Annotated in this window: 43 protein-coding genes, 2 tRNA genes and 2 pseudogenes (1 of these 47 running past the window's edge); 22 read left to right on the top strand and 25 right to left on the bottom strand. The window is 45.4% G+C overall.

Features of this window, described 5'->3' with window-relative positions; genetic code table 11:
* On the bottom strand, positions 1-632 hold the 5' portion of the coding sequence (locus L4D78_RS11040; RefSeq protein ID WP_428466972.1) for a M14 family metallopeptidase. It extends 493 nt beyond the left edge of the window; 632 of the gene's 1,125 nt are visible here — the first part of the coding sequence; the start codon lies at positions 630-632; the stop codon falls past the left edge of the window.
* A gap of 203 nt (positions 633-835) precedes the next feature.
* Between L4D78_RS11040 and L4D78_RS11035 the strand changes: the two genes are divergently transcribed.
* Positions 836-1,291, top strand: a complete 456-nt coding sequence (locus tag L4D78_RS11035) for an NUDIX domain-containing protein (RefSeq protein WP_428466971.1) — start codon at positions 836-838, stop codon at positions 1,289-1,291.
* A gap of 38 nt (positions 1,292-1,329) precedes the next feature.
* Here the strand turns inward: L4D78_RS11035 and L4D78_RS11030 are convergent, their stop codons facing one another.
* A complete protein-coding gene (locus L4D78_RS11030) occupies positions 1,330-1,692 on the bottom strand; it encodes a hypothetical protein (RefSeq protein WP_428466970.1) in 363 nt (120 codons plus the stop codon).
* 34 nt (positions 1,693-1,726) lie between these two features.
* Between L4D78_RS11030 and L4D78_RS11025 the strand changes: the two genes are divergently transcribed.
* The 5 genes from L4D78_RS11025 to L4D78_RS11005 all read left to right on the top strand — a co-directional run bounded on the left by L4D78_RS11025 (position 1,727) and on the right by L4D78_RS11005 (position 4,146).
* On the top strand, positions 1,727-1,957 hold the full coding sequence (locus tag L4D78_RS11025) for a type 2 periplasmic-binding domain-containing protein (protein WP_428466969.1): 231 nt from the start codon (positions 1,727-1,729) through the stop codon (positions 1,955-1,957).
* Positions 1,958-2,025: 68 nt separating this feature from the next.
* The gene (locus L4D78_RS11020; protein WP_428456270.1) at positions 2,026-2,217 is read left to right on the top strand and encodes a YwbE family protein; all 192 of its coding nucleotides are present in this window, start codon (positions 2,026-2,028) and stop codon (positions 2,215-2,217) included.
* A 200-nt stretch (positions 2,218-2,417) separates the two neighbouring features.
* Positions 2,418-2,505 (top strand) — tRNA-Ser (locus L4D78_RS11015).
* Positions 2,506-2,867: 362 nt separating this feature from the next.
* Complete coding sequence (locus L4D78_RS11010) at positions 2,868-3,605, top strand: carbonic anhydrase family protein (protein WP_428466968.1); 738 nt, start codon at positions 2,868-2,870, stop codon at positions 3,603-3,605.
* Positions 3,606-3,864: 259 nt separating this feature from the next.
* Entirely contained in the window at positions 3,865-4,146 is a 282-nt protein-coding gene (locus L4D78_RS11005) for a hypothetical protein (protein WP_428466967.1), read from the top strand.
* A 43-nt stretch (positions 4,147-4,189) separates the two neighbouring features.
* Here the strand turns inward: L4D78_RS11005 and L4D78_RS11000 are convergent, their stop codons facing one another.
* Positions 4,190-4,663, bottom strand: coding sequence for an SRPBCC domain-containing protein (locus L4D78_RS11000; protein ID WP_428466966.1), 474 nt, complete (start codon positions 4,661-4,663; stop codon positions 4,190-4,192).
* Positions 4,664-4,831: 168 nt separating this feature from the next.
* Here L4D78_RS11000 and L4D78_RS10995 point away from each other — a divergent pair, with 168 nt between their 5' ends.
* On the top strand, positions 4,832-5,824 hold the full coding sequence (locus L4D78_RS10995) for a phosphotransferase (protein ID WP_428467037.1): 993 nt from the start codon (positions 4,832-4,834) through the stop codon (positions 5,822-5,824).
* 4 nt (positions 5,825-5,828) lie between these two features.
* Positions 5,829-6,764 carry a 3'(2'),5'-bisphosphate nucleotidase CysQ family protein gene (locus tag L4D78_RS10990; RefSeq protein WP_428466965.1) on the top strand — a complete coding sequence of 312 codons (936 nt, stop codon included), beginning with the start codon at positions 5,829-5,831 and terminating at the stop codon, positions 6,762-6,764.
* A gap of 132 nt (positions 6,765-6,896) precedes the next feature.
* Here L4D78_RS10990 and nagE read toward each other — a convergent pair whose 3' ends face one another.
* Complete coding sequence (gene nagE / locus L4D78_RS10985) at positions 6,897-8,351, bottom strand: N-acetylglucosamine-specific PTS transporter subunit IIBC (RefSeq protein ID WP_428466964.1); 1,455 nt, start codon at positions 8,349-8,351, stop codon at positions 6,897-6,899.
* Positions 8,352-8,528: 177 nt separating this feature from the next.
* Between nagE and L4D78_RS10980 the strand changes: the two genes are divergently transcribed.
* Positions 8,529-9,449 carry a LysR substrate-binding domain-containing protein gene (locus L4D78_RS10980; protein ID WP_428466963.1) on the top strand — a complete coding sequence of 307 codons (921 nt, stop codon included), beginning with the start codon at positions 8,529-8,531 and terminating at the stop codon, positions 9,447-9,449.
* 98 nt (positions 9,450-9,547) lie between these two features.
* Here the strand turns inward: L4D78_RS10980 and L4D78_RS10975 are convergent, their stop codons facing one another.
* On the bottom strand, positions 9,548-10,450 hold the full coding sequence (locus tag L4D78_RS10975) for a LysR family transcriptional regulator (protein ID WP_428467036.1): 903 nt from the start codon (positions 10,448-10,450) through the stop codon (positions 9,548-9,550).
* 158 nt (positions 10,451-10,608) lie between these two features.
* Between L4D78_RS10975 and L4D78_RS10970 the strand changes: the two genes are divergently transcribed.
* On the top strand, positions 10,609-11,865 hold the full coding sequence (locus tag L4D78_RS10970) for a D-amino acid dehydrogenase (protein ID WP_428466962.1): 1,257 nt from the start codon (positions 10,609-10,611) through the stop codon (positions 11,863-11,865).
* Between the two features lie 44 nt (positions 11,866-11,909).
* Here L4D78_RS10970 and L4D78_RS10965 read toward each other — a convergent pair whose 3' ends face one another.
* Positions 11,910-12,086 carry a hypothetical protein gene (locus L4D78_RS10965; RefSeq protein ID WP_428466961.1) on the bottom strand — a complete coding sequence of 59 codons (177 nt, stop codon included), beginning with the start codon at positions 12,084-12,086 and terminating at the stop codon, positions 11,910-11,912.
* Positions 12,087-12,252: 166 nt separating this feature from the next.
* On the opposite strand from L4D78_RS10965, the gene L4D78_RS10960 reads away from it, so the two are divergent.
* Together L4D78_RS10960 and L4D78_RS10955 are read left to right on the top strand one after the other, a co-directional pair.
* Entirely contained in the window at positions 12,253-12,810 is a 558-nt protein-coding gene (locus L4D78_RS10960) for an NAD/FAD-utilizing enzyme (protein WP_428466960.1), read from the top strand.
* 162 nt (positions 12,811-12,972) lie between these two features.
* Positions 12,973-13,770, top strand: coding sequence for an aminoglycoside 6-adenylyltransferase (locus L4D78_RS10955; protein WP_428466959.1), 798 nt, complete (start codon positions 12,973-12,975; stop codon positions 13,768-13,770).
* A 39-nt stretch (positions 13,771-13,809) separates the two neighbouring features.
* Here L4D78_RS10955 and L4D78_RS10950 read toward each other — a convergent pair whose 3' ends face one another.
* The 5 genes from L4D78_RS10950 to L4D78_RS10930 are packed head-to-tail and all read right to left on the bottom strand — an operon-like array spanning position 13,810 to position 18,488.
* Positions 13,810-14,172, bottom strand: coding sequence for a cytochrome C oxidase subunit IV family protein (locus L4D78_RS10950; protein WP_428466958.1), 363 nt, complete (start codon positions 14,170-14,172; stop codon positions 13,810-13,812).
* A gap of 12 nt (positions 14,173-14,184) precedes the next feature.
* Positions 14,185-14,883 carry a heme-copper oxidase subunit III family protein gene (locus L4D78_RS10945; RefSeq protein ID WP_428466957.1) on the bottom strand — a complete coding sequence of 233 codons (699 nt, stop codon included), beginning with the start codon at positions 14,881-14,883 and terminating at the stop codon, positions 14,185-14,187.
* 34 nt (positions 14,884-14,917) lie between these two features.
* On the bottom strand, positions 14,918-15,526 hold the full coding sequence (locus L4D78_RS10940; RefSeq protein WP_428466956.1) for a cytochrome c oxidase subunit 3: 609 nt from the start codon (positions 15,524-15,526) through the stop codon (positions 14,918-14,920).
* Complete coding sequence (ctaD, locus tag L4D78_RS10935) at positions 15,523-17,322, bottom strand: cytochrome c oxidase subunit I (RefSeq protein ID WP_428466955.1); 1,800 nt, start codon at positions 17,320-17,322, stop codon at positions 15,523-15,525. Before ctaD ends, L4D78_RS10940 begins: the two co-directional genes overlap by 4 nt.
* Positions 17,322-18,488 (bottom strand): cytochrome c oxidase subunit II, encoded by a 1,167-nt coding sequence (locus L4D78_RS10930; protein ID WP_428466954.1) that lies wholly within the window; start codon positions 18,486-18,488, stop codon positions 17,322-17,324. Before L4D78_RS10930 ends, ctaD begins: the two co-directional genes overlap by 1 nt.
* Positions 18,489-18,724: 236 nt before the next feature.
* Between L4D78_RS10930 and L4D78_RS10925 the strand changes: the two genes are divergently transcribed.
* The gene (locus L4D78_RS10925; RefSeq protein ID WP_428466953.1) at positions 18,725-19,645 is read left to right on the top strand and encodes a DUF808 domain-containing protein; all 921 of its coding nucleotides are present in this window, start codon (positions 18,725-18,727) and stop codon (positions 19,643-19,645) included.
* A 75-nt stretch (positions 19,646-19,720) separates the two neighbouring features.
* On the opposite strand, the gene L4D78_RS10920 is transcribed toward L4D78_RS10925, so the two are convergent.
* The 6 genes from L4D78_RS10920 to L4D78_RS10895 form a co-directional block, all read right to left on the bottom strand.
* The gene (locus L4D78_RS10920) at positions 19,721-20,920 is read right to left on the bottom strand and encodes an iron-containing alcohol dehydrogenase (RefSeq protein ID WP_428466952.1); all 1,200 of its coding nucleotides are present in this window, start codon (positions 20,918-20,920) and stop codon (positions 19,721-19,723) included.
* Positions 20,921-21,124: 204 nt separating this feature from the next.
* Positions 21,125-24,718 carry an ImpA family metalloprotease gene (locus L4D78_RS10915; RefSeq protein ID WP_428466951.1) on the bottom strand — a complete coding sequence of 1,198 codons (3,594 nt, stop codon included), beginning with the start codon at positions 24,716-24,718 and terminating at the stop codon, positions 21,125-21,127.
* A gap of 332 nt (positions 24,719-25,050) precedes the next feature.
* Positions 25,051-27,540, bottom strand: a complete 2,490-nt coding sequence (gene ptsP / locus L4D78_RS10910) for a phosphoenolpyruvate--protein phosphotransferase (protein WP_428466950.1) — start codon at positions 27,538-27,540, stop codon at positions 25,051-25,053.
* Between the two features lie 10 nt (positions 27,541-27,550).
* Positions 27,551-27,868: a PTS fructose transporter subunit IIB gene (locus L4D78_RS10905; RefSeq protein WP_428466949.1), complete on the bottom strand. Its 318-nt coding sequence runs from the start codon at positions 27,866-27,868 to the stop codon at positions 27,551-27,553.
* Positions 27,869-28,089: 221 nt separating this feature from the next.
* Complete coding sequence (locus L4D78_RS10900; protein ID WP_428466948.1) at positions 28,090-29,061, bottom strand: glycosyl hydrolase family 18 protein; 972 nt, start codon at positions 29,059-29,061, stop codon at positions 28,090-28,092.
* A 117-nt stretch (positions 29,062-29,178) separates the two neighbouring features.
* Complete coding sequence (locus tag L4D78_RS10895; RefSeq protein WP_428466947.1) at positions 29,179-31,476, bottom strand: GH92 family glycosyl hydrolase; 2,298 nt, start codon at positions 31,474-31,476, stop codon at positions 29,179-29,181.
* 370 nt (positions 31,477-31,846) lie between these two features.
* Between L4D78_RS10895 and L4D78_RS10890 the strand changes: the two genes are divergently transcribed.
* From L4D78_RS10890 to L4D78_RS10875, 4 genes are all read left to right on the top strand, one after another.
* Complete coding sequence (locus L4D78_RS10890) at positions 31,847-34,150, top strand: GH92 family glycosyl hydrolase (RefSeq protein ID WP_428466946.1); 2,304 nt, start codon at positions 31,847-31,849, stop codon at positions 34,148-34,150.
* Positions 34,151-34,419: 269 nt separating this feature from the next.
* Positions 34,420-36,723: a GH92 family glycosyl hydrolase gene (locus L4D78_RS10885; RefSeq protein ID WP_428466945.1), complete on the top strand. Its 2,304-nt coding sequence runs from the start codon at positions 34,420-34,422 to the stop codon at positions 36,721-36,723.
* 222 nt (positions 36,724-36,945) lie between these two features.
* On the top strand, positions 36,946-39,354 hold the full coding sequence (locus tag L4D78_RS10880; RefSeq protein ID WP_428466944.1) for a GH92 family glycosyl hydrolase: 2,409 nt from the start codon (positions 36,946-36,948) through the stop codon (positions 39,352-39,354).
* 41 nt (positions 39,355-39,395) lie between these two features.
* Entirely contained in the window at positions 39,396-41,693 is a 2,298-nt protein-coding gene (locus L4D78_RS10875) for a GH92 family glycosyl hydrolase (protein ID WP_428466943.1), read from the top strand.
* A gap of 35 nt (positions 41,694-41,728) precedes the next feature.
* On the opposite strand, the gene L4D78_RS10870 is transcribed toward L4D78_RS10875, so the two are convergent.
* On the bottom strand, positions 41,729-42,640 hold the full coding sequence (locus L4D78_RS10870; RefSeq protein ID WP_428466942.1) for a helix-turn-helix domain-containing protein: 912 nt from the start codon (positions 42,638-42,640) through the stop codon (positions 41,729-41,731).
* A 290-nt stretch (positions 42,641-42,930) separates the two neighbouring features.
* Between L4D78_RS10870 and L4D78_RS10865 the strand changes: the two genes are divergently transcribed.
* Positions 42,931-44,931: a fructose-specific PTS transporter subunit EIIC gene (locus L4D78_RS10865; protein ID WP_428466941.1), complete on the top strand. Its 2,001-nt coding sequence runs from the start codon at positions 42,931-42,933 to the stop codon at positions 44,929-44,931.
* 24 nt (positions 44,932-44,955) lie between these two features.
* On the top strand, positions 44,956-47,649 hold the full coding sequence (locus L4D78_RS10860) for a glycoside hydrolase family 38 N-terminal domain-containing protein (RefSeq protein ID WP_428466940.1): 2,694 nt from the start codon (positions 44,956-44,958) through the stop codon (positions 47,647-47,649).
* 242 nt (positions 47,650-47,891) lie between these two features.
* Here the strand turns inward: L4D78_RS10860 and L4D78_RS10855 are convergent, their stop codons facing one another.
* The gene (locus tag L4D78_RS10855; protein WP_428467035.1) at positions 47,892-50,354 is read right to left on the bottom strand and encodes a beta-mannosidase; all 2,463 of its coding nucleotides are present in this window, start codon (positions 50,352-50,354) and stop codon (positions 47,892-47,894) included.
* 439 nt (positions 50,355-50,793) lie between these two features.
* Between L4D78_RS10855 and L4D78_RS10850 the strand changes: the two genes are divergently transcribed.
* Both L4D78_RS10850 and L4D78_RS10845 read left to right on the top strand, forming a co-directional pair.
* On the top strand, positions 50,794-51,861 hold the full coding sequence (locus L4D78_RS10850; RefSeq protein WP_428466939.1) for a porin: 1,068 nt from the start codon (positions 50,794-50,796) through the stop codon (positions 51,859-51,861).
* Between the two features lie 212 nt (positions 51,862-52,073).
* On the top strand, positions 52,074-52,868 hold the full coding sequence (locus tag L4D78_RS10845; RefSeq protein ID WP_428466938.1) for a MurR/RpiR family transcriptional regulator: 795 nt from the start codon (positions 52,074-52,076) through the stop codon (positions 52,866-52,868).
* 143 nt (positions 52,869-53,011) lie between these two features.
* Here the strand turns inward: L4D78_RS10845 and L4D78_RS10840 are convergent, their stop codons facing one another.
* From L4D78_RS10840 to L4D78_RS10830, 3 genes are all read right to left on the bottom strand, one after another.
* Positions 53,012-53,854: a helix-turn-helix transcriptional regulator gene (locus L4D78_RS10840; protein WP_428466937.1), complete on the bottom strand. Its 843-nt coding sequence runs from the start codon at positions 53,852-53,854 to the stop codon at positions 53,012-53,014.
* Positions 53,855-54,116: 262 nt separating this feature from the next.
* The gene (locus L4D78_RS10835; protein ID WP_428456232.1) at positions 54,117-54,431 is read right to left on the bottom strand and encodes a PTS fructose-like transporter subunit IIB; all 315 of its coding nucleotides are present in this window, start codon (positions 54,429-54,431) and stop codon (positions 54,117-54,119) included.
* Between the two features lie 25 nt (positions 54,432-54,456).
* Positions 54,457-55,512 carry a PTS fructose transporter subunit EIIC gene (locus L4D78_RS10830; RefSeq protein WP_428466936.1) on the bottom strand — a complete coding sequence of 352 codons (1,056 nt, stop codon included), beginning with the start codon at positions 55,510-55,512 and terminating at the stop codon, positions 54,457-54,459.
* A gap of 442 nt (positions 55,513-55,954) precedes the next feature.
* Between L4D78_RS10830 and L4D78_RS10825 the strand changes: the two genes are divergently transcribed.
* Positions 55,955-56,042 (top strand) — tRNA-Ser (locus L4D78_RS10825).
* Positions 56,043-56,275: 233 nt separating this feature from the next.
* Here L4D78_RS10825 and L4D78_RS10820 read toward each other — a convergent pair.
* The 3 genes and pseudogenes from L4D78_RS10820 to L4D78_RS10810 all read right to left on the bottom strand — a co-directional run.
* Positions 56,276-56,627 (bottom strand): annotated as a pseudogene (locus L4D78_RS10820) (transposase); the annotation flags it as partial.
* Positions 56,628-56,730: 103 nt separating this feature from the next.
* Positions 56,731-57,203 (bottom strand): annotated as a pseudogene (locus tag L4D78_RS10815) (IS6 family transposase).
* A gap of 231 nt (positions 57,204-57,434) precedes the next feature.
* Positions 57,435-57,671 (bottom strand): hypothetical protein (locus L4D78_RS10810; protein ID WP_428466935.1); only part of this gene is annotated, 237 nt, incomplete at its 5' end.

Raw genomic sequence — 57,671 nt, 5'->3', positions numbered from 1 at the left:
CTGCCATCTGGGTTCATGTTTGGCACAATATGGAATACGGCCTTATCAAGCAGTGCACGACCAACGGTATCGGTTTCATCAAGTAAGCGTTGCAGTAAACCTTCGATGAACCATTCAGCCATGGTTTCACCTGGGTGCTGACGCCCGATGATCCAGATGTTTTTCTTTCCTTCTGCAGGCTCACCAATGGTTAGCAAGCTCATGTCGTTGCCGTCTAGGGTTTGACCCAGCGTTTCAAGCTGACAGGTGAAGTGCATCTGAGCTTGATGAAGAAGATCTTGATGACGGTCGTAGGTATAAGGCGCAAAGTAGGCAAAGTACATCGAGCCATACTCTGGGATAACGTTGAAGGTTAGGGTATCACCGTCAAACTCGGCTGGAATACGAAACCATTCTTCACGATCATACGACGCGACGACATCATAATCTTGCCAGCCTTCTGGGTAAGCAGATTTTGCTAGGTCGTTAATTTGGATTTTATGTTGAACCTGAGGTTGGCTTTCCAAACGGAAATGGAACCACTGGGCGATATCAGATTGATTATCGGCAGGGATCGTTAGCTGGATATCCGCAGGCGTTTCTGCCTTTACTACATGAATGTTGCCGCTTTCGAAGTTGCTGAAAATTTTCATTGTTATCGTTATCTGTTTGTATGAGAAGAAAGAGATTAGCATAACTATAGTTGCTAGCGAAAAAGAGACTGTTACAGAAGGTTTAATATTTGTGATGAATTACCAGTGGCACTCTGATGCTAAAGCTATTTAAAATGTAGCGCTTAGGCTGATATTAGCCGTTAAGAAAATTTTGCCGTATAAACAAAGAAGAAGGAATTATCATGGCGTTTCATTATTTAGCTCGTGGCGTTATTCACACGAATGGTCATGTATTGCTTGTGCGTGCGATTGGTGACGAGATTACATTTTTACCCGGTGGTCATATTGAATTTGCTGAACCAGCAAAGGACGCCTTAGAGCGTGAACTCATGGAAGAGGCTTCGATTGTTGGGAAAGCAGAACGTTTTATTGGTGCCGCAGAGAACGAGTGGTTTGAAGGTGATGAGCGCCAAGCCGAAATTAACTTGTTGTTTGAGGTCGACACTCAGCTATCAAATACAGAAGCCGTAGTCTCAAATGAAGCGCATTTAGAGTTCTTTTGGGTTCCATGTGAAGATATTGAAAAATGGAACTTATACCCAGTAGCGCTTCGTTCATTGGTTAAACAGTTTTCTGCTGTTGAGTTAGCGTTGCAACCAGAGCCCGCATTTTGGGGTTCTGGCATAGCAACGAAATAGTCTTATACCGGCCTTATTTGTGCTGGTTATGGCTGTATTTAAGCCCCAAATGCTGTGTACACTTTTGTTATAAATAGATCTTTTTGTTTCATATTAATGAGCGGTTTGAATGTCGTCACAGCAAAAGGGAGCTCGGCAATACCACTTTTTTGCCCTGTTGGAATAAGCGCGATTAACGGGTTGCGTTTATATCCTTTTACCTTTTTGTTCTTTAATTTTTTTACTATCGACTTTGCAACGTCAACACCAAGGTTTTTCAATTGGTCGAGTGTGATTCTGCGTGTTTTATCTTTAAAGCCATCTAATAGCACACCGGTGTTATGAGCTAACACGGTTTTCTTTTCAGGAAATGCGTAGGCAATTTCGCCTGCCAGTTCAACACCAACGACAACGCCAGACAATATCGTCTTTCCAATTACCGATGTAGAGTTAGTCTTGTGCGCCCACAAAGACTACATCGAACTCATGGGAATGCCGACTGAAAAGGCGTTATCCCAACATCGATTTATCGCTATGAAGGAAAGACCGCCTCACTTGCTATGGAATGAGTGGATTCATAACAATATTCCCGAGAAAAATATTGTATTCCAATGCTCAAGCCTACAAATCGCAGTCAGGGCATTGGAAGTTGGCTGCGGTATTTGCGTTCTACCAAAAGAGAGTTGAAGCCCAACTCGACTAAATACGTTATTAAGTGTACCTTCAAGAAAAATCAAGACTGAAAGGTAGAGACAATGAGTGGAACCAATCGCGCCGATATTCATCCTGGGTTAGAGGTTAAAATTGTACTTAAAAAAGATCAGCGTAGCGGTACACTGACTTCTGGTGTTGTGAAAGACCTCTTAACCAAGTCACCGAATCACCCTCATGGCATCAAAGTCCGTTTAGAAAGTGGTGATGTAGGTCGAGTGAAAGTCATAATCTAGCCGCGAAAGGTTTTTCCATCGCCCAAGCGTTGTTTTGATTTTAGGGGGGGGAGTTGTTATCACTAATTTGGATTTGTTGCGAAAGTGAGGCTAAAGGGTTTTTCGAAGGTAAAAAAGTGCGAATATCGTTTGAACTCTAACCACTTAGACTTTTCAAACCTTTACAACTTTCCAGTATCCCCCTATTATTCGCCGCATACGGAGAGATGGCTGAGTGGCCGAAAGCACCTGACTTGAAATCAGGCGAGGGGCGACCCTCCTAGGGTTCAAATCCCTATCTCTCCGCCACATTTAGAAAGCCTCGACAGAAATGTCGAGGCTTTCGTCGTTTCAGTGGCAACGGAAGGGATTTGAAAATCCTGCTATACCAAAACCGCTCCGCCACATTAGAATAAGCCGCTGATTTATCAGCGGTTTTTTGCATCTAGGGTATATAGAACCCTAGATGCAAATCCGTAATACCCTCGTAGCACTCCGGCACATTCAGAAAGTAAGCATAACGATAAAACAATGGTAACATGTATGAAAATACAGACCATAATCACACTGTTAATGACAATCGTTTACATTCTGAAAGGCAAGATAATATTCGTAAATTAAAAACTCGAGTACTATTTTGATTAACTCTTCAATAAGTAGGAACTTTGTCTATGTGCTGTAATAAAATCGATGAATCTAGACGAAATATTTTAAAAGGTTCGATCGCGAGTGCGGGCTTCATTGCACTAGCAGGTACAACAAGTTTACTTGCACCATCAGTAAGTTATGCTGCATCTCTTAGTCAGGCAGACCGAGATGCAATGACAACAGATGATGTACTTTCTTTTCTAAAAGAAGGGAACAACCGATTCATTAATGACAAAGCGCTGAAGCATGACTATAAAGCTCAAAAGCTCGCCAGCCAGCATGGACAATACCCTGCCGCGGTAATATTAAGTTGTATAGATTCTCGAGCACCAGCAGAGATTATTCTTGATTCTGGAATTGGTGATGTATTCAATAGCCGTGTAGCAGGAAATATCTCTAATAGCGATATTCTAGGAAGCATGGAATTTGCTTGTGCTGTTGCTGGAGCAAAAGTGGTGCTTGTACTTGGCCATACAAAATGTGGTGCTGTACAAGGCGCGATCGCAAATGCCGAACTCGAAAATCTAACTGGCTTATTAGATAAGATAAAGCCCGCGATAGCGAAGACAGAGTACGCAGGAGAAAAAAGTGCGGATAACTACGACTTTGTTGATGCTGTAGCAAAAACGAACGTTTTGATGACGGTGGAAAATATCAGAGCAGAAAGTAATACATTGCGCGAGCTTGAAGCCGAGGGCAAAATCAAAATCGTAGGGGCGATGTATAACATATCGAATGGTCAGGTAGACTTTATCTCATAATTTACGCTCTGCTATAGCATCTTAAGGTGCGACCTACATTCTTATGGTCGCATCTATTTGGCTCTATTATTCATAATTCCATTTTTATCTATCTATTTAACTATCCTCCCCCTCTTGTAGATGGTTTGGCACTATACTCCACGCAGTTTTGAACGATACGTAGGTGCTATTTACACACGTTAAAATATCCTTTTTTGGCATTGTTTTTACAAAAATTGAGCTTACAATCTCCTTCTCGTAATTTTTCAAGCCAATTTCTATGACTCAAAAACCAGACAGAATTACCGCTATGCAGCAGATCATTGATGCCGTAAAGCTTGAATTTCCTTTATATCAGGCAGATACCTTCGTCTGTGGGCCGGATAATAGCTGCCTTGGGTGTCCAAAAAAACTAATGGAACTGGTCGATAGCGATTTGTCGTACTGGCAACATCAAATTGATAGAGGTAACCCACCCACGTTTGATGAGCTGTATAGTTTTGGTAAGCTTTGTAAAAATGTTCGTCGTGGTTTGGTGAGGAATAAGAGAATTCCAGCTTAAGGCTAGACTAATTTGGGACGAATATTTATATATTGAGACTGATTTACTTTGATTGCCTGCGAAGCTCTTCTAGCCATTTTTGGTGGTGTTTTGTGATACTTTTCGGGGTGAAATATTTAGTCAGCCAAGTTAGGCCGCCGCGCTGTGTGGTTTCAGTGATGATATTAACCCCATTGGATGCGGGTTCTAGCAGCCACGCATGATACATGTCAACATCGCCACACTTTCCACGCCATGCAATTCTTTCATATGGAATATATTCCACTACGGTACAGTCAAAGTTCATTCTTGTGGTGTTCCATCGGAAAATAGAACCTTTGGTTAATTCAATGCCGTCACCATTAAGCACTTGAACTGACGTTTTACAGTTGCTCCACGTTGGCCAGTAAGGCGCATGAATAAGACAAGCCCAAACCGCATCTGCTTGCGCAGGAATATTCGCCTCATTAATGACATGTATTTGCGCATTTTTAGGGTGGTAGTAGTTTGGCCAATTGATACCCTTTGTGCTCGCCATCGTGATTACCTTATCGTAATTAATATTCAAATATTAATACTGATATACAAAATTCACTAGTCAGTAAAAATGAACCATGCTTTCTTGTATGGCGGTGGAAAACAGCGTATTCGAATCTCTCCCATGCTTCTGGCACAATATCGCTATCGAATTGATATTGAGAAAATGATGACGATTCCTAAGGTTGTATTAGATAAAGTGGCATCAGTAGTTGCAGCACAACGCATTGAGCGTACCGACATAATTCAACCCTTGTGGGGAGGTTATGGTGAGTTGTTTCGAGCCTACCTTACCGGCTGCCAATATTCGTCTGTTATCGTAAAACATATAAAGTTACCGCAACCAAAATTTCACCCTCGAGGCTGGAATACATCGCTTTCCCACCAGCGTAAATTGGATTCTTACCATGCAGAAGTAAATTGGTATCGTGATTATGCCAATAGTTGTGATCAATTATGCCCTGTACCGGAGTGCCTTTTTGTTGAGCATCACGATAATGAAATCCTATTAATTCTGGAAGATTTGTCGACATGTGGCTATACACAGGTACTTAAGCAAGCCAATCAAACCGCTGTATTTGCTTGCTTGTCATGGCTAGGCTACTTTCATGGCCAGCATATGGACACAGAGCCTAACGGGTTATGGACTACTGGTACGTATTGGCATTTAGCCACACGACCAGATGAACTCAATGCGTTACAGGATCACGCGCTGAAGTCGGTAGCCAAGGCGATAGATACCACCCTGAACCAGTGTAAGTACCAAACGTTGGTACATGGTGATGCTAAATTGGCAAACTTTTGTTTTACCCCAGGCCATTGCTCTGCCGCAGCCGTCGACTTTCAATACGTCGGAAAAGGCTGCGGTATGAAAGATGTGATCTTGTTGCTAAGTAGCGTACTGAGTTTTAATGAGTCGGAGTCAGTGATTGAAAACTACCTTGATCATTATTTCGCTCAACTCAAACAGGCATTGGTCAAGTATCACCCTCATCTAGATAGTCACGATATCGAGCATGTTTGGCGTCCGCTCTATTGTGTCGCTTGGGCTGATTTCCAACGATTTGTAAAAGGCTGGAGCCCAGATCACTGGAAGATCAACCCGTATACAGAATCGCTGACTCAGCGTGCGCTTGAACAACTAGAGAAAAAAGAGAGATAGCTCAATGGCATTTGAATCTGCGGCGTTAGAGGTGGTGTTTTCAGAACAACAAATTGATGAGCTGCTTGACGTCGCCACAGGTGCAGCTCGACAGGCTGGCAATTATATTCGCCAATTTGATCGGCGCTTACTGCATGTTGATACAAAAAGTGCAGGTGCAAGCTTAAGTTCACAGGTTGTGACCCAAGTTGATCTTGATAGCCAAGCTTTGATCCTTGAAACATTAAAACCGATGACAGAGCGTTATGGCTTCGCGGTATTGTCGGAAGAAAATGCCAGTGAAGAGTATGCGGAGCAACATCTTCGCCACCAGTGTGATTACTTCTGGTGCATCGATCCGTTAGATGGCACATTGCCATTTATTGAGGGTACATCAGGGTATGCAGTGTCGATTGCTTTAGTTGCTCGTTCGGGTAAGTCTATATTGGGTGTCGTGCTCAACCCTATTAACAATGATTTATACCAAGCTGTTCATTATCAGCAAGCCCCACAATTATTGAAGAATGGTCAGCCTTGGCGTTTACCAGCGAACAAGGACGTGTTCACCTTGTTTGTTGACCGCAGTTTTTTATCTGATCCTCGATATATTGATTTGAAAGATAAACTCACACAACTTGCTCGTGATAAAGGCTATGCCGAGGTAAAAGTACAAAGCCAATTTGGTGCAGTGATGAATGCGATTGGGGTAATGGAACAGCGTCCAGCGTGTTATCTGAAGTTACCCAAAGCCAGTAAAGGTGGTGGTAGTTTGTGGGACTTTTCCGCTACGGCGGCCATAGCAACTGCTGCAGAAGACATGAGTGTGAGCGATATTTACGGTCAGGCCTTAGACTTGAACCGTATAGATTCAAACTTTATGAACCACCGTGGCGTGGTGTTTAACGCTTCGGATATACAAAATATATTGCCACTATGCTGTTCATTAGCTGGTGAGGGGTGAGAGCGAAACACGTAATGCTTAGCGGGGGGAAACTGTAAGCATGACCATAATGGGTTCTGATCATGCTTACAGTAGGTCGCTATGCGTTACTTGAGCATTTCGCTCTCGGGGGATCGTTAGGCTAAGAGTGTCTTAGCTAAGGATGTTTTTCATTTCGGCTGCAACTTTATCAACTTTACCCAGCCCGATAATAACTTGCAAACCACCAGAGCCAAGCTGTACAACACCAGCTGCACCAAGCGCTTTCATGGCAGCTTTATCAGCAATTGATGAGTCTTTTACCGTTAGACGTAGGCGTGTAATACAGTTGTCGACTTCAAGGATATTCTCTTTGCCGCCAATCGCTTTAATGTAGGCGTTTGCTAGCTCACCAATGTTCCCTTCTTCACTATCAACGCTCTTATCTTCACCGCGCCCAGGGGTCATCAAGTTGAATTTCTTGATAGTGACGGTGAAAAGTGTGTAGTAAAGCGTAAAGAAGACAAGGCCTTGAGGGATCAACATGTACCATTTGGTTGCAAGTGGGTTCTGGCTTGATAGCACTAAGTCAACGAAGCCCGCAGAGAAACCAAAGCCCGCCATCCATTGCATGCTCGCCGCAATGTACATTGAAATACCCGTTAGCACGGCGTGGATTAAGTACAGTACCGGTGCCACAAACATGAAGCTGAATTCAAGCGGTTCAGTAATACCAGTGAAGAACGATGCCATTGCTGCTGCCAGCATGATAGAAAAGACTTTATCTTTGTTCTTCTTGTCTGCACAGCGGTAGATAGCGAGTGCTGCACCTGGTAAACCAAACATCATGATTGGGAAGAAACCGGCTTGGTACATACCGGTTTGACCGATAATCGCCGTGCCATTTTCGATAGACTGTGCGCCGCCAAGGAAGTTCGGGATATCGTTAATACCAACCACATCAAACCAGAATACAGGATAAAGCGCATGGTGCATGCCAATCGTTAGGGTTAAGCGGTTGAAGAAACCGAATAGTCCTGCACCGATAGCGCCCATTGATTCAAGTTGAGTACCAAAGGCAATGAGGGCGTCATAAATGACTGGCCAAACGTAAAGCAGTACTGTTGCGAGTAAAATACCAGCAATGGATGTCAGGATAGGTACTAAACGCTTACCACTGAAGAAGGCTAAAGCTTTTGGCAGTTCAACAGTATGGAAGCGGTTGTAGATTTCAGCCGAGACAATACCCACTAAAATACCGATAAACTGATTTGATATTTTACCGAAAGCGTCTGGTACATTTTCTAATGTAACACCCTGAAGCTGGGCGACAACAGCTGGCGATAATAATGTGGTGAGAACCGTAAAGCAGACAAATCCTGATAATGCAGCAGCACCACTTTTGTCTTTACTCAAACCAAAGGCTACACCAATAGCAAATAAAATGGCCATGTTATCAATGATGGCTGCACCTGATTTAATAAGTAAGGCTGCAACGACACTTTCTGAGCCCCACCCAACAGGATCCATCCAGTAGCCGATCCCCATCAGAATGGCTGCTGCTGGTAGGGTGGCGACTGGCACCATGAGCGCCTTACCAACTTTTTGTAGATAACCCAGTATATTCATGTTTATCCTTGTTATTTTGCAATGATTAGAAACTTTTAAAGGCGTAACTTGGTGGCCAATTTATCGATTTAAACTGGTTTGAACTTTATCGTGATGGCGCTATTTAATTCAAAAAAAGCAAGGCAGACAAACGAAATATTACGTACAATCTATTAAAATTATTAATGCGTAAGAAAGATGGAACGAAAACAGCAGCTATTAGCAAATATGCATTCTTTCAGTGTGGTCGCTCGGCATTTAAGTTTTACCAAGGCCGCCGTTGAGTTACACCTTACACAGGGCGCTGTGAGCCATAGGATCAAAAACTTGGAGAAGCAGCTAGGTTTTCCGCTGTTTGTTCGATTGACTCGCCGTATGGAATTAACACCTGAAGGTGAACGGTTATTAATGACGTTGAATCAGTCATTCGAGAACATCTTTAATGAACTTGATGATATTCGTAGTAATGAATTGACCGGCGAATTATATATAGGCACGTCACCGTCTTTTGCCGCCAGTTGGTTGATGCCTAAACTTGACCGTTTTCAGCAGTTATATCCGAACTTGAATATTCGCATCGAAGTAAAAGGCTATCGGGGAGAGTTTAAGAACGAGCCGCTTGATGCTGCTATTTTTTATAGTCGAGGAAACTATGTGGACAGCTATAGTTATCGGCTTTTTGATGAACGAAGGCTGCCGACATGCTCACCTGAATACGCGAAGAAATTTGGTTTACTTGATGGCTCAGTTGAAGCATTAAGGGATGTGAATTTTATCCATGGTGAACTCTCACTCATTTGGCAGCAGTGGTTAGATCATAGCGGCGTTGAGTTAAATTGTACCCAGCGCAAGTACACTTTTAATCAATATGAACTCGAAATTGCTGCCGCACGTCAATCAATGGGGGTTGCCATGGGACGCTTGCGTTTTGTGCTTCCATTTTTAAGTAGCGGAGAACTTGTTGCGCCCTTTAAAGCCATTAATACCGGACTTGGTTACGATTTGGTTTGTTCTGAGGGATCGCAGCACCGACCTAAGTTTCAGGCTTTTTCCCGTTGGCTTGAAAGCGAAATAGAGCAAGAGCGTCGTTATAATTTAGATAATATCCATAACTTCTAGTGAAAAGGTTAACGAGGGGAAACCAATGCGATGTATCGCTGAATATGCGATTGCCTTTTGGCGTCGTGCTATTAGTGAGTATATCCAAGCTTGGATGGCTAGCTAGACTGCTTGGTTAGCCATCGACAAAAGCAGTCAATAGAAGGTGTAGAGCGCTTTTGAAACAAATAATAACCGGCATTGGCCGAAATCGGCGAGAACGGTGAAATCAGCCTGCCATTCCGGATGTCTTCTTGTATCAATGCGCTACGCGCCATCGCAACCCCTAGCCCAGCTTCAGCCGCCGCCATCGCCATATCGGTGCGATTAAAATAATGTCCTTGCTGCTGAAGCGTATCGACGGTGATCTGCCCCTTCAACGCATCTGCCATCGCTGAAAACCAATACTGCCACTCTGAATTTTTGTCTGCCTCGCGCCATGGGAGGGCATCATGCAGCAACGTCACTTGTTGCCAGTCGTCAACGTTATGCCAATCTAACGTTGGTAAATACGAAGGGCTCATGACCGGAAGCAGTGTTTCTTCAATCAGCAACTGTGTATTTCCTGCTTGGCTATGGCGGCAATAATCGATAACTAAATCGAAACTGGCATCATGATGATCGACTAGCGCCCCGTCGGCAAAAGTCAGTACCTTGATGTCTGGATACTGGCGGTAAAAGTCGTGCAATTTAGGCACCAGCCACTTATAAGCAAAAGAGGGCGTTAGCTTAAGGCGAACCTCTTTATTGTCGGCAGGTTGTTGCAGGCTTACCAACACCGCTTCAATATCTTCAATACTTTGGCTAACGACCTGATACAGCGCAGTGCCATTATCCGTTAGGGTCAGTCCACGGGAGTGGCGTTCAAATAAAGATAACTGTAACCGTTGCTCAAGCTGCTTGATCTGCTGGCTTAACGCACCCGTTGTTAGGTGAAGCTGTTTGGCGGCTTGGGTGAGGCTACCAAACCTCGCGACGACTTCGAAGGTTGCCAAACCGGCCAGTGTACTGCTTTTCATCAGTCTTCCTTTTTGATGAACCAAATGTGGTGAGTGTTTAGTTAATCTAAACACAGGTATTAATTCTTATCGATTGTTAGGGAAATGTAAATGCCGCATTCTGCTCTGTATAACGACTCACAATAACAAAGGGCGCCAAGTGCGAGCGCTGGAGAAAGTAGATGGAAGTGATTGTACTGGGAAGCGGAGTGATAGGCCTGACATCGGCATGGTATCTCAAGCAGGCTGGCCATGATGTCACCGTGATCGATCGTCAGCCGAGAAGTGGTGAAGAAACCAGTTTTGCCAATGCTGGGCAAATTTCTTATGGCTATTCTTCGCCTTGGGCAGCACCGGGAATCCCGCTGAAAGCCATGAAATGGTTAATGCAAAAACATGCGCCGTTAAAAATAAAGCCATCGGTCTCGCCAGAACTGTACCTTTGGGCCAGTAAAATGCTGGCTAACTGTACCCAGTCACAATACCAAACTAACAAAGAAAGAATGCTGCGGATCGCCAATTATAGCCGTGAGTGCTTATATGATTTACGTCAGCGGCATGCATTGAATTATGACGGCCGGCAAAAGGGCACGCTACAAGTGTTCCGTACTCAGGCACAGCTTGATGCGGTAGCAAAAGATATCAACGTTTTGTCAATAAGCGGTACGCGTTATCAGGAGCTTGATGTGGCTGGCTGTATCGCAGCCGAACCCGCACTTGCAAGGGTCCAAGACAAGTTGGTGGGTGGCCTACAGTTGCCCGATGACGAAACGGGTGATTGCTACTTGTTCTGCCAGCAATTGACCCAACTTGCCAAACAGGCTGGTGTGAAGTTCTTATTCGATACTTCCATTGAGCAGCTTAACCATCAGGGTAATAAGCTGATATCGGTACAGACATCTCGAGGAGAGCTAAAGGCCGATGCCTATGTTGTCGCGACGGGCAGTTATTCAACCCAGCTCCTCACGCAAGTGGGTATTCAGTTACCCGTATATCCGGTTAAAGGCTACTCGCTAACCATGCCAATTGCTGATGGCAATGCTGCGCCGGTGTCTACCGTGATGGATGAAACATATAAAGTCGCAATGACGCGTTTTAACGATAGGATCCGAGTGGCTGGTACCGCTGAGTTAGCGGGATTTGATTTAAGTTTGGCTAAAAAGCGCAAAGCGACGATTGCGATGGTGATCCGCGATTTGTTCCCGGACGGTGGTGATCTTAAACAGGCAGAATATTGGACAGGGCTACGGCCAATGACACCGGATGGTACACCGGTCGTGGGAAAGACATCATTCACTAACCTGTTTACGAATACGGGCCATGGCACATTGGGTTGGACCATGGCGTGCGGTTCGGCAAGGTTACTGGCTGATATTATGAGTAATAAAACGACGGATATCGATCCAAGCGGACTCGATGTTTACCGCTATGCAAGTTGATATCGCGAATGAATAAGCCAACCTTTGCAAGCCCTGTATTGGGATTAGCAGTTGCCTTTCTTCGCTTGACCTGGAGGGCAGAAATTACCGTTGCTGTTATTTGACTCTTTGGTGCTGGCTTTAATATTCACACCATCTACCTCACCTTCAATATGAGTTAGTTGGCAGCCGCTAAGAAAAAGCGTTGTTAAAAGGGCTGCAAGCAAAGGATACTTTTTCATTTCGGGATCTGTTCATTCAGGGATTTAGACGCGCATTATACTCACCGGCATTTGTACTGTGTCAGTACAGTGTAAAGCTGAGTTATGTATGGAAATTCATGCTGATTCTCTAGCTTGTATTAGAATTGAATTACAACTCGTCAAATCGAAATGTTAGGAGTCCGCTATGGTTCGGGTTTTTTACATTAGCGATGACTTAGACGACCTAGAGCTTGTGGAATATGAATTGGAGTTAAGCGGTATTACGGCTCCGCAAATTCATGTGCTCTCAGACAAGGATGCCGAGGTTGCCAGCCATCATCACCTTCACCCAGTGAAATCGTTCATGCGTAATGATGTTGTACATTCTATGGAAATTGGTGCGGTTATTGGTTTTATTACTGCCGCCTTAGTCTTGTTTTTTGCTTATGTCTCAGGAGTCACAGAGACTGTTGGCTGGTTGCCCTTCGTGATGTTGTCGATTGTTATGTTAGGTTTTATTACTTGGGAAGGGGGGTTATTCGGCTTTCAGGAATTGCATTATCAATTTCGCCGCTTCAAACATGTACTTAAATCTGGGCGCCATGTTTTAATGGTTGATGTTGAGCCAGAGCAGGAACTGACGCTCGCCAATGTCACTCTGGCACATGACAAACTTAAACCTGCGGGAACAGGTAAGTCTCCCCCTCGTTGGTTGGTTTCCCTACACAACCGTTGGGACAAAACAATGTATACCTTGCCTTAACCATTGATTGATAAGCGATCGTTTAGGCTGCAGCCCTTGTCGTTATGATGAGGGCTTTTTAAGTATTGAAGTTTTTAAGCTCTGGTTATATTCTGTAATGCTGCGTTGATTTTACCGCATTAATTGCATTCGCAATTCTCACCCCATTGTTATAGGTAAAATATGAAATATCCGACTTCGTTGCCTTGTGTGCACCGTGAATTATTAGACAAAATTATTGCAATGCTTTCAGCAGACAAGCGCTTTGTTGGCGTGGCTGCTGCTGGTTCCTTTGCTTCAAATACTATGGACAAATACAGTGACTTAGACTTAGTCATTGCCGTTGACCCTGTAGCATTTGATGATGTCATGGCATCAAGAAGTATCATAGTTAATCAAGTTGAAGGCATGGTCGCACATTTCACCGGTGAGCATGTTGGTGAGCCCCGCTTGGTCATAGCGCTGTACGATGGGGACGATATTGTTCATGTCGATTACAAGTTTGTGGCATTGCCAGATGCTGCGCAACGTGTCGATGATCCTATCGTGCTATGGCAGCGAGGTACTTGCTTATCTGATGTGCTTGAGCAATCAGCGTCGAGCTACCCACAGCCAAACCCGCAGTGGATTGAAGACAGGTTTTGGATTTGGGTACATTACGCAGCAACGAAAATTGCACGTGGTGAATACTTTGAAACCTTAGAGTTTATTTCGTTCCTGCGCCAAAATGCGCTTTCACCGATGGCATTGGTGCAGGCTGGTGAAACGCCTGCAGGGGTGCGAAAAATCGAAAATGTTATTCCAAGTTTTGCCCGTCAACTTGAAAAGACCATCGCGACTAATAACGCACAATCGTTGGGTCAGGCGATGTATAACTGCGTAGAAATATACCGAGAATTACGCGCAAACGTTGAAAGCGTTAAGCATAATCATTCCGCAGAGAGGCTATCGATGGCTTACCTGCAAAAAGTGTTAGGCTGATTTAGTTCGATAGCGCCAGTATCGGCTGGCGCTATACTGTTATTGATGGCTTTCTTGACTGAAGAAAACCTCCCTGAGCTGGAAGATGTAATCGGCTTCACTTGCCATTAGCGCAATTAACACCAATAAGGCGAGCGGTGGTAAAAAAATCGTATAGACCAATGCCAGTCGCTCCCAACGCATGTGCATGAAAACGCTCGCGATAAGGCCAGCTTTCAGGGTCATGAATATGAGAATTAAGCTCCACCTTAGCAGCCCTTCTAAATGAAAATAATCCACCATGTATGACAATGAGCTGAGTACGAACAGTAATAGCCAAACTTTGAGGTATAAGCTAATAGGGTGTTGCTGCGTTTGCGCTGATTTTGTCGTGGTTGACGCTGTAGCTGTAGAGTAGGCCATGTGTAAACCCTCCTACCAAAGATAGAAAAACGCGAAGATAAACACCCAAACTAAATCGACGAAGTGCCAATAGAGTCCGGCGATTTCAACGTTTTCATAGTTGCCGCTGCGCTTGTAATTGCCTCTTAATACCTTGTAAGCAATGATCAGCAGGTACAACACGCCAATGCTGACATGCAAGCCATGGAAACCTGTGATCATGAAGAAGCTGGCACCAAATTGAGCGGCTCCTGCCTCGTTACCCCATGGCCGAAAACCTTCCTCGATAAGTTTACTCCACTCGAATGCCTGCATACCCACAAAGCTCAAACCCAATAAAGCCGTTAGGATGATAAAGAAGGCGGTGAGGCCTTTACGCCGTTGGTAACCAAAATTGACGGCCATCGCCATGGTGCCGCTACTGGTGATCAGAATGAATGTCATAATAGCGATTAAAACAAGAGGGATAGATTGCCCTGCGATGGTAAGGGCAAATACCTCAGTGGGTAGTGGCCAAGGGACTGTGGTCGTCATACGGACTGACATATAGCCAACCAAAAAACAGCCGAAGACAAAGATATCACTAAGTAAAAACAGCCACATCATGGCCTTATTGGATGAAACCGTGAATACAGCTTGATCACCCGCGTAGTCTTTTACCACAGAAGGCCAACCTGTTTGTTGTGGTTGAGGTGAAGTGTTACCTGTCGATTGTGTTGATGAATGTGCCATAAGTATTACCTTCTAGTTCTAGGTAAGCCTTGCCTTAAGTGAACCGCAGTAGCCCGAGTAAAAACAGCCACACAAACAGTAGGAAATGCCAATATCGGCTACATAAGCGAAGGGCTGGATGTAGCGTATTCGGGTTGCCTCGCATGGTGTGAAAGACGACCCAGCCTAGTGCCACTAGACCACCGATGACATGTAAGCCATGTAATCCTGTTAATAGATAAAAGAAGCTGTTCGCAGGGTTGCTACCGATACCTTTATTTAAATCATAGAGGTGATCCCAAGCCCAGAGCTGAGTAGTAATGAAAGCCAGGGTGAAGAATAACGTTAACCGCAATAAGGCTCGGCTCGCTGTTAGTGAAGGGAGTAATGCTGACTTCCGGTAGCATAAATGCATGGTGATACAGCTCATGACTAGCATGGCTGTACTAATGCTAAGCTGCCACGGCTCATTCAGTGGTTGCCAGTCAGGCAAAGCCATACGAATACGGTAAGCCACCGTAAACAGGAAAAAGAACATACTGATCACCGCCAGCATAATCCAGACCGCGGTTGATGCTGGTGCGAGAGAAGACGCAGGCATGTAGCGTGAATGCGGGTCTGGAGTGAGTGTCGCCATTGTGGGCGTTTTTTCTACCTGCTTCATGACCGCTCCTTATTGGCTTTTACTGACGACTCTGGCCCCGCACCTTGTGTCGGTGAGGGGGCAGAACTAGGGTCATTCTGTTCGCTGGTGGGTGGTATGTTTTGTGGGATAAAGTCTTGGTCATGCCCTGGCACGCTATAGTCATACGCCCAGCGGTATACCACGGGGACGTCTTCACCCCAATTACCGTGTTTTGGCGGAGTATCAGGCGTTTGCCATTCCAATGATGTGGCTTTCCATGGGTTACCATCCGTGATTTGTCCTTTTTTCCAACTCCAGAATAAATTGAAGATAAACAGCAGTTGGGCTGCGCCAACAATCAGTGCGGCAATGGTAATAAACGCATTCAGTGTTTGGGCTGATTCGGGAATAAAACTGTAGCCCTCGTAGTCATAGTAGCGCCTTGGCATGCCCAAAATACCAAGGTAGTGCATTGGAAAGTAAATCGCATACGTACCGAGGAAGGTGATCCAAAAATGAATGTGCCCCATGGTTTGATTAAGCATTCGCCCTGTAATTTTTGGATACCAGTGATAGATCCCACCGAAGATCACCAATATTGGAGAGACCCCCATCACCATATGGAAATGGGCTACCACGAAGTAGGTGTCAGAAAGCGGAATATCGACAATCACGTTACCGAGAAATAAACCGGTTAGCCCGCCGATGATAAAGCTACTCATAAAAGCGATAGCGAAAAGCATCGGCAGGCTGAGGTGAATATCACCACGCCAGAGGGTAAATAGCCAATTGTAAACTTTGATCGCGGTAGGGACGGCGATGACTAAGGTGGTAGTGGCAAAGAAAAAGCCAAAATAGGGGTTCATACCACTGACGTACATGTGGTGTGCCCATACGATAAAACTCAATGCACCAATCCCGATAATTGCCCATACCATCATCTTGTAGCCAAAAATGTTTTTGCGCGCGTGAATACTGATCAAGTCAGAGACAATACCGAAGGCCGGTAGCGCTACGATATACACTTCAGGGTGGCCGAAGAACCAAAATAAATGCTGGAAGAGGATCGGGCTGCCTCCGCCATAATCGGTCTGTTGTCCCATCGAGATAATCGCTGGCATGAAGAAACTCGAGCCGAGTAGCTTATCGAACAGCATCATGATTGCGCTGACCAATAAGGCCGGGAAGGCAAGCAATGCCATTGCTGATGCGGTGAAGATACCCCATACGGTTAACGGCATACGCAGTAACGTCATACCCTGCGTTCGAGCTTGCAAGACGGTGGTGACGTAGTTAAGACCACCCATGGTCGCGGCAACAATAAACACAGCCAGAGAGATAAGCATCAGTACGATGCCCCAATCGGTGCCCGGTGTACCGGGCATAATCGCCTGAGGTGGGTAGAGTGTCCAGCCAGCCCCAGTTGGGCCGCCTGTAACAAAGAAACTGGCAATTAAAATGAGCGAAGCAAGCAGATAGAACCAAAAGCTGAGCATATTCAGGAACGGGAAAACCATATCTCGCGCGCCAACCATTAACGGAATGAGGTAGTTACCAAACCCCCCGAGAAATAGGGCAGTAAGCAGGTAAACGACCATGATCATGCCGTGTAAGGTCATTGACTGGTAGTAAGTATTTACATCAATAAAATCAAACTGACCCGGAAAACCAATTTGTAGGCGCATGATCCACGAAAGTACTAAGGCAATTAAACCCATAAAAATAGCAGTGAGTGAATATTGAATCGCAATCACTTTATGATCTTGGCTCCAGATATATTTGGTCCAAATAGACTGGGGCGGTGCTTTTTTTGCGTAGGGGCTAGTATCAAACATTATTGGATTTCCCCGCTAGGCTCTTGTTGTTTTTTATCTGGCGCTTGGTCTTGTTTTTGGTATAACTCAGGGGCGGACACCGCTTTGATGTAAGCAATAATTGCATCCACTTCTTGATCGCTGAATTGGTAAACCGGCATGATGGCAGGATAGCCTTTTACCACTTCGGCATTGGCATTGAGAATAGCGACACGTAGGTAAGCATCGTCCACGAGTACTTCGGCGTCATCCGACATCCGTTCGGTTTTGCCATACAATCCCAGCCAACTTGGCCCTACACCGGGCCTACCATCTAGGCTATGGCAACCGATGCAACCATTCACTTCTGATAAGGTTTTACCTAGTCCCACCAGGTCTGTTGTACCAGCAGCTTGCGGCTGCTGTGTTTCCGCAAACGTTGGTTGCTTGGCAAGCCAGCGGCCAAATCCGGCATCATCTTCAACCACCACTCTGCCACGCATATTAAAGTGGCCTACGCCACAAAGCTCTGCACAAAGAATATCGAAGGTGCCGCGCTGGGTTGGGGTAAACCAAAAGTAGGTGATGGTGCCGGGTACCATGTCCATCTTGGCGCGAAATTGCGGAACATTGAAATCATGCAATACGTCTTTAGAACGAAGTAATACCTTCAGTGGTGTATAGAGTGGCAGATGTAGCTCTGGGCTTAATATGATTTTATCGTCGCTTGAGGCAGGGTCATCAGGATCAAGGCCGAGTGGGTTGGTGCTACTGACAAAGCGAATGTGTGACTGTCCCAGCTTATTATCCTCACCGGGAAAACGGAAACTCCATTTCCATTGTTCACCAACTACTTCAAATTCTTTGGCGTCATCAGGCACGGTGACAAATTTGCCATACACAACAAGCCCAGGCGCAAGTAACCCAATAATGGCAACAGTAGTGAGCCCGATCAGCCAAGCTTCAAGCTTTTTATTATCAGGTTGATAAACAGATTTTCGTCCTTCTTTATGGCGATAGCGGATCACAAACCATGCAATCATCAAGTTGATCACAATGAAGAAGGCACCAGTAATGACAAGGGTAAGGGTAAAGGCGTCATCAATTTCTCCCCAGTTGGATGCCGCAGGTGTCAACCACCATGGACTCCAGAAATGGAAAGCAATGGATGCAATTACGATCACTATCAGGGCAATGGCAATTGCCATAGATTTGCGCCTTATTATTGGTTAGGTCGCTTCCGTGATAATGGCTAAAACAAGATCCCAAAAAGCCTGTAAAAAAACAGGTAAAACTTGATATTGGTCGTCAGACTCTAGTTAAAAAGCTTAGCGGAGGATTGCATTTGCTGCGAGTTGGTCGACATTTTCTCTGCTGTAAGTCGGCAAAAATGCTTTCTTTCACTAAGGTTAGGTGAGTAATTTAAGAATAAACGGGAGGGGCTGTGGCAGGAGCGAGCTTACTAACATTATTAGATGATATCGCCACAGTGCTCGATGATGTTGCAGTCATGAGCAAGGTGGCAGCGCGAAAAACTGCTGGCGTACTGGGTGACGATTTAGCGTTGAATGCCCAGCAAGTATCGGGGGTGCGTGCTGAACGTGAAATTCCGGTGGTGTGGGCGGTAGCGAAAGGCTCGTTTCGCAATAAGCTTATCTTGGTGCCTGCCGCCTTATTGATTAGCGCTATTGCCCCTTGGCTAATTACCCCTTTGTTGCTGCTTGGTGGCTTATTCTTGTGCTACGAGGGGTTTGAAAAGGTCATTGATAAAATCTTACATCCACCCAAACTTGAAGAGTCTAGTGTATTGGAGCAAATGGACGCGGCTGAAGATATCGTTGAATTTGAACGAAAGAAAATTCAAGGCGCGATCCGAACGGATTTTATACTGTCGGCTGAAATTATCGTCATTGCTCTGGGTACAGTACAGTCAGCCCCAATGCTCACCCAAGTGCTGGTGGTGAGTGTGATAGCCCTACTGATGACCATTGGGGTTTATGGCTTGGTGGCTGGTATTGTAAAGCTTGATGATTTGGGTTTGTATTTGGTCAAGAACAGTATCGCTGATTCATTCAAGCGAACACTTGGCAACGGCCTAATCAAATCAGCTCCCTACCTCATGAAAACACTGGCCGTGGTAGGCACAATTGCAATGTTTTTGGTTGGCGGTGGTATTGTGGTTCATAGCATTCCCCACTCGCACATTATGATCGAGCATTTTGTCATTAAGATGTCGATGATACCGGGGAGCATCATGTTGTTACCCGCAGTAATTAATGCGGCGGTGGGCTTGGCAAGTGGTGCCGCGGTGTTAGTCGTTGTGAGTGGATTTAAAAAGGTGAAAGCGGTTGTTAAGCCGACCTGACTGTTGATAACGCAAAGGGATCTTGTAAAGCTGCCGCACTGATTCGTGCGGCTTTTCATTTTGAGTTTTTACTGGCTAATGTTCAGCGATGTGTGCACTATTTTCGACCGAGACCAAAAATTGCCGCAATAACTGCTCACCTTGTTCTTGCACCATATAACCCGGAACAGGGTAGGTACCATGTGCTTCTGCCAATGCTCGTTGCGTGATCAATGGGATATCGTCGGCAACTAATTCCGGAAAGGTTTCTGGAATATTAAGCTGCTTATTCAAGCCAGCAACCGCTTCGACAAATTCTCTGCCACTATTGACGCCGACTACCTTAGCTAATGCTTCAAGCCGATGTTTACAGTCTGGGTATAAAAACGCCAAAACTTTGGGTAGCAACACGGCATTGGCTAGCCCATGGGGAATATGGTACATCCCGCCCAGTTGATGGGAAAAAGCATGTACGTAACCGACATATGCCCTAGTAAAGGCACAGCCTGCCTCATATGATGCTACCGCCATTTTCTCACGAGCTTCTAGGTTCGTCCCGTTTTCATACGCTTCAGGCAAGTAGTTAAATACTTTCTCAACGGCTTTAACCGCAAACTCATCGGTCAATGGGCTGTGATAGGTGCCGATATACGCTTCAATTGCATGTGTCAGCGCATCCATACCTGTTGCGGCGGTAATATGTGGCGGCAAGCCAACCATGAGAGTTGGATCGATGATGGCAAAGTCGGGTAGCAGTGCTGGATCGACGATAGCGAATTTTTGACGAGCTGCAGGGTCAGAAATAACTGCAGCGACAGTGGCTTCTGAGCCTGTGCCTGCTGTGGTCGGGATTGCCATGAAAGGCGGTAGTTTCTTGCGTACTTTTAGCTTACCCGCAAGAGTACGCACAGGACGGTTACGGACCACTTTAGCACCAATGGCTTTGGCGCAATCAATGGGAGAGCCTCCGCCGATAGCAATGATGGCATCACAGCCGTGCTGGTGGTAAAACTCAGCGCCAATGGCCACCGCGGCGATGGTTGGGTTGGGTGTTACGTCATCGAAAATAAAAAAATTTAGCTGTTTTTCTTTCAATGAGTTGCACAGTGTCGTGGTCATATCCATCGAACCGATCACTTTATCGGTGACAATCAGGACTTTTGTTGCCCCTGCCGAGGCAATCAGCTCACCGGCTTTTAAGATGCTGTCAGTCCCCACTTCTAATTGAGGAAAGCCTATAGCAATGAGCTTATTTAGCTGCTTATTTACACCTACCATGGTTTTGTAGCGCAACATTCTCTAATTCCTTTTAAACAATTGTTTGAATTATAACCATAAGATGCAGGTTGAGTATCGGAGGTCGCTCAAAGTTGTGAGTGTTTCTTGCACGTTTATTGTGTTGTAACGGATGTGGCGAGGTGTTTTAGCATAGGAAAGAGATAGCAGGAGTGGAATTGGGCAAAAAGACAGGGCGACTGAAGCCGCCCCAATTCCTAAGGGCTATTCGTAAGCAGCAATATTGCCAAAGTTGACATACTCACCTGATGCTTCGAAACGGATATAACGAGTTGATAGCTCTGAAGGCACATCAATTAACCATTCGTCATTCACGCCAAGTGGCCCTGATGTCCAAACCGGGTTACGTGCCGCGTCGAGTAAAACAATTTCACTGTTTTGCGTTCGTGACTGACAGCAGTCCGTGCGGTTGGTCAGCAAAATAGCGTTTAGCTTGTAGTCTGCCTCTAGGTCGATTTCGAGCCACTCATTGCTACCGCGTTGTGAGTGGACAAAGGTAGATGATAGGCCATCGACAGCGTGGCTGGCAGGGTATTTACTTTCGTTATAGTAACTGGAAATTGTTGTCGGCTTATTTAACGCGACATCGATGTCGTTCCCAGGGTCGATGCCAGACCAGCGCATAGAGCCGTTAATAGCCAGTGTGGGTTTATCGAGTCCGAGGCAATAGTCATTCCCGTCGGCTTTGTAATACTCACGTGGTACAGCGGCATAACCATGTTGAGAAATTTGCTGTATGGCTTTTTCAGTGATGTCGATGCCCCACATAGTGAGGTAGTCAGCAAAATCTAAGCGGGTAACGAATGAAATGGTAACGGCAAGCCAATCGTTGTTCGCAATTGATTTAATTTCGTCGTAGTTATAGTGGCTAAAACCCAATGAATCCCGTTTTAGTAGCCAGTCAGTTTCATTCTTTTTGGCTTGGTTAAACTCACGCTCGAGCATGTGTAATCGCGCGAGTAAGTGCCAACCATCGGTTAACTCGCCTTGGTTTTGTGCTGCCATCATCATTTGTACATACATCCCAACCCCATAATTCCAGCCGGTTAGGCTTGCTTGCTGCATATAGGCAAACGGGTCATCTTGGGTTTGTGCGACTTGCAATGTTTCATACATCGATTTAAAGGGCAGCTTCTGGCAGCTTGGGGCTTGGCCGGTATTTTTGAAAAATTGTGACTTTGAGTAATAGGAATAAGGGTTGGTACTGGCATGTCCCTCCCAGCCACTAAAACGGAAACGTCCTTTTTCTAGTCCATGCCCAAGTTCATGGATATCACCATGACCGACGGGATTAAATGACCAACCAGCATCGTAGGGGTTACCTGAACAACCATAACCACAGGTTGGTTGATCGGCGTTCATATGTTTGACGATATCAAGCGTATTGATGGCCCACCCCTGCTGTGCGGCAAAGTCGTGGATTTCTGGGATCACCGAGACCCCATCACCTTTAAACCCTGCGAGTATATGAGGGTAATCATGAATGTAGGCATTGATAGCTTGTGATAGCTTAAGTGGCGTTGGCCAGTTGGTATTGGACAACGTGGTTTTCATTTTCGAGAGGGTAGAATGGACTTCGAAGTAAGGTGTAGCGACTTCAACCCAATCATAGTCGCCTTGTTCGAATGCTTGCTCGAAGAATACATTGTCACTTTCGCTACGCCAATGAGGGTGGCGACCGATATTGGTAAATTCAAACTCAACAGCAAGCTTGTGCTCACCACCAAAGCCAATCTGGACTGGGCCACCATAAGGGGAGGTGAATTCAATGGTTTCACCGGGTAATACGTTAATATGCTGCGACTGCAGATATTTAGGTCGAATATAGCCACCTGATGAGAATGGCTTGGAGGCACCGGAACGCAGGGAATTGACAAAGATGCTTGTCGTTGCTGCTGATTGTGAGTCGATGCGACGTACCGTAAACGTCTGTCCCGGCAGTGCGTACACACCCGCAGATTGGAAATTGGCCTTGCTCAATAGCTCAACCGTGCGATTGCTTGGAGTGATATGACTAAAACTACTTCGGCTGAAGTTGCCAAGATCTAACTGGGTTGGGTTCAGCGGGCGATAGTTATAAATAACATGGTCAGCATAATAGGATTGCAAGAACGTGGTGGTATCGGTTGTTTTCATGTTCATGGGGAACACGATAGTTTGACGGAAGTGATCGGCTAATAAAATTAATAGTTTTTGGTAACGTAAATCAGGCAGTTCAAAGAGATTAACCTTGTTGCTATCAAAGCTATTGGCCATGTTGCGAATAACGGTTGTCGCTTCTTGAAACTCTGCCTTGAAGTTAGCTAAATTAGAGCAGCTTGAATTACATTGGCTTAGGTCGATAGTGAAGCTGCTATCGAGAAAATGTTGGATAAGGGTTTGCACCTTAGCAACATCGACCGGAAGCGTGCCAATTGACGCTGTGATATCAAAGTAATTAAGCCCCAATTTTTTCCAATAATTATCCCACTCATAGCTGACATCAAATGCATTGAACAATGCTTTGCCCAATTCGGTCTGGTTACCATCATGGTGAAGATAGAGCACCGGTATCCCATTTTGTTGGGCAAGCTCGATCTGCTCGGTAATTTGTTCAGCGTCTTCACCAGAACGCAAGTATTGCGAGATGATGATCAAATCAGTGTTAGTACTAATACAGCTTGCGAGCTCGGTACCGTTACAGCTTCGTGCTGGGTTGTAGGTTATCGTGTCTGGGTAGCGATTATCTAACCAATTTCGGGTCGCACTTTCGTCGGGGAAGTAATACCCATTTTCCATTTGAGCAATGACAACATTGAGTCCGTTTGTTGTGATATCAGAGGTGGCTTTTCCTGTCAGCCAGCTAATACTGTTGGCCATAAACTGCTGAGTTTGCTCATTGGTTTCAAAGCCTCGTTGCCATGTTCGCATTGGATTAGACCCAAGGATCATGTATTTCGCTGACGCAGTTTCTCCAATAACCCCAATCGCTTTTTCGTAGACGGTTTTGCCCGAGACGAAGACATCATTAGTCATTAGAACGGCTTCGTTGACACCATAGGTGGGGACAAATGTGCTGGCATCATGGGTGGGATCCCACGTAATTTGGGTTAGGCTGCTGCCATCGGGCTTAGCTTGCCCGTCTTCTGCTAGGTTAAAGAGTGCGACCTTTGCGTCCAAATAACGGTGACGGTTGACTTCAATTTCGTCCAAAATACTTTGTAATGCCGTTTCACGATCAGGGATCAGCAGTGCATTCCCTGTTTCTATTGCAGCCTCCATTGGATCGGGGCAGTTGTCTGTCACCGCATAGAAAGAGGCTGTTGGCGACAGACCGTTGACCGGTTGATAGGCAATAAAGCATCCCGTATGGGTATTTTCTGCCTGAGTTGCCAGAGAAGGATCAAGGGAATTATCAATGAAGTAGTCAGGCCATTTATCTTGTCGAATAACCCCTGAATTAAAGGTACTCGGGTCGATGCCTGCAAGTTGGGTGAAGAAGTCAGTTTGCGCCCCTTCGCTACGGTAGATAGGAGTAGAGTAGCGCACCGGAGCGCCATAGCGTACATACACTTTTACACCATCAACCTCCACAAAATAGTACCCTGCAATAGGGTCCCAGCTGGGGTGACCATTGCAACTATACGAGCAATCACCAAGCTCGGTAATGCCTGCAGCCTCTGCTGCGGTAAAGATCTTTTCGAGCGCTTGATTACCTTGGACTGCAAGCTGCTCTTGTTGCGAAGCCATGGATGCTGCGCCAGCGGTAAAGCTGCTTAAAGCACAGACCCAGAGAGTGAGTAGAGTGACTATTTTCATTATTGTATTCCCTTATTTAATGAAACTAATGAGTGGGTAGGGGTCATTAAATGAATGAAAACCTGAAATACGACGCAGGCAATTACATGAAGGGAGTCTGTATTTTATGCTATTGATAAGCATGAAAGTTATTTATATATAAAAGCAAGATATCCCTTATACGAATAAGGCTAATTGAGTATCAATATAAAACAAGCTTGATATGTGAGGTTGGTTCATGTCTGCATAAAAGAGAAGCCACTTTAATTGATCCGATAAGATCGAATTAAAGTGGCTTGGGAGTGAGTGGACAGTAAGGGGGGGAGATATCCACTCAATGGGTATTAGTCGTTTTAGATAGCCAGTTCTTCTTCAAGAATGGCAATTATCTCGTCAGCATTATGGCCCGCTCGGAGTTTATCGCGAAAGCTCTGGTGGATCAGTTTACGTGCAAGGCCAGAGAAAATTTTCATATGCTGATCGCCATGCTCTTTATTTAGCGTGAGCATGATAATGAAATCGACGTCACCAGAGTCAGACTGCCAATCAATGGGGGTATCGAGGTGAGCGATGCTGATACTGGAATGGTGAATATGTTCAGATTTGGTATGTGGAATCGCAAATCCATGTCCTAGACCAGTCGAAAACACCGCTTCGCGTGCCCAGATGTCTTCTTCTAGTTTGTAAGCATCGCCTGTTCTGGCGTGTATGCCTAAATTGCCCACCAAAGCCTGAATAGCTTCTTCTTTATTGGCAAACTCGGCATGTTTAAATACACATTCTTTCGCCAATAGCGGCTTCGCTGCCTGCTGGGCATTAGCTTGAGCAAGTAGAGCCTCAACGTCGCTAATGGTCGAGCAATCACAAGCTTGATTGAACAATGCTTGGCAGGATGAGTAGTTAAGCGTACTGAGCGACGCTTTGGTTGCGGCCACTTTGGGCGCACTCATGCTGATTTCATCAAGTCCGGCTCCAACAAGAAGCGGAAGTACTTTGCTGTCGGCACCCAACTCACCACATAGCCCAACCCAGCGACCATGCTGATGTGCGGTTGTGACAACTTGTTTTAGCATACGCAGGAAAGCAGGTGCCAAGCTGTTGTAGAGGTGGGCAACACCGTTATTGTCGCGATCAACCGCTAACAGGTATTGGGTCATGTCGTTTGAGCCGATGCTGAAGAAATCAACCTCTTTACAGAACTGATCAACGATGAAGGCCACCGAAGGGATCTCGACCATAATGCCCAGCTCGATAGTGTCTGAATAGCTTAAGCCTTCTTTGGTGAGCTCCTGCTTAACAAGCGCGAGTTGTTCTTTCACCCAGCGAATCTCTTCGATGCTTTGGATCATCGGGATCATGATTTTTGCTTTTCCATGTACCGATGCACGTAGAATCGCGCGTAATTGAGTATGGAACAGTGAAATAAACTGCGGGTAAATACGTACCGCACGGTAGCCTAAAAACGGGTTGTTTTCGTCGGGTAGGTTGAGGTAATCGATGGGCTTGTCCCCGCCGATATCCATGGTGCGAATGATGACAGGTTTGCCATCGGCTGCGGTGAGTACATCACGGTAATGACCGAGTTGCTCTTCTTCATCAGGCGCTTGATTACGATCCATAAACAGCATTTCGGTGCGGAATAAACCGACGCCTTCGGCACCATTGTTAAAGGCGGCAGGTGCTTCGATGGCACAAGCAATGTTGGCTGCAACTTCTATTGTGTGGCCATCCATGGTGGATGCCTGCAGCTTGGCAAAGGCTTGCTGTTGCTCTTTTTTTGCTTGGCTCAGGTTCATGGCGCGGTTGAAATAACCTTGAACGCCATGGTTTGGCTTTAAGGCAACCATACCAAGGTCGCCATCAAGATAAACTGTCTGCTCGAGTGCTTCCCCACATTGTTTTGCTTCGATCCCTGATAATGTTGGGATGTTAAAGGCACGGGCTAAAATGACCGTATGCGATGTGCTGCCTGCGTGGGTCAGTATTAATCCTTTTAGGTATTCCTTATCAAGGCCGAGGAACTGACTTGGGGTCAAATCGTTAGCAATGACGATACTTGGTTCGGTCAGTATAAATTCGTTGTTACATTCAATGAGAGGATAAGCGGCTGTTAATAACTGTAATGCGACATCTTTTATGTCTATCACACGCTCGCGAAGATAGGCGCTGGAAGACTGCATTAATTGCGCTGAGACATTTTCTACCGTTGCCAAAATAGCATTGGCCGTCGAGTGAGAAGCCAACATCGTCTTAATGCTACCCAAAAAGCTTGTATCGTTGAGGATAGAAAGATGAGCGTTGATAATGTCTTCTTCGTGGTGACTTGCTTGCTTAACTGCCTGCTCAAGCTTGGCTGAAACTTGCAGGTGTGCCTGTTCAAAGCGAGTTTGTTCATCGTGACATAGGTCTGTTGCAAACTGCTCTAGATCGATGGCTTTGAAAGACAGGAGCTGACCACAACCAATGCCAGGTGCGAGTCGTTTGCCGTGCACCAATGTTGGTTCATGGCGTAAAAGAGACTGAGGTACTGTGATCGATCCTGTCTCTTTGGGGCTATCCAGCGCTTCATCGCAGTGTGGGAACGTTTGATGGATGTATAAGTTAAGGGCATCGTGAGCCTGCTGGCTGTCTTCCCCTTCAAATGACAGTGTGCACTCATCGTTTAACAGTGTATCTGTTGCGACGAGAGCCAGCACACTTTTGGCATCGCCAGTGTTGCCATTACGGTGATTCAGTAACGTGATCTGACATTTAAAGGCGTTGCATTGTTTTTCTAAATGGCTCGCAGGGCGCGCGTGAATACCGTTAGGTAAGGTGCAATGAAATTGGACTGCTTGTTTCATGGTGAAAGCCTTACTTGTTATGCGCTAGCATTTGCTGACATTGAGAGAAAATACGTCTTGGATGCTGGAGAGCATCTTGGATGGTGACTTCAAGGCATCGTTGTTGTTTAAAGCGGTGGCTATGCTCGATATTGATGTCAGCGGCAAGCACCACTACATCGGCTCGCTGGACATCTTGTTCGCTGAGGCGGTTTTCGATACCCATCGCACCTTGAGTTTCAACTTTGATGCTAATACCGAGCTTTTTCGCTGTTTCGGTCAGCTTATCGGCGGCCATATAAGTATGGGCAATACCTGTCGGACAAGCTGTTATTGCGACCACTCTCATTGTGTATCTCCTGTCATGAACTTTTTAATGTTGATGCTGACATATTAAGAAGTTACATCCTCTGGCGGTAGAAGATAAATCAACCCTTTACTGGACATTTGTAACCGCCATAAACAAGCGTGATAGAGATCGCATTTAAGTAAAGAAGAACGTGGAGAAAGGCCAGATAACCTAATGAGCTTAACGTGTTATCTGGCGAAGAGGGCAAGAGCGAGTAAGCTTTATTGGGTGTTGTCTCTCCCCATTAACTGCCACATTTCCTTGGCTATGGTGTAGTGAGGCGTGCCTTGTTGATCCAAGCTGTCAGTGTCTAGTCGCCAAGCAAAAACGCCGCGTGCCCCGCGCTCTTTAGCTATATCGACAAAGGCTGCTGGCGCATCAGCTGGACGGTCATAGCTCTCACTGGCAAGGCCGATTAGCATTTTTGATACCTCGATGCCAGTTTCCTCAAATTGGTCAATGAACTCGAAGCGGTTACCCCAGTAAGTTTGTAGATTGATATAGTCAAAGTGCTGGTTAACCAGCTTTCCATCCCAAACGTCGAGTGAGGTGTGATCCGGAGTGATGGTCAGCAGGTAAGGGTTATCGCTGCGTCCATCTTCAATGGTAGCGAGATCGATGCGCTTTCTTAATGCTAAAACCAGATCCGTAAATTGGCTTAGATTAATCGGGTCGGTCCCTATTTCATAATCCATATCAAAGCCATCGAGTTGATGGGCGCGCATCATCGTAATGACGCTTTCAGCAAAGACTTCAGGGTCTTGAGCACTTTTCCAGTAGTCTTGCATGCTCCAACCTTCAGAGATAAGCAGCTTGATATCAGGGTTTTTAGCACGAGCAAGAGTAACAATTTGATCGATTCGCTCTTGATCGGTAAATGGAGCTTCTTGGTGAGCGTTCTCATAGCCAAGCTCATAAATACCGTCGCCATCTTCATCGTAAGGATGGGCAAAAGCGATATAAACAAAGTCCATTTTATCGAACGGGGTGTCCTCTCGAAGTCTTTTGTCCCAATTGTCGTCGAAAATACCAAAAAAGTGACCAATCAGCTCGGTGTTTGAGGTGGTTTCTGAATCACTATTATCACTACTGCTGTTGCAACCAGTTAGCCCTAGGCTCGCAATGCCTAATGTGGCTGCAAACAGCGCAGTTTTCATGATTTGAATTGTCGGTAATACAGATCGTCTGGACATGGGTTCCTTCCTTAGAAAAGATGAGTGTTTTTAAGGTTCTTGTGAGAACGCTGGGGGGAAGCACGCCACAGCAAGGGCTGAGGCGCGCGTTGGTAGAGATAAACGATGCCGCTACATTTAGAGCTGCGGCGGAGTTGAAGTCATGACAAAGTGCAGGTTGCCATCGGGTTTAAACTCACTGTGGTCAAAGAACAAGTCCTTAGTCAGTGCTTTTCCGTTGATGGTGACCGATTCAACATAGAGGTTGTCGGGGCTATTATTCTCAGCGGTAACCGTAAATTTACCCCCTTCAACAGGTATCGTCGCTTCATTAAACAGTGGGCGGCCTATGGTGTAAGTTGTGCTGCCTGGCGTGACTTGATAAAAGCCCAACGAGCTCATGACATACCAGGCCGACATCGCCCCCACATCTTCGTTGCCGACAATCCCTTCAGGGCTGGCAAGGTAGAACTCTTCCAGTATTTGATCGACATATTCTTGGGTTTTCCAAGGCGTCGTGGTGTAGTTATATAGATAAGGCACATGTTGGTCCGGCTCGTTACCATGGACATACTGGCCTATTAGCCCTGTCATATCACTGGTGCCTTCTTGCTCCTCTGCATTGAATAAGGCATCAAGATTTTCTCGGAAGGCCGTTTCTCCCCCCATTACTGACTTCAACCCATTGATGTCATGTGGGGCGAACCATGTCCATTGCCAGCCATTTCCTTCTGTATAGTCACCAGTCTCATGTTCGGCATTGTAAGGGTCGAAAGGCGTACGCCAGCTGCCATCCAACATTACCGGGCGCATAAAGCCAGTGGCGCTATGCTCGGTATACTCTGCGGGATTGAAATCGAAATAGCGCTGGTAACCTTTTGACCGCTCCATGTATTTGTTATAAGCAGGATCGCTACCCGCTAACTTGGCAATTTGAGCAATACACCAGTCGTAATAGGCATTTTCCAGTCCGTAAGAAACCGATTCGTTAGTTTCATCGGCGGGTGCATAGCCGATATCTTCAATGTATTTAATGTGTGGAGTCATGACTTTATTGAGCAAGTCTTGATCCCAGTGCTGAAAATCTTCAGGGTGCCATGTCGAGCTGGCAATACCGGCTTCGAGTGCCTCAAGCTTTTGCTGTTGGGTGAAAGCGTCAGGGTATTTGATCATCGCATCAGCAATAATGGCAACAGCAGGGTAGCCCACCATGGTACCAGTGTAGTTGCTGTGTAGCTCCCACTTAGGTAATAGGCCGCCTTCTTTCTGCTTCTCGACCAAGTTGAGTGCGTACTCCACGGCACGGTTGGGCTCGGTAATGGTTTTCAATGGGTGTAAGGCGCGGAAGGTATCCCACATTGAATAGACCGTATAATTGGTTTGTCCTTCTGGGTTGGTATAAATCGCTTTGTCCATTCCCCGGTACTGACCATCCACATCTTGGTGGATCATTGGCGCTAATTTAGTGTGGTAGAGCGCACTATAGAAAATGGTCTTTTGACCGTCGCTGCCGCCTTGGATGTGGAACGGGTCAAGGCTCTCTTCCCAACGTTGCTCGGCTTGCTGGTGAGCAAGATCAAAATTGATATCAGCTGCTTCTACCGCTAAGTTGGCTTCAGCGCCAGCTGTACTTACTGGGGATAATGCCACCTTGATTTCCAACGGCTCATTGCTGGGTTCAAATTCGATAAAGGCCACGATCTTTTTACCATTACCGGTATTACCGCCAATATCTTGCCCTTCATCTGTGATTTGAAACTGCTTGATCGGAGACGAGAACGTTGCGACAAAATACACATGCTGATCAGCTGCCCAGCCGCCACTGATCCGCTTACCAATCACCGTTTTGTCATCAATGAAAGTGATTTCATTTTCTAGGCTAACGCCGCCCCAGTCTTCGTTTAAGGTATGACCAAGATCGATTTTCAGTTTTTGTGGTTGACCGGAAGGGTAGTGATAACGGTGGAGACCAACACGTGGGGTTGCGGTGAGCTCTGCTTCAATGCCTGAGTTATCGAGTGTAACTTGGTAGTAACCAGCTGTTGCATGCTCGTTCGATTTTTGAAATTCAGACTCTTGGTGCTGATCATCCTGACTGTAAGGCATAAACAAGATATCACCTAAATCACCAATGCCTGTACCGCTTAAGTGAGTGTGGCTAAAGCCATAGAGTGTGGTGTCATCATAGTGATAACCACTGGATGAGTGCCAGCCGGTAAGGTGGGTATCGGGACTTAATTGGACAAACCCTTCCGGCACGACAGCACCTGGAAAAGTATGGCCATTAAATCCGGTGCCAATAAAGGGGTCAACATACTCAAGGACGTTGGTAGGCTGGGTTTTTCCATCATCGGTTTGGTTATTGTCAGAGTTACAGCCAGCGAGTGATGCTAAAGCGGCTGAAAGCGTAATTGCTAGAATGTGCTTATTAAACATATCAGACCTATTGGTAATAGAAATAAAAGGTAGGGATATTTATCGTTATAATTTTTCAATGAAATGCGTACATAGTTATTATCGTGAATAGGAAAAGGGTTAATAGTGGATATTTGTGCGCTTTATAGGAAAATTGTGCCTAATGGCTGACGATGTGATTTTTATTCCAATACATAAAGACTGATGAAATTTACTGTGAATTGAGATCGCCAACACAATTGTCTATATAAGGTAATAAAGTCCAGTAAATGAATTAAAAGTCGTATTAAATTAAACGTGTCCCCTCGATAGAATTTCTAATGATAATTCAAACCCAATGCAAACTTAATAATTTCGACAATATTGGGAATCTATTTTATTAGGAGTATCTATGTTTACACGTGCACTATTGGCACTGTCGGTGGCCGGTGTTATCGGTTTAACCGGATGTAATTCTAATGGCGATGACAACAGTAAGGTTGATGAGCGTCCAGACTATTACAAAGTGCTAGATTACGTTAATCCTTTTGTTGGTACAGGGCTAGATGGACACACTTTCCCTGGGGCGGCTTTTCCATCAGGTATGGTACAGCTAAGTCCTGATACAACAATGGAAGGTTGGGGCTCGGCTGCGGGTTATTTTGATGATGGCACCACTGAAGATATTCCTGTTTATGGTTTTAGCCATACGCATTTAAGTGGCACGGGGATCACGGATCTTGGTGATATTCTTATTTTGCCTTACACCAATGATGAAAATAGCCGTTACAACACGTTTGATAAAAGTAATGAAAAGGCAACGCCGGGCTATTACTCTGTTGAGTTGAATCGTGATGAAATAAAAGCAGAGCTGACGGTTTCACCGCGTGTTGGCTACCATAAATACCAATTTAAGTACGGCGGAAAACCTTCAATTAAATTAGACCTAGCGCATACGTTAAATAAAAGCTGGGGGAATAAGTCATTATTCAATGAACTGGAAATAATTGATGAATACACCGTTAGAGGCCATAGAAAAAGTGACTCTTGGTCGAAAAACCAAAGCGTGTATTTCTATGCGAAGTTTTCTGCCCCTATTGTTTCCAATAAAGTCGTCGCTGATGGCGTCGAGTTTGACGATGTGCTGAATAACGTCAATATCGAAGCTGAAGAGGTCGTGTCATATTTTGAATTTGAGCCAAGTAATGAACCACTGGAAATTAAACTGGCGATTTCACCAACGAGCATGGAAGGAGCACAACTCAACCTTGAATCTGAAGTGCCAAACTGGGGGTTTAAAGAGGTACATGATGCTGCTGAAAAAGCTTGGGCTGATGAATTAAGTACTGTAGAAATCTCGGGAGGAACGGAAACTGAAAAAACCAATTTCTATTCCGCGATGTATCATACCCAAATTGCCCCGATGATCTTCCAAGACGTTGATGGTCAATATCGGGCTATGGATCCGGCAAAAACCATCAAGCAGGCAGACGGCACCCCGAACTATACCGTTTATTCTATGTGGGATACGTTCCGAGCATTCCACCCGTTACAAACCATTATTCATCCAGATAAAGCTGAGCAGTATGTCAACGACTTGATCCGCAAACAGAAAGATGGTGGTTTATTACCAAAATGGGAGCTGCACGGCCACTACACTGGCACCATGATTGGTTACCCATCGGTTTCAATCATTGCCGATGCGCTGACAAAAGGCTTTGATATCGACATCAACGATGCTTTGCATGCGGTGAAGGAAACGACGACTTACGACTTATCCCGCTTCCCTGATTGGGATCAGAATACGTTGGCCTATGTGCAGGACTTGCAGATGAAGGCAAACATTGAGGATGGTTTTGTCCCATATGGCTATTGGAACTCGGCATCATACGGCATCGAATATTCATACTATGACTGGGCAGTATCGGAGATTGCACGATTAGCCGGTGATAGTGCCACCCAGCAGACGTATCTTGATCGCTCTGAGCATTACCTGAAGTATTGGGACGCTGAGACTCGCTTCTTCCGCGCCCTTAATTCTGATGGTTCATTTAACTTACCGGAAGGGGAAGATGAGTTCGACCCGTATCATGTCGATGAGTTTGCTTTCACTGAAGGCAATGCTTGGCAGTGGAAGTGGCAAACATTTCATGATTTTAATAAGTTAGAAGAGCTATTGGGCGGTAAAGCAGGGTTCAAGCAAGATCTTGATGCTCTGTTTAAAGCCGATGAATCAACCAGTGGTGAAGATCTTCCGGATATGACAGGGTTTATCGGGCAGTACTTGCATGGCAACGAGCCATCACACCATATTGTCTACCTATGGAACCGTACTGATGAGCCGTGGCAGACTCAAGAGTACTTAGATAGGGTAATGCGAGAGTTTTACACTCCAACACCTGACGGCTTAATAGGAAATGAAGATGTGGGTCAAATGTCGGCGTGGTATGTACTCAGTGCGATGGGCTTCTATCAGGTTACACCAGGGATCCCTGAATATACCATTGGTCGTCCATTGTTTGACAAGGTTGAAATCAACTTACCAGACGGGACATTCACGATTATTGCCGAGAACAATAGTCCTGCCAATAAGTACGTACAGAGCGTGACCATTAATGGCAATACGTTGGCTGAAGGTTGGACTTTTAATCACAGTGATATCGTGGCGGGTGGCGAATTGCGCTTTGTCATGACTGATAAAAAGCCAGCAAGTTAATTGCATTAAAAAATCATTAAATAGAGCACCTCCTTTGCGGAGGTGTTTTTATTTGTTTTGAGTTCATAAGCCAATGAGAGATTACTCACAGCCTTTTGGGGTGGTTACAAATTTATAGTGAATGCGTAAATTATCCTATATATCCCCAAGTGCCATTAACGAATAATAAATGTCAGATAATCCAATATCGTTTCGATATACAAATTAATAATAAATTAGCTGATTTGTTGTTTTATCAATAATAAATTCTAGCTATATAAGGTGGCATTATGTTCCAAAAGAAATATATACCATTGGCAATTGCTTTAGCGCTAGGTTTGAGCGGGTGTAACTCCGATAGTGGCAATAGTACCGACGACAAAGATAATGAGATTGTCGTTGATATGGAAATACTGAATTACGTTGACCCGTTCATCGGTACTGCGGGCTCTGGCCATACTTTCCCGGGGGCGACGGTGCCTCAAGGCATGGTGCAGTTAAGCCCAGATACCACACTGGATGGCTGGCACTCTGCCAGTGGTTATCATGATGCCAGTGATTATGAAAAGGATGAGATTATTGATAAGGATATTCCGGTCTATGGCTTTAGCCACACTCACCTCAGCGGTACTGGTGTAACGGACTTGGGCGATATTCTTATCTTGCCATATACCGACGAAAGTAATGCCGAGGAAAATACATTCGATAAAGCCTCTGAAGAGGCATCGGCCGGCTATTATAAAGTTAAGTTAAATAAATCGAATATCGAGGCGGAATTAACAGCCTCAACACGGGTGGGTGTTCATAAATATACTTTCCCTAAAGGTAGCGAACGTAAAATTAAATTAGATATTGGCCATACATTGCAAGCAAATGGTGGTGAAAGTGTCTTAAATAAAATTGAAGTGGTCGATGATTACACCATTCGTGGTCGTCGGGTCAGTGGCTCTTGGGTAAAAGATCACAATATCTTCTTTTATGCCAAATTCTCAGCGCCGATTGCTAATGCATTTATGTTAAACCAAGATGATGCCGAGCGTTCATTACCACACGGTGCAGTCCGCACTGATACTGAAATAGCCGCCTATCTTGATTTTGGTTCAGAAAGTAATGAGCCAATCGAGGTACGAGTGGGGATCTCGCCAGTTGATTGGAAAGGTGCTGAGTTGAACTTGGAAGAGGAAGTTCCTGATTTCGACTTTGCCAAGGTCAAGGAAGAGGCTGAATATGCCTGGGCAAAAGAGCTGTCTGTCATTGGACTAAAAGGTGGCAGTGATGTAGAGAAAACCAACTTCTACACCGGCTTCTATCACAGCCAAATAGCACCCATTGTGTTTGAAGATGTTGATGGTCGATACCGCGATTTACTGGGTTTTATTCGCGAAGAAGATGGCCTGACCAACTACTCAATCTACTCGATGTGGGATACCTTCCGGGCGGTACATCCATTACAGACAATTATCTATCCACAGCGTGCCGAAGATTTTGCTAACGATTTGATCCGCAAGCAGAAGAATGCCGGGATCTTACCTAAATGGGAAGCCCATTCAAGCTATACCGGCACCATGATAGGTTACCCCGCGACCGCTATTATTGCCGATGCTATTGTAAAAGGTATGGACGTCGACCCGAATGATGCGTTATTAGCGGCAACGGAAAGCTCGACTTACCATCCCGAAGATTTCCCGCAAATTCCCGATGATATTTTAGCTTCTGTAATGCCGGGTCAGTACAGCTATTACGAGCAATACCAGTTTATCCATGTGCCGAACTGGAACTCGGTCTCTTATGCGTTAGAGATGTCATACTACGATTGGACGATTGCCCAGATAGCGAAAGCGGCAGGCGACACCCAGAACTATGACAAGTACATGGATCGTAGTACGTGGTCGCAAAACCATTGGGATCCGGTCGAGAAGTTCTTCGTTCCCGTTGATGATACTGGTACTAAGTTAGCTGAGTTTGACCCGTATAAAGTCGATCACTATTGGTTTACCGAAGGTAACGCTTGGCAGTGGCAATGGACATTGATGCAAGATTTGGATCGCCTCACTGAATTGATGGGCGGTGCTGATGGCCTGAATAAGAAGCTAGACGAGCTGTTTAATGCCGAGCCGAACGAAGGTGATTTGCAAGATATGACAGGCTACATTGGCCAGTATGTTCACGGTAATGAGCCATCGCACCATGTCATTTATTTGTACAACCGTACCAATCAGCCTTGGAAAGCGCAGGAATACTTGGATCAGGTGTATAAGGACTTCTATCACAACGGTCCTGACGGTTTGATTGGTAATGAAGATGTTGGCCAGATGTCGGCTTGGTACATTATGAGCACGATGGGCTTCTACCAAATCACTCCTGGAGATCCGACTTACACTATCGGGCGTCCTGTCTTTGATGAAGTAACGGTGCATCTGCCAGAAGGTGAATTCAAAGTGGTCACCGAAAATAACGGCCCAGATAACCTTTACGTGCAAGAGGTGACGATTAACGGTAAGCCGTTGGATAAATACAACACTTTCGCACATAGCGAAATCTATCCTGGTGGTGAGCTGCGTTTCGTCATGACCGACCAGCAACCCGTTAACTAAACCACACACAATTAACGCAGCCATATACGCACGCAACTATATACGATTAACGTAGCAGCAAACAGGCAAGGGAGTACTCTCTTGCCTGCTTTCACACATCCTTGCAACTACGCGTCTTAGCGAGTTGTCAATTATTTAAAACTTCAGGTATTGCCAAATCTCGGTGTTTCGATTTAGCGGTAAGGGATCGCTGTATCTGAAGAAAATGTTCATGGAGGTAACATGTTTCAACGTACGCTGATTGCGACTGCCATTATTCTATCGCTTGGGCTGGTGGGGTGTAACTCCAGTAGCAGCGACAGTAAAACCCAGCCTGATGACTCACTGACTTTACTGCAATATGTCGATCCGTTTATCGGTACTGATGGGCTGGGAAATGTGATCCCCGGGGCTGTTGTACCAGAAGGGATGATCCAGCCAAGCCCCGATGGCGCCAAAGATGACAATACACCAACGGATTATCATTATTCCAATGATCGAATCTCGGGGTTTAGTAACACGCATATATCGGGTGCGGGTAAGGGGGATCTTAATGATTTTGCTTTCATGCCTTATACCGGCTTTAACGCCGGAGTAGCGACTATCGATAAAGGTACAGAGGTTTCGACACCGGGCTATTACTCGGCTGATTTAATCGAGAATCAAATTCAAACCGAGCTAACGGCAACCAAGCGCGTGGCTTTTCATCGCTATCATTTTCCTGACGATCAAGATCGTAAGGTGAAGGTTGATTTAGGCCATGAGCTATTGGGCGAGTGGGGCAACCATAGCCGCGAAATTAGCTTCAAAATTGTCGGTGACAATGCGATTGCGGGTATGCGAGTAAGTAACGAGTGGGCGCAGTACCAGACGGTGTATTTTTACGCTGAGTTCTCCGAACCTTTTGAGTCGTATCTGGTACTCAATGAAGGGGTGCAAACCGAGGCGACTGAAATAACGGATAGCCGCGATGTGATCACCCACCTTAATTTTGGTCAGGGTAGCGAAGCACTGCAGGTGAAGGTAGCGATTTCACCCCTGAGCATGGATAGCGCCCAAGCCAATATTGCGGCGGAGACTACCGGCTTCGAATTTGATGAGGTGCGAGATAAAGCGGCTGTTGCTTGGCATGATGTGCTGGAAAAATTCCAGTTGAAAGGCGGGACAGAAGCGGAGAAAACCATCTTCTACACATCGGTTTATCACACCTATTTTGCCCCTTTTGTTTATCAAGACAGTGACGGGCAATATCGAGGCATGGATGGGAAGGCCTATCAGGCCGAAGAAGGCTTTACCAATTATTCGGTGTATTCGATGTGGGATACTTTCCGAGCGGCCCATCCGTTAAAAACCATCATCGATAAAGAGCGCTCCATTGAATATGTTCATGATTTGCTAAACAAATTTAAAACCGGTGGGGTGTTGCCGAAGTGGGAATTGCATTCTGACTATACTGGCGAAATGGTGGGGTACCCTGCCGTCTCGGTGATTGCCGATACCATGGTGAAATATCCAGAAGCCTTTACCCAGCAAGATTATGAGTTGGCATTGGCTGCGGCTGAAGTCAGTGCTAACTTTGACATGAGCATTACTGGTGATTGGATCCCGTATCAGGATGCGTGGAACGGTGATAAGCGCTGGATTGTCATGACCCGCCATGGCGAATATCAGGAAGATCTTGGTTATGTGCCAGCCGACATTAAAAACAACCCCGCAGATATCTACGACACCATTGTTAATGAATCCGTTTCTTATGGGCTAGAGAACGCCTATTACGATTGGTGTATTGCCCAAATAGCCCGTTTAGCGGGTGATAAACAGCAAGAAACTCGTTACCTCGACCGGTCGAAAGCGTTCAAGAACTACTTCGATTATAACCCGAGTGAATATGGCCAATACGGTGCGACAGGGTTTATGCGACCGAAGAACCTCGATGGTTCTTGGGTTAACAATATGTCGTCGTGTGAAGGCGATGATTGTGAAGGCGCACCGCTGGATTATTTCTGGCCATATAAAGCCGAGCACCGAGGGGAAGACTTTACTGAAGGCAATACATGGCAGTGGACGTGGTTTGCTCCACACGATATTGACGGCCTAAAAGAAGTCATGGGGGGAGAGCAAGCGTTCCTTGCCAACCTCAACGCGTTGTTCAATGCCGATTCAGACGCCGATACTAGCCAGGGCGATATGACGGGCTATATCGGTCAGTATGTCCACGGTAATGAACCCGATCATCATGTTATCTATCTCTACAACTACACCGAAGAGCCTTGGAAGGTACAAGAGTATATCGACGAGGTCATGGATACTTTCTACCTCCCGATCCCTGATGGTTTGATAGGTAATGAAGACGTTGGCCAGATGTCAGCATGGTACATCATGAGTGCAATGGGCTTCTATCAAATCTCCCCAGCCGAACCGGTTTATACCATTGGTCGCCCGCTGTTCGATGAAATGACGGTGGCTGTCGATGGTGGGCTATTCACCATTACCGCTGAGAATAACGGCCCCGACAATATCTACGTCGAGTCGGTCACCATCAATGGTAAGAAACTCGATAGCAACAACACCTTTAGCCATGACGAAATTTACGCCGGCGGACAGCTGAGCTTTGTTATGTCTAACCAAAAGCCTGATGCACCTGCCAAATAACGTCGGCATGCGAATCAAACAAAATTTACATTGGAGGTTATATGTTTAAACGTTCATTACTTGCCGCAGCGGTTGCTGTCTCGATAGGTTTGGTCGGATGTAATTCGGACAGCAATAGCAATCCTGATGATGGCAAAGAGACACCGGCAGTTGATTTAGTCAAATATGTTGATCCGATGATCGGCACTGGCGGTTTAGCCAATACTTATCCGGGGGCAACGGTCCCTCACGGTATGGTGCAATTAAGCCCGAATAACGGTACAGGCGGCTGGGATTACATCAGTGGCTATCATTACCATGACGATAGGCTGGTGGGTTTTAGTCATACCCAGCTATCTGGTACGGGGGCTGGGGATCTCAACGATATTTTATTGATGCCGTTTAATAGCCGCTCGGATGAAATGCGTGGTACCAGCGAAGCGTCGCACTTTAGCCATGACAACGAAACGGCAGAGGCTGGCTTCTACAAAGTCATGCTTGATGATTATGGTATTGAGGCCGAGCTGACCACGACCAATCGCGTTGGCTTTCACCGCTACACCTTCCCTAAAGATGCCGACTCTAAAGTAGTGTTGAATTTGGGGTACGCCCTTAACTGGGACTCGCCGACAGATACAGTGATCAAAGTGGTTGATGAGACAACCCTAGAAGGTTATCGCTATTCAACCGGTTGGGCTGCCGATCAGCGTGAACACTTCGTGATTAAATTCTCGAAACCCATGACGGGCTTTGAGTTGAAAGATGATGAGACGGGTCAGGTTGTTGGTGGCAATGAAGTACAAAGCACCAAAACCCGTGGTTACTTTAACTTTGATACCAGTGCCGATGAAACGGAAGTTTTAGTGAAAGTCGCTCTGTCATCGGTGGATGTTGCTGGCGCCTATAAAAACCTCGATGCTGAACTGAAAGGCTGGGACTTTGATGATACCCGACAAGCCGCGCGTGATGCATGGCAAACCGAGCTAGAAAAAGTGGCCGTTACCAGTGATGACGAGACCAAAAAGCGGATCTTCTACACCGCGATTTATCACTCTTACCTTGGGCCGACATTGCATTCAGATGTCGATGGTCGCTATAAAGGTGCGGATCATCAAATCCAGCGCGCATATGGTTTCGATCGTTATGATACTTTTTCACTGTGGGACACCTATCGAGCCACCCATCCGTTCCAGACACTGGTTGAGCCAGACAGGGTAAGTGATATGGTCAATTCGATGCTGGCCCATTATGAGGAAACGGGTTTGTTGCCAGTGTGGTCAATGAAAGGCAACGAGACCAACATGATGCTGGGTTATCACGCTGTTCCTGTGATTACCGATGCGTGGCTAAAAGGCATTGAAGGCTTTGACCCTAAGTTAGCACTAGAAGCGATGAAGGCATCGGCGGCGTCAGATCGTGCCGAGATTGTTGCCTATCGTGAAAAGGGCTATGTACCTTATAGCGAAGAAGAGGGCGGCGACGGTTGGGCGGCATCACGCGCAATGGAATATTCCTATGATGATTGGGCAATCGCGCAAATGGCACAGTCGTTGGGTAAAGAGTCGGACTTCCAGCACTTTATCAAGCAGGCCAAAAACTGGCAGAACCAGTACGACAGCAGCCGAGACTGGTTTGTTCCACGGCTAGAAAACGGTGACTTTATATCGGATTTCGATCCAGAACGTTATGAGGCAGGTTTTGCTGAAAGTAATGCTTGGCAGTATTTCTGGCATGTTCAGCATGATATTGCAGGACTTGTCGACAAGATGGGTCAGGAAGCCTTTATCCAGCGTTTGGATGATTTATTCGAGACAACCCCCGATCCCGATCAAGAGCTGCCGATCTTTAGTACCGGTATGGTAGGGCAGTATGTGCAAGGAAATGAGCCCGATCACCATGCACCATACCTCTTCAACTATGTGGGTCAGCCTTGGAAAACCCAGAAGTGGCTGAAGGAAGTGGTGGATGTGTGTTACACCGATAAGCCTGAAGGGATTTGTGGCAATGATGACTACGGCCAGATGTCGAGTTGGTATGTGTTCACTGCGATGGGGTTCTATCCGGTAAACCCTGCCGATCAACGCTATGTAATTGGCAGCCCTATGTTCCCAGAAGTGGCGCTGAATTTACCTAACGGCAATATCTTTACCGTGAAAGCTGAGCAGGTGTCGGAGCAGAATATTTATATTCAATCCGTCACGTTAAATGGTAATAGCCTTGATCGTTCATGGATCAGCCACGGCGAAATCACTCAAGGCGGTGAGCTGGTGTTCGAAATGGGTAATGAACCCAACTATAGCTGGGCAACAACCCCTGATGCTTTCCCACCATCGTGGTCAGCAGAAGGGCCGTTTAACTAATCGTCGTTGAGCGAAGTTGTTTAAACAGGCTCAGCTTAGGCTGGGCCTGTTGCTAATCCAGCCCGAAATTGTGAAGGAGTCATGCCCAACTTTTGTTTGAATAGACGGCAGAAATAATTGCTGTCGCTAAATCCACACTGTTTTGATATCTGCTTAATTCGGCATTGATCTTCTGCCAGTAACGCTTGGGCTTTATCGAGCCGTCGATGGCACAAGTAGTCCTTAAAGCTGGTTTTACCTTGTTGTTGGAATATATGGGAAAGGTAATTAACGGAAATGTAGAACTGCTCGGCAATCATTTCACGGTTTAACTGCTGCTCAAAATGGTGGTCGATATAGCGGGTGATTTTTTGAAATAGCTCTTCTTGACGAGAAGGCAGGCTATCTGGCATCTCGCTCATGACCATGATATGGCTTAGGAGTGAGCGAATGACGAGGCTAACCGTATGGTGATCTGCACCATCGTGCCCTAACTCATTAAGTGCTTGGAGTAATCCATTACCGATTTTTTGATGATGTCGAATCGTCGGTCGTTTTGCTATTTCAGTAAAGCTTTCACCGTTCCATTTTTGCAGGCTAAATCCCACTTTATGCGGGCTTATCATCAAGCTTAATATTGTGACTTCCTCTTGCCACATAGGCTGGCTCCAGGCTTTTGCGGGAAAGTACAGTACATCGCCGGCTTCAAGGTATTGTTGTATATGGTGGCAGTTATCGATTGAGTAGTGGGTCACTATACTGCCAGAAATAATAATATCGATGCGTGGAATATCAATTTGCCAAGCAAGCTCTGGTGCAGACAGGTTTTCTGCGGCTACGTAGACTTTTTTGATCGCCAACGTGCTGTCTACCAATTTTGTTAGCTGCTGAACAATTTGGTCGTTATTTCGAGGGGGAAGGACTGCATGGCTTTCTAGTAATTGAGAAGAGGTCGTTGCTTGGCTCATGATACTCATCCGCTATTAGCTTCTACTGTAATGTGAAAGTGCTACTGATCTCGAGTGAAAATATTTTCATCGGTTTTAAAAAACGAGCGACATAATTTTTCAACTCTAGGCACACTGCGTTATTAATAAAGTACCTGTTTACATACCTTCTATCTGTTTATTTGATCTAACTTTAGTGAAAATATTTTCACTATTTGTTGTTTTGTGTGGTTGATCTCAAAAATATTCTGAAAAAATTAACACAATAGGCAGCAGTTGGACGGACTAAAAATTGATAGGAGTGCCACTCAATGAGCCACACCATAGTAGCAATTACTGCTTGTGCAGCAGGTATTGCACATACTTATATGGCAGCAAGAGCGCTTGAAGCGTTAGTGCAAGAGCACGGCTTTAACGTGAAAGTCGAAACACAGGGCTCGATCGGCGCTGAAAATATATTGTCTGAGGAAGAAATTGCGGCGGCAGATGTCGTGATTATTGCTTCTGATATCGAGATTGAACTTGCCCGTTTTGCTGGCAAGCGGATCTACAAAACGCGCCCGAAGGTTGCGATTAAAGATGCCAAAGCATTGGTTGATGTTGCGTTAAAGGAAGCGCAAGTTTTTGGTGGTAAAGGCACTGAGGTGGGTAATATTACCTTAGGTAAAACCAATGAAAATGGCTTTATTCAGCATATCATGAGCGGCATTTCGTACATGGTGCCGATGGTTATTTCTGCTGGTTTACTATTGGCGATTGCCAATATTTTTGCTTTCCAGAAAGATGAGCTTGGCCGTATGGTCGCTTGGGGGTTTGATCAGTCAGATCCACTTGGTGATTTGATGTATCACCTGTTCTTAGTCGGCCAAGTTGGTTTTAAATTGATGATCCCATTGTTTGCTGGGTTTGTCGCTAATTCAATTGCTTCCCGCCCAGCCATTGCGCCAGCAATGATCGGCGCGTATATCGCGAACGATGCTGGCTTCTTGGGAACTGAAACCGGTGGTGGTTTCTTATCTGCAATTCTAGTTGCGTTCATCGTTGGCTATTTTGTTCGATACTTGAAAATGATCCGTTGGCCAAAGCTGCTTCAGCCGTTGGTGCCAATTATGATTCTGCCGCTAATTGCTACTTTCTTTATTACGATTGTTGTTAAGTACATGATTGGCGGGCCTATTGCCTCTGGTATGGGGGCGATGTACGACTGGTTAACGTGGCTGACTGTTAACTATTCGGCGTCGACCTTTATTATCGGCGCAATTATCGGCGCAATGATTGGCTTTGACTTCGGTGGGCCGGTTAATAAAACCGCGTTGATTTTTGGTACCGCAGTATTCACCGATACCGTGGCCAAATATGGTATTGAAGGAGCCAACTTTGTTCCGGGAACGGCAGCACAAGCGGCAATTTCTGTTGCGCCATTGGGGATTTTTGTTGCCTCTCAGCTATTTAAGAACAAGTTTAGTGCGACGGAAAAGATAGCGGCTAACTCTGCTTTTGGTATGGGTATTGTTGGGGTGACTGAAGGGGCTATTCCGTTTGCCGCGGCGCATCCAGTTCAGATGATCACTGCAAGTGTTGCTGGCTCAGCCCTAGCGGGTGGCTTGGTGGGATTCTTTGACGTTAAATTCTACGGCGGTATAGGCTCACCATTAGGTACATTTGTTGGCTATATTGAGCAGCCAATCCCATTTGTTACCTGGATCCTTTGTACCTTCGCGGGTATCACTCTAACGGCCTTGATTATTGGTTTATGGCGGAAACCGATTGAAGTCGAAACCACCTCACCAACCTCGCAGGCTGATGCTCAGCCAGCAGTAGAGACTTTTTCACCTCAAGTAATTAAGACATCAAGTGCCACTAGCACGAAACCTGTTTTTAACCCTGAACATGTTCTATTTGATCGTGAATCAACCACCAAGGAGCAGGCGTTTGCATTCATTGCCAAGCAAGCATTAGCACTGGGCTATGTCTCGGATGCGAAAGCGTATGAATCGGGCTTGAAAGCACGTGAACAGTCTTCAAGCACTGGATTTACCGGTGGGATGGCGATCCCACATTGTAAGAATACTGCGGCAACCCATGCTGGCCTGTTTGTTGTCCGTTTTAGTCATCCTATTGAGTGGGAAACCATGGACGAGCAACCGGTGAAAACGGCTGTGGCGTTGAGTATCCCTGCAGACGGCAATGAAGAGAGCGTTCGCATGTTAACGAAGCTATCGCGCAATATGATGCACAAGCCATTCCGCGACACGTTAAGCCAAGCTGACATCCTTGAAGTTGAAGGTGCTATTGCCACGGCTATAGCTTGATAGTGCATGAAGAGAGAAATGAAAATGCAAAAAACATTTCATGTGATCCCACATACTCATTGGGATTTCGAGTGGTACTTTTCGACGCATGAGTCACTGATCCAACTGGTTTACCATATGGAAGAAGTGATGTCGGGCTTAGAATCTGGTGAAAATGACACTTACCTGCTTGATGGCCAACTTAGTATCATTGAGGACTACCTTGAGCAATGTCCTGATCAGAAAGATCGCTTAACAAGCTTGGTTCAGCAGGGAAAACTGCTTATTGGCCCTTGGTATACCCAAACGGATCAGCTGATCATTTCAGGCGAATCGATTGTCCGTAATTTGATGACGGGCATTCGCCTTGGTGAGCAGTTCGGCTCGGTGATGAACATAGGTTATGTACCTGATGCATTTGGTCAGAGTATTGATATGCCCAAAATCTACCAAGGCGTTGGGATCGATAAAACGGTGTTCTGGCGTGGGCTATCGACAGACATATGTACCAGTCGTGAGTTTAACTGGCAATGTGAAGACGGTAGTGAGGTACTTGGGTATAACATCAAAAATGGCTATTTTGTTGGATCTTATCTCATCGACAATGATGATCCAGCTCCCCTTTGCCATCAAGCTGAGGATGGTGCACTCGGACAAAATATCGCGATTCCGCTTGGTGGTGATCAGCGCTATGTCGACCGTAACATCAAGGCACGTTTAGCCGTTAATAACCGTGCTTGCGCTGATTATACATTGGTCGAAAGTAGCTATGATCGTTTGTTCGAAGCCCTAGCAGATGAAGAATTGGCGTTGCCGACGATTAGCGGTGAGTTGATTGACGGTCAAGTCTCGAAGATCCATCGCTCAATATATTCATCTCGCTATGATCATAAATACCTGAACGACAAGGTTGAACGTCGCCTGAGTTATCAGTTAGAGCCGCTTATGGTCATGGCCCAGTCATGGGGCATTGAGGCGAAGCCGTCGATGGTGACCAACATATGGAAAACGATTTTGCGCAACCATGCCCATGATAGCGCTGGTGGCTGTAATACCGATAAAACCAACAAAATCATCCTAGCTCGCTATGAGCAGGCGGACCAAATGTCAGGCTCTGCTGTCGATTACTTGGTTCGAAAACTGGCAGAATCACAGCCAACGGCTGAACAGGGGGGTATCGACGGACGCTTAACGGTGTTTAACACTTTGCCGTATGCGCGCGAGCCGTTGATCAAAACGACGATAGCGACTACGCATCCACATATTACCCTGCGCGATCTTCAGGGTAATACGGTTGAGTTTGATGTGCTCCAGACTAAGCACGCTTATCGTGGCACTATTCAGCGTGATAGTCGTTCAAATGATCCTAGCCAGTATTATTACCAAACTGAGATAGTGTTCCATCATGCTTTACCTGCCTCTGGATTTGTTAGCTTGCAAGTCATTGAAGCTGAACAACCTTCGCAGAATAGTTGCCCAGCCTCTGAAGCCAGTGTTAGTGAAGCTCAGATTGAGAACGATCGATATTGCCTTGAATATAGCCAAGGCCAGTTCCGTTTGTTTGATAAACAACAGCAGCAATGGTGGGACGATTGCCTAACACTGTTAGACATGGGGGATGATGGGGATACCTATGACTACTCCCCGCCAGAGCAGGATTGGCTGTTAACCTTAGACTGGCAGCAAGCGACGTTTACTGTAAGCAAAGGGCAATATGTTCAATCGCTCGTGGTTGAAGGGGCATGGAGCTTGCCGAAAAACTTGGCAGAGCGAGCGAGTAGAGAACGTTCAGGCCAGTTGGGTTACCGTATCGAATTACGTTTGGAGAAGACTTCAGATAACAGCTTGTCTGGGCTACATTGCTCTCCATTGGTGATTGACGCGGAATTTGATAATCAGGTGGAAGATCACCGTCTGCAATTGATGATGACAACGCCGTTCAAAACCCAAACATCGTGGGCAGACACACCGTTTGGCATTGTTGAGCGCGCTAATCAGCACAAACACATAGATGATTGGCGACAGGTTGGCTGGAAAGAAGAACCAAGCCCGATTTACCCAATGCTGCATTTCGCGAATTTACATGATGCTAAATTGAGTATGACCTTGATGGCGAAAGGGGTGAAGGAGTATGAGGTTCGCGCCGATAATCAACTTGCGTTGACGATGTTCCGCTCCGTCGGGTGGTTAGGTAAGCCTGATTTACAACGCCGTCCGGGCATTGCGTCTGGTCAGCAATTTAAATATATCCCAACCCCCGATAGCCAGTTACAGGGTCAGTTAAAGGTTGAGTGTGCCGTATTGATTGAACCGTATTTTGATCCGGCTGCTATTCAACAATCCTGGCAACACTATGCTGTTGATTGTTTGGTTTATCAAAACCAATCACTCAATCAGTTTACTAATACCCTTAAATACTTTGTACTGCACCCATTGGATAAACCGGTTGATGATCATCAGCAAGGCTTTTGTCTAAATTCAGAAAGTGTGGTGTGCAGCGCTATTAAGCCAACAGAAGATAATACAGGTGTATTGATAAGGTTATATAACCCGAGTGCAGAATTCATTAAATCATCTGGCTTGCTGACTATGCCGCCGGTATTTAATCAGTTCGTTGAAGTAGATCTAATGGAGAGAGAAATATCTACTGAACTTGAAATAAAAGGGGATGTTGAACTCGGAGAGTTTAAACCTAAACAGATCCGGAGCTTTGTTATTCGTCACAATGGAAACAGTTAGGATATAAGCTAAACGGGAAGTAGATTCACGTTATTTACCACCTTTTGCCGGCATTCATTGCCGGCTTTTTTATTCAACCTACGTTTTACTTAATGTAAAAGTTATTTATCTTGGCTATCTGTTTTGGTTATCTATATTGGGATGATATATGGAAGGGGGCAGAAGACATCGTGCATGGGAGGCAATAAATAAATCCCAGCTAAAAGCTGGGATTGGTATTAAATATGCGTTTAGCGTCGTAGTTAATATGTATCGCGTAAGTGATACACCCGTAGTTTTTCTGCTAATTCATAAGCAGATACGCAGCCTTGGTAACGGACTTTTTTAGGCGCTCCCGTTATGGCTACAGGGAGTAACGTAAAGCTGGAATCATCAAAGCGGCCAGGGCCATCGAATTCAAGATGAACAAATAAAGCCGGGTTGTTACTGTCGAGCTCAACGTATATCCCAGTGTTATCCGTTTTTACCTGCCAATGAACGACAGATGGCTGAAGGTTGGCATGTTTAAATAATGCCGGGTAATAACTGTTTTCGATAAGTTTCTCACCGCAATGCAGTTGAACATGGAAGAAGTGATCTTTGCTTTCACTCGGTTCTGTTTCCCGTACCTGCTGCTGCCATACACTGGTGGCCTGATCCGCTTCAAGTGTCGTGTTGATTGGCCATTGGGCAACCACTTCACCGTCCCAGCGGATTTGGCGAATGTGTCCCTCTAAAGTACAGCGATGGTGCTGGTCATTAACCAAATGAAGTGTAAGTGCTTGCTCTTCTTTGATGAAGGTAGCCAGCTGTGGCGCAAAGAAGCGCTTGGCATGGTAATGAAGTTGCTTCCAGCGGCCAGTGTATTCAATGCTTGACCACGAACTAACAGGCCAGCAATCATTAAGTTGCCAGTATAGAATCCCGCGACAATGTGCTTTGTGAGCTCGCCAATATTCACTGGCCGTTTTGATGGCGAGTGCTTGCTGGACTTGGCTAAGGTAGAGCATATTGTCAAAGCTATTTGGGAAGCGGAAGTAGCGGGTAAACATTTCGGTAATGATGCTGTTGCCGCGCCCATTTTTTTGGTGTTGTTCAAACGTCGGTGAGGTAACGTTCCAATCACTTTCATCAGCGTAGGTTTTTACGGTGGGTAATGAAGGCCAAGATTGGAAACCAAACTCCGAGCAGAACCGAGGCTTAACGCTGTGGTAGGCATCGAAAGATTTACCTGAGTGCCAAACATCCCAGTAATGCATATCACCGCAATTATCATCATGCCAAGCATCACCAAAGTCGAGCTCGCCATTACACGGGGAGCTTGCCCAGAAGCGTCGAGTTGGATCTTCAGTCGTGACAACATCGGCTAGCATTCGATTTAGACGGTCATAATTGACGACATATTTCTCGCGGTTGGCTTTGGACTCTGGATACCAGCCAATGGCACCAATCACTTCGTTGTCGCCACACCATAAGGCGAGTGAAGGGTGATCGGCAAGACGACGAACCTGATCTCGGACTTCGGCTTCAACATCATCTAAAAACTCAGGCGTTGAAGGGTACAGAGCACAGGCGAACATCAGATCTTGCCACACAAGCAGCCCTAACTCGTCACACAAATCATAAAAGATATCGTGTTCATACATACCGCCGCCCCAAACACGGATCATGTTCATATTCGCCGCTGTCGCATCTTCTAACAACTGTCGGTAACGTTGTGGGGTATGGGCTGAGGGCAATGCATCAAGCGGGATCCAGTTAGCCCCTTTGGCCATAATCGCTTTGCCGTTGACCTTAAAGGTCATTGCACTGCCAATGCTGTCCTTGTCGGTATTCAGCTCGAGCTCACGTAACCCGATTTGTTTGTTGATAGTATGGTTGTTGAGCTGAACACTGAGTGGGTACAGCGTTTGCTCACCATATCCTGCAGGCCACCACCTTTGCGGTTCCGTGATAGTAATAACACATTGAGACTGTTGCGAACCAAGCATGTCGGCTGGCAGTTGAATAAGGTGCTCTTGTTGATCGAACTGTACAACAAGCTGTTGAGGTTTATCGGATAACGATGTTATATCGTAATCAATAATAACGTTGAGATCGCAGCTATCATCTTTGTTCCAGTTTTGTGTGGTGCGCACTTGGGTTAAACGTGTTTGATGCACTGGTACCAAAGTGATTGATTTATAAATCCCGCTCGCTAATAAGCAAATCCCCCAGTCCCACCCTGCGTGGCATTGGGTTTTACGAAGGGTATTCATATGGGGGATTTTGTTGTTGCCAACCGCCCAAGGCACCGGGAAAGGAAGTTTCTCAGCGCGCTTGCTAGCTTCTATATCATTACGGTCTAGTTTTATTTCGATATGGTTTTCACCATCAACTAAATAGGGGAGAACATCCACTCGATAGCGACGGAACATGTTGCTGCATTGAAGTACTGAATGCCCATTTATCGAAATATGCGCCATGGTATCGACAAACTCTAAACAGAGGTCGACAGCCTGGGCATCCAGTGATGAACTATCAAGGTAAAGCGTACGGCGAAGTACCCAATCACTTTCTCCGACCCATTGTATGTCATTTTCATTGCAACCAAGGTAGGGAGGAGGAAGTAGCTGTGCTGTTATCAGTGCTGAATGTATATCCCCCGGTAATGGGCAGGCGATATTAATATGAGGGTGTTGTGGTGATGAGAGTTGCCATTCTCCATCGAGTAATAATGTCGACACCATGAACTCCTGACGTGAGTATGAGTAAATATATCTATTATTATATTTATCATGGAAAAGACAGGGGAGAGGATATATCTATTAAATACTAGACATATGTAGCATAACTTTATTTCTGTGAATTACCCTTATCATTACCATCCTGTATATAGACTTAATATTGATTTCTAAAAGTATGGATTAGATCATATTTTTAAATGGGTTGTTCATTTGTGCTGTATTTAATAGGAATGTCATATATTAAATTTGATTCTTAATTTGTATATTTTCTCTGCAATAAATATCCATCTGGAATAACAAAAAATTGCTAGGTATCGATTGGCCGCTATTAAATAGCTCGATACTTAGCTGCTAGTTATTTAAAGCCTATAAAAATGACAACAACGGGCATCGGTTTTATTTGATTTTTATTTATCTGAAAGAAAATAAAGGAATTGACATGTTTAGTAAACAGCGTATTGCCGTTTCTGCGATAGCGGTTATGGCTTCTTTTTCAGCTTATGCGAATGATGCCATTGAGTTGTATGGCCAGGTGGCGATATCCGCCTATAGCTATGCCGAAGACGGTAAAGACACGGTTAACCGCATCGAGAATGAATCTCGTATTGGCTTTCGTGGTACTAAAGACATGGCGCGTGCGCCAACGCTAGTATGGCAAATCGAGGGGAATAACGTTGGTTGGAGTGATAATGAAGGTGATGGCCAGCTAGGCTTACGCGATACTTATGCTGGTTTTACTGATGATAGCTGGGGGCTGGTTAAGTTTGGCCGATTTGATACCCCGTTATATCGCATTATCGACTGGCCTTATTCGAATCCGGGTCTAGGTAATGTGTTTGATTGGGGAGCGGATATTGATGGTGGCGCTAACTATAGCCGTCAATCTGACCAGATCAGCTGGGATAGTCCAAATTGGGCGGGCTTCACGATGACGTTGGCTGCTGGTCGAGGTAATAACCCAGAAGATTCAGACAGCAACTTCTATGGCGCGGCAGCACATTATAATACTGGACCACTTTTACTGCATGCAGGTTATGAATATGGCACAGGCCGAGTCGTTGAAATTGAAGATGCAGCCAGTAACTCGACCTTGTCTGCAACCTCGGATTATATGACCTATTTAACGGGTTTTGAGCTGAATTTTGACAATGGTATTGGCTTTTTTGGTGCCTACAAAGTGATGTCGGCAGATTATTCTGACTATGATAATGCTGGCGCAGGTGCGGGAACGATAGAAACATTGATCGGTGGCAAACAAGACCAGACAGCTTATTCAGTCGGTGCCTTGTATAACGTAGGCTACTGGCAGTTTAAAGTTGGGTATGCCGCCAATAGTGATCTGGAAATTGATAGTAAGAAGGTTGATGGTACCGCGGATAATGTTATTTCTGGCCAGACGATCTACTTTATTGATAACAATGCATTGATTTACCTACGTTTGAAGGCGATGGAAATTAATGAATCTGATATTACTGAAGCTCGCTTAGGGCTTGAATACTACTTCTAACCCCGCCCTACAGCTTAGCCTCTATTCTGAAATAGAATCCCCCGGGAAGTACATTTTTTGTCCAACTAATGTGCTTCCCACCTCACCTGTAAATCTTTTCATTACTTCTTACATTACTATCTGCTTTATGCTGTTGTTATGAAACTTTTTTCGTTATAAATTGTTATCATTGCTTTGTCTATTCATCAAAGCTGTATTGCATGGAAAAGAAGATGAACAAAGACTTTCAGCTGCTTTTTGAGTATGCCCGAATTAAATTCACCAGTACTGATAATAAAATTGCCGATTATTTTCTGGCTCGCCAGCCTGTGAAAAACATTGAAGAACTGGCGGAGGATATTGGGGTCTCTACCGCTTCGATTACTCGATTTTGCAAGAAAGTTGGCCTTAATAATTTCAAAGAGTTTTTATTTCTTTATCAGCAGCAGCTTGAGCAAGAGCAACCACAGCATGTTGAACCAAGCAGTTTGCATCATGACTATGTCGATGTTTTAAAAGCATTTGATAAACGTCTCGATAAAGATCAAGTTGCCCAGTTTAGTCAGGCAATTCATAGCCACGATGTGATCCATGTGTTTGGCTCTGGCTACAGTGCTCTTTCTGCTGCCGATCTTAAGTTTCGCTTTACCCGTCTAGGTAAATTTGTTGAAGTCGTGCAAGACAGTGACTCGATGCAAATGGTGAGCTCGATTCTGACGCCTGGTGCTTTGGTAATTTTGCTTACCCTAAAGGGGCAAAATGCTCGGATGATCCGTAATGCACAAGAGATGAAAGCGCGAGGGATCAGTGTGCTTTGCGTGACAGCCAATGAAAAATCTAAACTACTATCAATTGCAGATTCTTTTATCTTAACCGCATCGTTAAATGGCGAAGAATCAACCGGGATGATATCTGGACAAATGCCACTTTTGATGGCGATTGATCATATCTATTTCCGCTATGTATCTGATTATCGCGATTCGATCCAAAACTGGGTAGTGACAGAGCAGCCCTTCCTGAGTGAATAAACACCATGAAAGCACTCTGAATTCTGCATCTGGAGACTATTTGTGGAGAAGACTTGGTTATGCGGCTCATAAAAAAAGCCCGCAGGGTAGGCGGGCAAGGTCCGGAGTTATAGTTATTGTAGTAATTGTCTTGGGGAGCGCCGCTAGTAGCTGCGATATTCTGTTGGGGTTTTGCCTGTTTTGCGCTTGAAAACACGGCAAAAATAATTCGAATCGTGGTAACCACAACGCTGAGCAACTTCTTCTAAGCGGAAGTTGTAGCGCTTGAGCATGAATTTTGCGCGCTCTAGCCTGACCCATGCAATATAATCAGCAAAGCGCATGTGCCCTTCTTGTCGGAATAATCGAGATAAGTGGTTAGGGGAAATATTAAACCTAGCTGCAACGGTATTACGGTTTATATTCCGGTGAAAATTCTCTTGTACATAAATACAAATGCCCTTGAATAGATCTTCACTTCGGCTATTAGTATCTTCTGCCGGCTTTTCAATCATATCCTTGCAATAGCTTAACAGCGCAAGTAATAAATACTTATCGGCGGGCTGCTTCTTCTTTTCATGCGCGAGAGTAGAAAGTGCATTCAAAATATGATCAATGGCATGTCCGGTTCGCTGTGGGACGCTGTACTTCACGACATCATAGAAGCCATCTTCATTTTCATGCTTGCTGACCAAACTTAGTCCCAGCTGGCTTTTGCCAAATAGTAGACTCAGCACCGAGCATTCATGATCCCAGTTGGGCTTATTCCAAGCATTGGCTGGAATAAACAGTGCGTCGCCAACCGCCAAAGAGACATTGTCAATTTGCTGCTGGTGGTTTTCAAAATGGTTTTCGTATTTGCCTTTGAAAACTAATTCAAGACGAGGGAAGTTAACTTGGTAACTTGCTTCCGGTGGCGGTACAGAATCACCAGCAAACCAAATATGCTGAAAAGATGCATTGTCAGAGATGGCGCTATCAAGTAGGTCAGAGAAGGTATTCTTCATGTCACTCAATCTAATATATCTCGTTGGCCCCATGCTTTTCGTGAGGACGATGAATGGTAATGTGGCTGATATAGACGTCGCTTAGGTATAACGATTATGACTTAAGTTGCAGCAGTTTCATTATTATGGATTATGTAGCTTGTGGCGATATCTTGCTCTGTTAATTGTTAACTCGGTACCATTTAATTTGAGTTATTAGTATTAAATTATGGCGTTACGAGACTTTTCACTTCTCTCGTAACGCCATTGTGCAGGCTATGAATTAGGCTTGAGCAAGATGAGCTTCAATTTTATCCATAATTTGTGGTGCTTTTTTCACGGCATCGGCAACACCGATGCGTACTATTTTTTTACCTTTGAAACGCTCTTCATTTTTGATAGCAATATCTTTGGTTAAAATTATGATGTCAGCTTGCTCTGCTTCTTTGAGCGAAATTTCATTTTCAATGCCAATTGAGCCTTGAGTTTCAATTTTAACGTCCCAGCCTTTTGCTTTTGCCGCCGTTTCTAATGCTTCAGCTGCCATGTAAGTATGTGCAACACCAGATGGACAAGAGGTAACACCAAGTACTTTCATTATTTTTCTCCCGAAATGGTTCTTATTAATCAAATTCTAATTCAAGGCTGTCTTCTTCTACGTCTTCCGTAGATTCTTTACGTTCTTCGATTGGTTTTTTCAGTGCGTTCACCATTAGCGCTGTGGTGACAGCACCAGCGACGGTTGCGAGTAGATAGAAAAGGCGACCATCCACGACAGGCAGTACAATTAGGCCACCCCATGGTGCGTGGTTAAGTACGCCAAGCATGAAGGCCGTTACGTTACCGACAATACCACCCACGACGATTGAGGGGATAACACGTATTGGGTCAGAAGCTGCGAAAGGAATCGCGCCTTCGGTGATACCGATACAACCCATGATACCGGCTGCTTTTCCTGCTTCACGCTCTTCTGGTGAATAGCGCTTTGGCGACAGTAAGGTAGCTAGGAACATACCAAGGGGTGGTACACAGATGGCGACACCTACCCCACCCATTAACCAAGGCTGAGTGCCGACCTGGGTTTGAGCAAATAGCGTTGCTACTTTATTGATTGGACCACCCATGTCGAATGCAGTCATACCACCAAGGATGACACCTAGGAATGCCTTTGACGCCCCAGCCATGCCTTGTAGCCAAACATTCATACCTTCCATTGCCATCGCAATAGGCGTACCAATTACCCAAATGACTAACCCTGAGACAATAAAGGTACCGCCAATGGGTAGAATGAAATAGGTTGATATAGCCTTTAATTTATTAGACAGAGGAATGCGTTTTAGTTGCAAAACCACATAACCAGCAATAAATCCGACGATAATCGCGCCGAGGAAGCCGGCATTCACTTGGTTCGCAAGGTAAGCGCCAATCATACCCGGCGCAAGAGCTGGGCGGTCGGCAATTGAATAGGCAATATAACCACCAAGAACAGGCACGAACAGGGTAAAGCCTGCGATACCCATGTCCCAAATACCGGTTAGGAACGGGCCTTCTGGCTGAGCCCCTTTACCGTTAAGCATTACCGATAAAGCAAGTAATACACCACCTGCCACAATGAAGGGCAGCATATGGCTGGTCCCTGTTAATAAGTGCCGTTTCATCACCGCCAATTGGTTTTTCATTGAAATCACTCCATTTTCGTTATGGTTTATTTTTTCAGTTGGCGGGGGAGCCAACGTTATTGGTCTGAGCTAATCACTGCGACAGTATGCTGTCTTGTTGGTTGTAATTATGAGACTGAGTGGAAGAGGAAACTATTGGATAAAGAAAGCATTAGCTGGACAATTGTATCCACCGCTAGCAGATGTGATATAGCTCTCAGCGGTTGGGTGACTAAGCTCACGGTATATGGCTTTTTTGTCTACACGACATGGTGCTAGGTATTAAAAGTCCAGTTGGAGAAAAAAATCCAGTTAGATAAAAAGGTGAACGCGATTGCGCTTATAACTTAATCAACAAAATCATCAACTCGTTTAATTGAACGTATATTGCTGGATAAGTGAACGGTTGGACTTGTTTAGGGTTTACAGTATTACGCAATGCCCGTATTATCTGCCGCACAACGGAGAGATGGCTGAGTGGCCGAAAGCACCTGACTTGAAATCAGGCGAGGGGCGACCCTCCTAGGGTTCAAATCCCTATCTCTCCGCCACATTAGAAAAAGCCGCTGATTTATCAGCGGATTTTTTGCATCTAGGGTATATAGAACCCGAGGTTCAAATCCGTAATACCCTCGTAGCACTCCGCCACATTCAGAAAGCCTCGACAGAAATGTCGAGGCTTTCGCCGTTTTAGTGGCAGCGAAAGGGATTTGAAAATCCTGCCATACCAAAACCGCTCCGCCACATTTAAAGAAACCGCTGATTTATCAGTAACGCCATTCGCTTAAGAGCGAGTGGCGTCTCTATTTCGACTTCTCGCTGGATACTTAGTTGCTTTTTCAGCACCGCTCTCGGGTACGGTTTTCTCTTTCGCCTCTTTGGAGGAATGAGCCGCTTCCCATTCTCTCGCATCATTTTCAATGCTTTAGGCATAGCTCCTTGGCTATTTAAGCCATTTCTAAGCGCACGATATTGTATGAGATTAAGATCCCCTATAGCTCTTGGTATATGCCGTCACTTTTAAGACTTCGAAGAAGGGGTTTGTTTGCTAATTGATACTGCTTTAACTCCCCATAACCGCGTTCGATTTCCCATCGTTGCCAATAAACTTCAACTAACTCTTTTAGCAGCTCCGTTGCAAAGTTTAATGAAAGCCTGTTTTCTCAGCCGTTTTGTGGCCTAAAAGGTAAAGGCCTCTTCGATTAGACGCACTTCGGCCAAGGGGCCACGAGCATATAACTAGGTATCGAACTGCCCTTTACTAAACATTCGCATTACTTCGAATCCTCTGGTTGTGGCAAACGCTGTTTTCAGGGATTGAAACCCTCGAACAGGCTTAATACTGCGAAGAGTCTTACTAAGAAAGCTCTTCGCTGCCTTTTGATTTCGAGTACGAGATAGATAAAATCGACAGTATGACCTTCTTTGGTAATCGCTCGGTATAAGTACATCCAGGTACCACCTACTCATACATAGGTCTCGTCAACCAGTCAATTGATGTTCCATCCGAGTTTCCAGCACCATCGTAACCGTCTTTCTATCTTTGGCGCATAACGCTGAACCCATCGATATAAGGTAGTGTGGTTGACGGTGACACCTCGCTCTAACAACATTTCGGCTAACTCTCGGTAGCTGATACCGTATTTGCAGTACCAGTGCACAGCCCAAAGAATGATATCAGCAGTGAAGTGGCGACCTTTGAAATCTGACATGCGATTAATTCCATTTAGGTCTTTATTCCTAGCGTGTCTGAATTCTCAAATTTTGCAACGGAGCCATATAAAAGCGGTCATTGTCGTTTAATTGTCGATGTGCCATACAGCCCTCCAGTCAAAGTATGAAAGAGAGTGTTTACATTAAAGTACTATCTCTCTTAGACCTGTAAATTTCAGATCACAGAGGGTGTAAATCACTCAGCTTTCATAGGGGGAGCAAGTGTTGCGTTACATATAGAGGACGGGCAAAAAGTTAGAAGAGCGCCGTAATTGCATTTTTATCGAACAGATGTATATGTAGTGGTCAAGGAAAACTGTCTGCTGTGATGTTCCACTAGGCCCAAGGTTACCACTTTGGATTATATTTTCAGGAATTACATCAAAGTTTGATATAACATGATCAACAGAATTTAAATTCACCATTTTTTTAGTTAGTAAATTATTTACATTAAGAATATTATCACA

This window comes from Photobacterium minamisatsumaniensis (assembly GCF_050336695.1).
Taxonomy (GTDB): Bacteria; Pseudomonadota; Gammaproteobacteria; order Enterobacterales; family Vibrionaceae; genus Photobacterium; species Photobacterium minamisatsumaniensis.
The sequence above is the reverse complement of the archived record's forward strand: the minus strand, read 5'-3'. Positions and strand labels throughout refer to the sequence as shown.

What these genes read in the sequence shown, in the direction of transcription:
- L4D78_RS11035 (WP_428466971.1), top strand. Translation starts at nt 836, where the DNA reads ATGGCGTTTCATTATTTAGCTCGTGGCGTTATTCACACGAATGGTCAT.
- L4D78_RS11020 (WP_428456270.1), top strand. Translation starts at nt 2,026, where the DNA reads ATGAGTGGAACCAATCGCGCCGATATTCATCCTGGGTTAGAGGTTAAA.
- L4D78_RS11010 (WP_428466968.1), top strand. Translation starts at nt 2,868, where the DNA reads ATGTGCTGTAATAAAATCGATGAATCTAGACGAAATATTTTAAAAGGT.
- L4D78_RS11005 (WP_428466967.1), top strand. Translation starts at nt 3,865, where the DNA reads ATGACTCAAAAACCAGACAGAATTACCGCTATGCAGCAGATCATTGAT.
- L4D78_RS11000 (WP_428466966.1), bottom strand. Translation starts at nt 4,663, where the DNA reads ATGGCGAGCACAAAGGGTATCAATTGGCCAAACTACTACCACCCTAAA.
- L4D78_RS10995 (WP_428467037.1), top strand. Translation starts at nt 4,832, where the DNA reads ATGACGATTCCTAAGGTTGTATTAGATAAAGTGGCATCAGTAGTTGCA.
- L4D78_RS10990 (WP_428466965.1), top strand. Translation starts at nt 5,829, where the DNA reads ATGGCATTTGAATCTGCGGCGTTAGAGGTGGTGTTTTCAGAACAACAA.
- nagE (WP_428466964.1), bottom strand. Translation starts at nt 8,351, where the DNA reads ATGAATATACTGGGTTATCTACAAAAAGTTGGTAAGGCGCTCATGGTG.
- L4D78_RS10980 (WP_428466963.1), top strand. Translation starts at nt 8,529, where the DNA reads ATGGAACGAAAACAGCAGCTATTAGCAAATATGCATTCTTTCAGTGTG.
- L4D78_RS10970 (WP_428466962.1), top strand. Translation starts at nt 10,609, where the DNA reads ATGGAAGTGATTGTACTGGGAAGCGGAGTGATAGGCCTGACATCGGCA.
- L4D78_RS10965 (WP_428466961.1), bottom strand. Translation starts at nt 12,086, where the DNA reads ATGAAAAAGTATCCTTTGCTTGCAGCCCTTTTAACAACGCTTTTTCTT.
- L4D78_RS10960 (WP_428466960.1), top strand. Translation starts at nt 12,253, where the DNA reads ATGGTTCGGGTTTTTTACATTAGCGATGACTTAGACGACCTAGAGCTT.
- L4D78_RS10955 (WP_428466959.1), top strand. Translation starts at nt 12,973, where the DNA reads ATGAAATATCCGACTTCGTTGCCTTGTGTGCACCGTGAATTATTAGAC.
- L4D78_RS10950 (WP_428466958.1), bottom strand. Translation starts at nt 14,172, where the DNA reads ATGGCCTACTCTACAGCTACAGCGTCAACCACGACAAAATCAGCGCAA.
- L4D78_RS10945 (WP_428466957.1), bottom strand. Translation starts at nt 14,883, where the DNA reads ATGGCACATTCATCAACACAATCGACAGGTAACACTTCACCTCAACCA.
- L4D78_RS10940 (WP_428466956.1), bottom strand. Translation starts at nt 15,526, where the DNA reads ATGAAGCAGGTAGAAAAAACGCCCACAATGGCGACACTCACTCCAGAC.
- ctaD (WP_428466955.1), bottom strand. Translation starts at nt 17,322, where the DNA reads ATGTTTGATACTAGCCCCTACGCAAAAAAAGCACCGCCCCAGTCTATT.
- L4D78_RS10930 (WP_428466954.1), bottom strand. Translation starts at nt 18,488, where the DNA reads ATGGCAATTGCCATTGCCCTGATAGTGATCGTAATTGCATCCATTGCT.
- L4D78_RS10920 (WP_428466952.1), bottom strand. Translation starts at nt 20,920, where the DNA reads ATGTTGCGCTACAAAACCATGGTAGGTGTAAATAAGCAGCTAAATAAG.
- L4D78_RS10915 (WP_428466951.1), bottom strand. Translation starts at nt 24,718, where the DNA reads ATGAAAATAGTCACTCTACTCACTCTCTGGGTCTGTGCTTTAAGCAGC.
- ptsP (WP_428466950.1), bottom strand. Translation starts at nt 27,540, where the DNA reads ATGAAACAAGCAGTCCAATTTCATTGCACCTTACCTAACGGTATTCAC.
- L4D78_RS10905 (WP_428466949.1), bottom strand. Translation starts at nt 27,868, where the DNA reads ATGAGAGTGGTCGCAATAACAGCTTGTCCGACAGGTATTGCCCATACT.
- L4D78_RS10900 (WP_428466948.1), bottom strand. Translation starts at nt 29,061, where the DNA reads ATGTCCAGACGATCTGTATTACCGACAATTCAAATCATGAAAACTGCG.
- L4D78_RS10895 (WP_428466947.1), bottom strand. Translation starts at nt 31,476, where the DNA reads ATGTTTAATAAGCACATTCTAGCAATTACGCTTTCAGCCGCTTTAGCA.
- L4D78_RS10890 (WP_428466946.1), top strand. Translation starts at nt 31,847, where the DNA reads ATGTTTACACGTGCACTATTGGCACTGTCGGTGGCCGGTGTTATCGGT.
- L4D78_RS10885 (WP_428466945.1), top strand. Translation starts at nt 34,420, where the DNA reads ATGTTCCAAAAGAAATATATACCATTGGCAATTGCTTTAGCGCTAGGT.
- L4D78_RS10880 (WP_428466944.1), top strand. Translation starts at nt 36,946, where the DNA reads ATGTTTCAACGTACGCTGATTGCGACTGCCATTATTCTATCGCTTGGG.
- L4D78_RS10875 (WP_428466943.1), top strand. Translation starts at nt 39,396, where the DNA reads ATGTTTAAACGTTCATTACTTGCCGCAGCGGTTGCTGTCTCGATAGGT.
- L4D78_RS10870 (WP_428466942.1), bottom strand. Translation starts at nt 42,640, where the DNA reads ATGAGCCAAGCAACGACCTCTTCTCAATTACTAGAAAGCCATGCAGTC.
- L4D78_RS10865 (WP_428466941.1), top strand. Translation starts at nt 42,931, where the DNA reads ATGAGCCACACCATAGTAGCAATTACTGCTTGTGCAGCAGGTATTGCA.
- L4D78_RS10860 (WP_428466940.1), top strand. Translation starts at nt 44,956, where the DNA reads ATGCAAAAAACATTTCATGTGATCCCACATACTCATTGGGATTTCGAG.
- L4D78_RS10850 (WP_428466939.1), top strand. Translation starts at nt 50,794, where the DNA reads ATGTTTAGTAAACAGCGTATTGCCGTTTCTGCGATAGCGGTTATGGCT.
- L4D78_RS10845 (WP_428466938.1), top strand. Translation starts at nt 52,074, where the DNA reads ATGAACAAAGACTTTCAGCTGCTTTTTGAGTATGCCCGAATTAAATTC.
- L4D78_RS10840 (WP_428466937.1), bottom strand. Translation starts at nt 53,854, where the DNA reads ATGAAGAATACCTTCTCTGACCTACTTGATAGCGCCATCTCTGACAAT.
- L4D78_RS10835 (WP_428456232.1), bottom strand. Translation starts at nt 54,431, where the DNA reads ATGAAAGTACTTGGTGTTACCTCTTGTCCATCTGGTGTTGCACATACT.
- L4D78_RS10830 (WP_428466936.1), bottom strand. Translation starts at nt 55,512, where the DNA reads ATGAAAAACCAATTGGCGGTGATGAAACGGCACTTATTAACAGGGACC.